The organism is Mycobacterium sp. P4_H6, from assembly GCF_056400845.1.
Map to the genome: position 1 here is coordinate 1 of NZ_JBFUKN010000030.1, position 54765 is coordinate 54765.

General features: G+C 67.8%; 60 protein-coding genes (1 of these 60 only partly in view). 36 read left to right on the forward strand and 24 right to left on the reverse strand.

Going from position 1 to position 54765, the window contains the following annotated elements; all coding sequences use genetic code 11:
* Positions 1 to 463 precede the first annotated feature (463 nt).
* The 6 genes from AC1DTF_RS14545 to AC1DTF_RS14570 all read left to right on the forward strand — a co-directional run bounded on the left by AC1DTF_RS14545 (position 464) and on the right by AC1DTF_RS14570 (position 4773).
* Positions 464 to 709: a redoxin NrdH gene (locus tag AC1DTF_RS14545; RefSeq protein WP_477474573.1), complete on the forward strand. Its 246-nt coding sequence runs from the start codon at positions 464 to 466 to the stop codon at positions 707 to 709.
* Positions 710 to 742: 33 nt separating this feature from the next.
* Positions 743 to 1195: a class Ib ribonucleoside-diphosphate reductase assembly flavoprotein NrdI gene (gene nrdI / locus AC1DTF_RS14550; RefSeq protein ID WP_057166227.1), complete on the forward strand. Its 453-nt coding sequence runs from the start codon at positions 743 to 745 to the stop codon at positions 1193 to 1195.
* Entirely contained in the window at positions 1162 to 3330 is a 2169-nt protein-coding gene (nrdE, locus tag AC1DTF_RS14555) for a class 1b ribonucleoside-diphosphate reductase subunit alpha (RefSeq protein ID WP_477474574.1), read from the forward strand. The genes nrdI and nrdE overlap by 34 nt, the downstream gene beginning before the upstream one ends.
* 142 nt (positions 3331 to 3472) lie before the next feature.
* Complete coding sequence (locus AC1DTF_RS14560) at positions 3473 to 3901, forward strand: VOC family protein (RefSeq protein WP_057166229.1); 429 nt, start codon at positions 3473 to 3475, stop codon at positions 3899 to 3901.
* Positions 3902 to 3935: 34 nt separating this feature from the next.
* A complete protein-coding gene (locus AC1DTF_RS14565; RefSeq protein ID WP_477474575.1) occupies positions 3936 to 4574 on the forward strand; it encodes a hypothetical protein in 639 nt (212 codons plus the stop codon).
* 34 nt (positions 4575 to 4608) lie between these two features.
* On the forward strand, positions 4609 to 4773 hold the full coding sequence (locus tag AC1DTF_RS14570) for a hypothetical protein (protein WP_200962090.1): 165 nt from the start codon (positions 4609 to 4611) through the stop codon (positions 4771 to 4773).
* Here the strand turns inward: AC1DTF_RS14570 and AC1DTF_RS14575 are convergent.
* Positions 4751 to 5230 carry a hypothetical protein gene (locus tag AC1DTF_RS14575; protein ID WP_477474576.1) on the reverse strand — a complete coding sequence of 160 codons (480 nt, stop codon included), beginning with the start codon at positions 5228 to 5230 and terminating at the stop codon, positions 4751 to 4753. The genes AC1DTF_RS14570 and AC1DTF_RS14575 overlap by 23 nt on opposite strands.
* Positions 5230 to 5616 (reverse strand): DUF5997 family protein, encoded by a 387-nt coding sequence (locus AC1DTF_RS14580; protein WP_477474577.1) that lies wholly within the window; start codon positions 5614 to 5616, stop codon positions 5230 to 5232. Before AC1DTF_RS14580 ends, AC1DTF_RS14575 begins: the two co-directional genes overlap by 1 nt.
* 41 nt (positions 5617 to 5657) lie before the next feature.
* Here AC1DTF_RS14580 and AC1DTF_RS14585 point away from each other — a divergent pair, with 41 nt between their 5' ends.
* Entirely contained in the window at positions 5658 to 6371 is a 714-nt protein-coding gene (locus tag AC1DTF_RS14585) for a LysR family transcriptional regulator substrate-binding protein (RefSeq protein ID WP_477474578.1), read from the forward strand.
* A gap of 3 nt (positions 6372 to 6374) precedes the next feature.
* Here AC1DTF_RS14585 and AC1DTF_RS14590 read toward each other — a convergent pair whose 3' ends face one another.
* From AC1DTF_RS14590 to AC1DTF_RS14610, 5 genes are read right to left on the reverse strand one after another with little or no spacing between them, the layout of a single operon-like run.
* Complete coding sequence (locus tag AC1DTF_RS14590; RefSeq protein ID WP_057166235.1) at positions 6375 to 7358, reverse strand: ornithine cyclodeaminase family protein; 984 nt, start codon at positions 7356 to 7358, stop codon at positions 6375 to 6377.
* 28 nt (positions 7359 to 7386) lie between these two features.
* Positions 7387 to 8313: an ABC transporter permease gene (locus tag AC1DTF_RS14595; protein WP_477474579.1), complete on the reverse strand. Its 927-nt coding sequence runs from the start codon at positions 8311 to 8313 to the stop codon at positions 7387 to 7389.
* Entirely contained in the window at positions 8310 to 9380 is a 1071-nt protein-coding gene (locus AC1DTF_RS14600; RefSeq protein WP_477474580.1) for an ABC transporter permease, read from the reverse strand. Before AC1DTF_RS14600 ends, AC1DTF_RS14595 begins: the two co-directional genes overlap by 4 nt.
* The gene (locus AC1DTF_RS14605) at positions 9377 to 10909 is read right to left on the reverse strand and encodes an ABC transporter ATP-binding protein (protein WP_477474581.1); all 1533 of its coding nucleotides are present in this window, start codon (positions 10907 to 10909) and stop codon (positions 9377 to 9379) included. Before AC1DTF_RS14605 ends, AC1DTF_RS14600 begins: the two co-directional genes overlap by 4 nt.
* 14 nt (positions 10910 to 10923) lie before the next feature.
* Positions 10924 to 11910: a BMP family protein gene (locus tag AC1DTF_RS14610; RefSeq protein ID WP_477474582.1), complete on the reverse strand. Its 987-nt coding sequence runs from the start codon at positions 11908 to 11910 to the stop codon at positions 10924 to 10926.
* A gap of 169 nt (positions 11911 to 12079) precedes the next feature.
* Between AC1DTF_RS14610 and AC1DTF_RS14615 the strand changes: the two genes are divergently transcribed.
* A complete protein-coding gene (locus AC1DTF_RS14615) occupies positions 12080 to 12793 on the forward strand; it encodes a GntR family transcriptional regulator (RefSeq protein WP_477474583.1) in 714 nt (237 codons plus the stop codon).
* A 5-nt stretch (positions 12794 to 12798) separates the two neighbouring features.
* Here the strand turns inward: AC1DTF_RS14615 and AC1DTF_RS14620 are convergent, their stop codons facing one another.
* The 3 genes from AC1DTF_RS14620 to AC1DTF_RS14630 are packed head-to-tail and all read right to left on the reverse strand — an operon-like array spanning position 12799 to position 14884.
* Complete coding sequence (locus tag AC1DTF_RS14620; protein WP_477474584.1) at positions 12799 to 13215, reverse strand: VOC family protein; 417 nt, start codon at positions 13213 to 13215, stop codon at positions 12799 to 12801.
* A 37-nt stretch (positions 13216 to 13252) separates the two neighbouring features.
* A complete protein-coding gene (locus AC1DTF_RS14625) occupies positions 13253 to 13660 on the reverse strand; it encodes a VOC family protein (protein WP_477474585.1) in 408 nt (135 codons plus the stop codon).
* A gap of 39 nt (positions 13661 to 13699) precedes the next feature.
* Positions 13700 to 14884 (reverse strand): geranylgeranyl reductase family protein, encoded by a 1185-nt coding sequence (locus AC1DTF_RS14630; RefSeq protein ID WP_477474586.1) that lies wholly within the window; start codon positions 14882 to 14884, stop codon positions 13700 to 13702.
* Between the two features lie 169 nt (positions 14885 to 15053).
* On the opposite strand from AC1DTF_RS14630, the gene AC1DTF_RS14635 reads away from it, so the two are divergent.
* The 7 genes from AC1DTF_RS14635 (at position 15054) to AC1DTF_RS14665 (ending at position 20437) form a co-directional block, all read left to right on the forward strand.
* Positions 15054 to 15797: a TetR/AcrR family transcriptional regulator gene (locus tag AC1DTF_RS14635; protein WP_057166244.1), complete on the forward strand. Its 744-nt coding sequence runs from the start codon at positions 15054 to 15056 to the stop codon at positions 15795 to 15797.
* Between the two features lie 100 nt (positions 15798 to 15897).
* Complete coding sequence (locus tag AC1DTF_RS14640) at positions 15898 to 17382, forward strand: flavin-containing monooxygenase (protein ID WP_477474587.1); 1485 nt, start codon at positions 15898 to 15900, stop codon at positions 17380 to 17382.
* Positions 17383 to 17431: 49 nt separating this feature from the next.
* On the forward strand, positions 17432 to 17947 hold the full coding sequence (locus AC1DTF_RS14645) for a nuclear transport factor 2 family protein (RefSeq protein WP_477474588.1): 516 nt from the start codon (positions 17432 to 17434) through the stop codon (positions 17945 to 17947).
* Positions 17948 to 18089: 142 nt separating this feature from the next.
* Positions 18090 to 19052 carry a class 1b ribonucleoside-diphosphate reductase subunit beta gene (gene nrdF / locus AC1DTF_RS14650; protein WP_057166246.1) on the forward strand — a complete coding sequence of 321 codons (963 nt, stop codon included), beginning with the start codon at positions 18090 to 18092 and terminating at the stop codon, positions 19050 to 19052.
* A gap of 11 nt (positions 19053 to 19063) precedes the next feature.
* The gene (locus AC1DTF_RS14655) at positions 19064 to 19684 is read left to right on the forward strand and encodes a nucleotidyltransferase domain-containing protein (protein WP_477474589.1); all 621 of its coding nucleotides are present in this window, start codon (positions 19064 to 19066) and stop codon (positions 19682 to 19684) included.
* Positions 19685 to 19791: 107 nt separating this feature from the next.
* Complete coding sequence (locus AC1DTF_RS14660; protein ID WP_057166248.1) at positions 19792 to 20124, forward strand: hypothetical protein; 333 nt, start codon at positions 19792 to 19794, stop codon at positions 20122 to 20124.
* 139 nt (positions 20125 to 20263) lie between these two features.
* Positions 20264 to 20437 carry a hypothetical protein gene (locus AC1DTF_RS14665; RefSeq protein WP_156409086.1) on the forward strand — a complete coding sequence of 58 codons (174 nt, stop codon included), beginning with the start codon at positions 20264 to 20266 and terminating at the stop codon, positions 20435 to 20437.
* On the opposite strand, the gene AC1DTF_RS14670 is transcribed toward AC1DTF_RS14665, so the two are convergent.
* Complete coding sequence (locus tag AC1DTF_RS14670) at positions 20427 to 21929, reverse strand: GAF domain-containing sensor histidine kinase (protein ID WP_477474590.1); 1503 nt, start codon at positions 21927 to 21929, stop codon at positions 20427 to 20429. The two genes, AC1DTF_RS14665 and AC1DTF_RS14670, sit on opposite strands and share 11 nt — an antisense overlap.
* 93 nt (positions 21930 to 22022) lie before the next feature.
* Between AC1DTF_RS14670 and AC1DTF_RS14675 the strand changes: the two genes are divergently transcribed.
* A complete protein-coding gene (locus tag AC1DTF_RS14675) occupies positions 22023 to 22376 on the forward strand; it encodes a response regulator (protein ID WP_057166249.1) in 354 nt (117 codons plus the stop codon).
* A gap of 4 nt (positions 22377 to 22380) precedes the next feature.
* Here the strand turns inward: AC1DTF_RS14675 and AC1DTF_RS14680 are convergent, their stop codons facing one another.
* On the reverse strand, positions 22381 to 23034 hold the full coding sequence (locus AC1DTF_RS14680) for a response regulator (RefSeq protein ID WP_057166250.1): 654 nt from the start codon (positions 23032 to 23034) through the stop codon (positions 22381 to 22383).
* A 212-nt stretch (positions 23035 to 23246) separates the two neighbouring features.
* On the opposite strand from AC1DTF_RS14680, the gene AC1DTF_RS14685 reads away from it, so the two are divergent.
* Genes AC1DTF_RS14685 through AC1DTF_RS14705 form a run of 5 tightly spaced genes read left to right on the forward strand, consistent with a single transcriptional unit; the run spans position 23247 to position 28316 of the window.
* Positions 23247 to 24308, forward strand: coding sequence for a cupin domain-containing protein (locus AC1DTF_RS14685; RefSeq protein WP_477474591.1), 1062 nt, complete (start codon positions 23247 to 23249; stop codon positions 24306 to 24308).
* Entirely contained in the window at positions 24305 to 26500 is a 2196-nt protein-coding gene (locus AC1DTF_RS14690) for a xanthine dehydrogenase family protein molybdopterin-binding subunit (RefSeq protein WP_477474592.1), read from the forward strand. The genes AC1DTF_RS14685 and AC1DTF_RS14690 overlap by 4 nt, the downstream gene beginning before the upstream one ends.
* Complete coding sequence (locus AC1DTF_RS14695) at positions 26497 to 27009, forward strand: (2Fe-2S)-binding protein (protein ID WP_477474593.1); 513 nt, start codon at positions 26497 to 26499, stop codon at positions 27007 to 27009. The genes AC1DTF_RS14690 and AC1DTF_RS14695 overlap by 4 nt, the downstream gene beginning before the upstream one ends.
* Positions 27006 to 27983, forward strand: coding sequence for an FAD binding domain-containing protein (locus AC1DTF_RS14700; RefSeq protein ID WP_477474594.1), 978 nt, complete (start codon positions 27006 to 27008; stop codon positions 27981 to 27983). The genes AC1DTF_RS14695 and AC1DTF_RS14700 overlap by 4 nt, the downstream gene beginning before the upstream one ends.
* A 12-nt stretch (positions 27984 to 27995) precedes the next feature.
* Positions 27996 to 28316, forward strand: a complete 321-nt coding sequence (locus AC1DTF_RS14705; protein ID WP_057166255.1) for a DUF3349 domain-containing protein — start codon at positions 27996 to 27998, stop codon at positions 28314 to 28316.
* Between the two features lie 4 nt (positions 28317 to 28320).
* On the opposite strand, the gene AC1DTF_RS14710 is transcribed toward AC1DTF_RS14705, so the two are convergent.
* The 4 genes from AC1DTF_RS14710 to AC1DTF_RS14725 all read right to left on the reverse strand — a co-directional run bounded on the left by AC1DTF_RS14710 (position 28321) and on the right by AC1DTF_RS14725 (position 31759).
* Positions 28321 to 29100 carry a DUF6498-containing protein gene (locus AC1DTF_RS14710; RefSeq protein WP_477474595.1) on the reverse strand — a complete coding sequence of 260 codons (780 nt, stop codon included), beginning with the start codon at positions 29098 to 29100 and terminating at the stop codon, positions 28321 to 28323.
* Positions 29101 to 29177: 77 nt separating this feature from the next.
* Positions 29178 to 30227, reverse strand: a complete 1050-nt coding sequence (locus tag AC1DTF_RS14715; protein WP_477474596.1) for an NAD(P)-dependent alcohol dehydrogenase — start codon at positions 30225 to 30227, stop codon at positions 29178 to 29180.
* Positions 30228 to 30403: 176 nt separating this feature from the next.
* A complete protein-coding gene (locus tag AC1DTF_RS14720) occupies positions 30404 to 30679 on the reverse strand; it encodes a YciI family protein (protein ID WP_477474597.1) in 276 nt (91 codons plus the stop codon).
* Positions 30680 to 30688: 9 nt separating this feature from the next.
* The gene (locus AC1DTF_RS14725) at positions 30689 to 31759 is read right to left on the reverse strand and encodes an iron-siderophore ABC transporter substrate-binding protein (protein WP_477474598.1); all 1071 of its coding nucleotides are present in this window, start codon (positions 31757 to 31759) and stop codon (positions 30689 to 30691) included.
* Positions 31760 to 31920: 161 nt separating this feature from the next.
* Between AC1DTF_RS14725 and ctaD the strand changes: the two genes are divergently transcribed.
* Complete coding sequence (ctaD, locus tag AC1DTF_RS14730; protein ID WP_057166409.1) at positions 31921 to 33666, forward strand: aa3-type cytochrome oxidase subunit I; 1746 nt, start codon at positions 31921 to 31923, stop codon at positions 33664 to 33666.
* A 51-nt stretch (positions 33667 to 33717) separates the two neighbouring features.
* Complete coding sequence (serB, locus tag AC1DTF_RS14735) at positions 33718 to 34989, forward strand: phosphoserine phosphatase SerB (protein ID WP_477474599.1); 1272 nt, start codon at positions 33718 to 33720, stop codon at positions 34987 to 34989.
* A 3-nt stretch (positions 34990 to 34992) separates the two neighbouring features.
* Here serB and AC1DTF_RS14740 read toward each other — a convergent pair whose 3' ends face one another.
* The gene (locus AC1DTF_RS14740; RefSeq protein WP_477474600.1) at positions 34993 to 36444 is read right to left on the reverse strand and encodes an FAD-dependent monooxygenase; all 1452 of its coding nucleotides are present in this window, start codon (positions 36442 to 36444) and stop codon (positions 34993 to 34995) included.
* A 93-nt stretch (positions 36445 to 36537) separates the two neighbouring features.
* Between AC1DTF_RS14740 and AC1DTF_RS14745 the strand changes: the two genes are divergently transcribed.
* The gene (locus tag AC1DTF_RS14745; protein WP_477474601.1) at positions 36538 to 37167 is read left to right on the forward strand and encodes a TetR/AcrR family transcriptional regulator; all 630 of its coding nucleotides are present in this window, start codon (positions 36538 to 36540) and stop codon (positions 37165 to 37167) included.
* On the opposite strand, the gene yczR is transcribed toward AC1DTF_RS14745, so the two are convergent.
* Complete coding sequence (gene yczR / locus AC1DTF_RS14750; protein ID WP_477474602.1) at positions 37164 to 38612, reverse strand: MocR-like transcription factor YczR; 1449 nt, start codon at positions 38610 to 38612, stop codon at positions 37164 to 37166. The genes AC1DTF_RS14745 and yczR overlap by 4 nt on opposite strands.
* 62 nt (positions 38613 to 38674) lie before the next feature.
* Between yczR and AC1DTF_RS14755 the strand changes: the two genes are divergently transcribed.
* The 8 genes from AC1DTF_RS14755 to AC1DTF_RS14790 all read left to right on the forward strand — a co-directional run bounded on the left by AC1DTF_RS14755 (position 38675) and on the right by AC1DTF_RS14790 (position 44864).
* The gene (locus tag AC1DTF_RS14755) at positions 38675 to 38818 is read left to right on the forward strand and encodes a hypothetical protein (RefSeq protein WP_200962094.1); all 144 of its coding nucleotides are present in this window, start codon (positions 38675 to 38677) and stop codon (positions 38816 to 38818) included.
* On the forward strand, positions 38815 to 39543 hold the full coding sequence (gene yczE, locus AC1DTF_RS14760; RefSeq protein ID WP_477474603.1) for a membrane protein YczE: 729 nt from the start codon (positions 38815 to 38817) through the stop codon (positions 39541 to 39543). The genes AC1DTF_RS14755 and yczE overlap by 4 nt, the downstream gene beginning before the upstream one ends.
* A complete protein-coding gene (locus AC1DTF_RS14765; protein ID WP_477474604.1) occupies positions 39504 to 40346 on the forward strand; it encodes an ABC transporter ATP-binding protein in 843 nt (280 codons plus the stop codon). Before yczE ends, AC1DTF_RS14765 begins: the two co-directional genes overlap by 40 nt.
* Entirely contained in the window at positions 40343 to 41185 is an 843-nt protein-coding gene (locus AC1DTF_RS14770) for an NUDIX hydrolase (RefSeq protein ID WP_477474605.1), read from the forward strand. Before AC1DTF_RS14765 ends, AC1DTF_RS14770 begins: the two co-directional genes overlap by 4 nt.
* The gene (locus AC1DTF_RS14775; protein WP_477474606.1) at positions 41182 to 41901 is read left to right on the forward strand and encodes an enoyl-CoA hydratase; all 720 of its coding nucleotides are present in this window, start codon (positions 41182 to 41184) and stop codon (positions 41899 to 41901) included. Before AC1DTF_RS14770 ends, AC1DTF_RS14775 begins: the two co-directional genes overlap by 4 nt.
* A 9-nt stretch (positions 41902 to 41910) precedes the next feature.
* Positions 41911 to 42936 carry a class I SAM-dependent methyltransferase gene (locus tag AC1DTF_RS14780; RefSeq protein WP_235570855.1) on the forward strand — a complete coding sequence of 342 codons (1026 nt, stop codon included), beginning with the start codon at positions 41911 to 41913 and terminating at the stop codon, positions 42934 to 42936.
* Between the two features lie 59 nt (positions 42937 to 42995).
* Positions 42996 to 44096: a class I SAM-dependent methyltransferase gene (locus AC1DTF_RS14785; protein ID WP_477474607.1), complete on the forward strand. Its 1101-nt coding sequence runs from the start codon at positions 42996 to 42998 to the stop codon at positions 44094 to 44096.
* Between the two features lie 63 nt (positions 44097 to 44159).
* Entirely contained in the window at positions 44160 to 44864 is a 705-nt protein-coding gene (locus AC1DTF_RS14790) for an esterase (protein ID WP_477474608.1), read from the forward strand.
* Here AC1DTF_RS14790 and AC1DTF_RS14795 read toward each other — a convergent pair.
* Positions 44861 to 46150, reverse strand: coding sequence for an outer membrane protein assembly factor BamB family protein (locus AC1DTF_RS14795; protein ID WP_477474609.1), 1290 nt, complete (start codon positions 46148 to 46150; stop codon positions 44861 to 44863). The two genes, AC1DTF_RS14790 and AC1DTF_RS14795, sit on opposite strands and share 4 nt — an antisense overlap.
* A 47-nt stretch (positions 46151 to 46197) precedes the next feature.
* On the opposite strand from AC1DTF_RS14795, the gene AC1DTF_RS14800 reads away from it, so the two are divergent.
* Positions 46198 to 46935, forward strand: a complete 738-nt coding sequence (locus AC1DTF_RS14800) for an acyltransferase (protein WP_057166267.1) — start codon at positions 46198 to 46200, stop codon at positions 46933 to 46935.
* Here AC1DTF_RS14800 and AC1DTF_RS14805 read toward each other — a convergent pair whose 3' ends face one another.
* The 5 genes from AC1DTF_RS14805 to AC1DTF_RS14825 all read right to left on the reverse strand — a co-directional run bounded on the left by AC1DTF_RS14805 (position 46936) and on the right by AC1DTF_RS14825 (position 52087).
* Positions 46936 to 47730 carry an SRPBCC family protein gene (locus AC1DTF_RS14805; protein WP_477474610.1) on the reverse strand — a complete coding sequence of 265 codons (795 nt, stop codon included), beginning with the start codon at positions 47728 to 47730 and terminating at the stop codon, positions 46936 to 46938.
* Positions 47714 to 48331: an ArsR/SmtB family transcription factor gene (locus AC1DTF_RS14810; RefSeq protein WP_477474611.1), complete on the reverse strand. Its 618-nt coding sequence runs from the start codon at positions 48329 to 48331 to the stop codon at positions 47714 to 47716. The genes AC1DTF_RS14805 and AC1DTF_RS14810 overlap by 17 nt, the downstream gene beginning before the upstream one ends.
* Before the next feature lie 120 nt (positions 48332 to 48451).
* Complete coding sequence (locus AC1DTF_RS14815; protein WP_477474612.1) at positions 48452 to 49681, reverse strand: glycosyltransferase family 4 protein; 1230 nt, start codon at positions 49679 to 49681, stop codon at positions 48452 to 48454.
* A 25-nt stretch (positions 49682 to 49706) separates the two neighbouring features.
* On the reverse strand, positions 49707 to 51239 hold the full coding sequence (locus tag AC1DTF_RS14820) for a 1,4-alpha-glucan branching protein domain-containing protein (protein ID WP_057166413.1): 1533 nt from the start codon (positions 51237 to 51239) through the stop codon (positions 49707 to 49709).
* A gap of 62 nt (positions 51240 to 51301) precedes the next feature.
* Positions 51302 to 52087 carry a class I SAM-dependent methyltransferase gene (locus AC1DTF_RS14825; protein WP_477474613.1) on the reverse strand — a complete coding sequence of 262 codons (786 nt, stop codon included), beginning with the start codon at positions 52085 to 52087 and terminating at the stop codon, positions 51302 to 51304.
* A gap of 197 nt (positions 52088 to 52284) precedes the next feature.
* Here AC1DTF_RS14825 and AC1DTF_RS14830 point away from each other — a divergent pair, with 197 nt between their 5' ends.
* The 3 genes from AC1DTF_RS14830 to AC1DTF_RS14840 form a co-directional block, all read left to right on the forward strand.
* A complete protein-coding gene (locus tag AC1DTF_RS14830) occupies positions 52285 to 53076 on the forward strand; it encodes an electron transfer flavoprotein subunit beta/FixA family protein (RefSeq protein ID WP_057166272.1) in 792 nt (263 codons plus the stop codon).
* A 43-nt stretch (positions 53077 to 53119) separates the two neighbouring features.
* Positions 53120 to 54076, forward strand: coding sequence for an electron transfer flavoprotein subunit alpha/FixB family protein (locus AC1DTF_RS14835; RefSeq protein ID WP_057166273.1), 957 nt, complete (start codon positions 53120 to 53122; stop codon positions 54074 to 54076).
* A 144-nt stretch (positions 54077 to 54220) separates the two neighbouring features.
* Positions 54221 to 54765: the 5' portion of a GNAT family N-acetyltransferase gene (locus tag AC1DTF_RS14840; RefSeq protein WP_477474614.1), read on the forward strand. Its footprint extends 307 nt past the window's final position; the window shows 545 of its 852 coding nt (coding positions 1-545); its start codon is at positions 54221 to 54223; the stop codon falls past the right edge of the window.

The window sequence follows — 54765 nt, forward strand, 5'->3', positions numbered from 1 at the left end:
CACAGATGGTGTCGGCAGCCGGGCGCCCGTCGCCACTTCGGTGATTTGCTACCCGGCGTCGGGCCGCGGATCCGCGCGAGCCGGTCGGCGGGGCGCGTGGACCCGGACCTCGAGGTAGCCGACACACCCCGAATTGTGACGTGCGACACGCCGGTGGACGCGCCGCCCCAATGGTTACGACCTGGGAATTCCACGAATGTTGTTCAGAACATCTTGTATCTCTTCGGTTTGTCGGACACTAGGTGTAGTGTCTGACGGACCGCGAGGCCCCAAAGCTTCAGGAGCCGGCGGAGCAGGATTCGAAAGCGTGTCGGTGGCCCCGTACACAATGGATCCGGCTCTCGAGATCCGGAATTTCCGGGCCCCGCGGTCCGCTGAAACTCAGAGGAAAGCAGTACCCGGTGAGTTGCCGGTCCCGATACAAGCTCAACCCCTTCCACACCACACAGGAGCCGTGCCGCAGATGACCGTCACCGTGTACACCAAGCCCGCGTGCGTGCAGTGCAATGCCACCTACAAGGCGCTGGACAAAGAGGGCATCGCCTACGAGAAGGTCGATATCAGCATCGACGCCGAAGCCCGGGATTACGTCATGGCGCTCGGCTACCTGCAGGCGCCCGTCGTGGTCGCAGGCAACGACCACTGGTCGGGTTTCCGTCCGGACCGGATCAAGGCGCTCGCCGGCACCACGGCCGCCGTCACGGCCTGACCCGACGGATCCGGCGACAGCGAGGAGGAGACCATGAGTCATCTCGTGTACTTCTCCAGCGTGTCGGAGAACACCCACCGCTTCGTGCAGAAGCTGGGCTTTCCCGCCGACCACGTCACCCGGATCCCGCTGCACGGCCGTATCGAGGTGGACCAGCCGTTCGTGCTCGTCCTGCCGACGTACGGCGGGGGCAGGGTCAGCCCCGATATCAACAGCGGGGGCTATGTCCCCAAACAGGTCATCGCATTTCTGAACAACGAGCACAACCGGTCGTTGATCCGCGGCGTCATCGCCGCCGGAAACAACAACTTCGGTGAGGAATTCGCCTACGCGGGCAATGTGGTGTCCGCCAAGTGCGGCGTGCCCTACCTCTACCGCTTCGAACTCATGGGAACCCCGGACGACGTGGAATCCGTCCGTGCGGGCTTGGAAGACTTTTGGAAGGAACAGACGTGCCACCAACCGTCACAGCTGCAGAGCCTGTAACCACGGGCGCTCATGCGCTCCCGGGGGAGACGGACTACCACGCGCTCAACGCGATGCTCAACCTGTACGACAAAGACGGCAACATCCAGTTCGACAAGGACCGGGAAGCCGCCAACCAGTACTTCCTGCAGCACGTCAACCAGAACACGGTGTTCTTCCACAACCAGGACGAGAAGCTCGACTACCTGGTCAAGGAGAACTACTACGAGCGCGAGGTGCTCGACCAGTACTCGCGGAACTTCGTGAAGTCGCTGGTCGACCGCGCCTTCGCCAAGAAGTTCCGGTTCCCGACCTTCCTGGGTGCGTTCAAGTACTACACGTCCTACACGCTGAAGACCTTCGACGGGAAGCGCTACCTGGAGCGCTTCGAGGACCGCGTGGTCATGGTGGCGCTGACGCTGGCCGCCGGCGACACCGACCTGGCCGAGAAGCTGGTCGACGAGATCATCGACGGACGGTTCCAGCCGGCCACCCCGACGTTCCTCAACTCGGGCAAGAAGCAGCGCGGTGAGCCGGTGTCCTGCTTCCTGCTGCGCATCGAGGACAACATGGAGTCCATCGGGCGCTCCATCAACTCGGCCCTGCAGCTGTCCAAGCGCGGCGGCGGAGTCGCGTTGCTGCTCACCAACATCCGTGAGCACGGCGCACCGATCAAGAACATCGAGAACCAGAGCTCGGGCGTCATCCCGATCATGAAGCTGCTGGAGGACTCGTTCTCCTACGCCAATCAGCTGGGTGCGCGCCAGGGTGCCGGTGCGGTGTATCTGCACGCGCATCACCCCGACATCTACCGGTTCCTCGACACCAAGCGCGAGAACGCCGACGAGAAGATCCGGATCAAGACGCTCTCCCTGGGCGTGGTCATCCCGGACATCACCTTCGAACTGGCCAAGAAGAACGAGGACATGTACCTGTTCTCGCCGTACGACGTCGAGCGCGTCTACGGCGTGCCGTTCGCCGACATCTCGGTCACCGAGAAGTACTACGAGATGGTCGACGACGCGCGGATCCGCAAGACCAAGATCAAGGCGCGCGAGTTCTTCCAGACGCTGGCCGAGCTGCAGTTCGAGTCCGGCTACCCGTACATCATGTACGAGGACACGGTGAACCGGGCCAACCCGATCGCCGGCAAGATCACCCACAGCAACCTGTGCTCGGAGATCCTGCAGGTCTCCACCCCGTCGGAGTTCAACGAGGATCTGTCCTACGCCAAGGTCGGCAAGGACATCTCGTGCAACCTGGGCTCGCTGAACATTGCCAAGGCGATGGACTCGCCGGACTTCGCGCAGACCATCGAGGTGTCCATCCGGGCGCTCACCGCGGTGAGCGACCAGACCCACATCTGGTCGGTGCCCTCGATCGAGCAGGGCAACAACAGCTCGCACGCCATTGGGCTGGGGCAGATGAACCTGCACGGCTACCTGGCCCGCGAGCGCATCCACTACGGCTCCGAAGAGGGCGTGGACTTCACCAACATCTACTTCTACACGGTGCTCTACCACGCCCTACGCGCGTCGAATCTCATTGCCATCGAACGGGGTTCACGGTTCGGCGGGTTCGAGCAGTCCAAGTACGCCTCGGGTGAGTTCTTCGACAAGTACACCGACCAGCTCTGGGAGCCGGCCACCGACAAGGTGCGAAAGCTGTTCGCCGACGCGGAAATCCACATCCCGACCCAGGACGACTGGAAGCTGCTCAAGGAGTCCGTGCAGAAGCACGGCATCTACAACCAGAACCTGCAGGCCGTGCCGCCGACCGGTTCGATCAGCTACATCAACCACTCGACCAGCTCGATCCACCCGGTGGCCAGCAAGATCGAGATCCGCAAGGAAGGCAAGATCGGTCGCGCCTACTACCCGGCGCCGTACCTCACCAACGACAACCTGGACTACTACCAGGACGCGTACGAGATCGGGTACGAGAAGATCATCGACACCTACGCCGCGGCCACCCAGCACGTGGACCAGGGCCTGTCGCTGACGCTGTTCTTCAAGGACACCGCCGATACCCGTGAGGTCAACAGGGCGCAGATCTACGCCTGGCGCAAGGGAATCAAGACGCTGTACTACATCCGTCTGCGCCAGATGGCCCTGGAGGGCACCGAGGTCGAGGGTTGCGTCAGCTGCATGTTGTAGCGCTCGCGTAGCCAGAAGCAGGCCAGGGGACACGTCCCCTGGCCTGCTTCTCTTATGTCTGTGGCGATGAGTTCCGGAGCCCCGCCCGGTCTATCCATTGACGGCGCCCGCTCCCGGACGCCGTGGACCACAGGAGCCCCCGATGCACACCACCCTCTTCGTGAACCTGCCCGTCGCCGACCTGGAGCGCTCGCGAAAGTTCTTTGCCGACCTCGGCTACTCCTTCAACGCGACGTTCTCGGGACCTACCGCGGTGACAGTCGTGTTGGGCCGGAATCAGTTCGCGATGCTGATACAGCGCGATGCCTTCGACGCGCTACACCCGTTCGAGACCGCGGCACCCTCGGTGAAGGAGTGCGTGATCTGCCTGGGTGTCGAGAGCCGAGAGTGCGTGGACGGGTTGGTGGACCGTGCCCTCGCCGCGGGCGCTGCGGCAGGAGACTGCGAGGACCACGGCGATATGTACGGCCGCAGCTTCACCGACCCGGACGGGCACTCGTGGCAGATATTCTGGATGGACCCGGCCGCCGTCGAGGCTGGCGCCGAGGAGTTGGACGCCGCGGTGGGGTGACGGGGCTGAATGCGCGGTGTGGAACCATCCGTCCATGAGCACGACGGGAACCGAACCGGACGCACCACGACCTAACCATCGGGTCAAGTACGCGATGGCCGTCGCGGTGTCGGTCGTCGTGGCCATCGCCGCGGTGGTCGTGGTCGTGGTCGTCGGAGACGTTCCGGGCCGGATCAGCCGTGCGCTAGGTGGCGTCTCGAGCGAGCCCCTGTACTCCGCGCAACGGCTGGACGCGGAACTCGACGTGGTGCGCGCCCAGCTCGGCGAGCTGCCCATGCGGCGGGTGGACGTGACGTCCAACCTGATCTCGGTCGAGGCCGTCGCCGCTGACGGTCAGCTTCACAAGTACTGGGTGCGCGACGGCGAGGTGGAGGACGTGGACTCGATCGCCGACCTGCATGCCGGCGAGACGGCGTTCACAGCGGCGGACCTGTCGGGGCAGCGGATACGCGCGGCAGTGGCCGATGTCCGCAGTCTCGGCAAGCCCGGCGACATCGAACTGGTCTCCTACATTTTCCGTCCGAGTCATCCGCTGTCGGTGGCCGTGTGGATACGGCACGACCCGGTGAGCTCGGTGCTGCACTTCGATCCGCGCGGCGGTTCCGCCGTGGTGCGCGAGGAGTCGATCGAGACCGACGAACACACCTCATCGTTCGGCGGTTGCTGGTGTTGACCAGGCGGTGGCCGGAGTGCGCGATGATGTCCCGGTGTCGACCACCGTTGAGGCGATCCTCATCACCGCCCTGGTATTCGGGATCGTCGCCGCGATCTTCGGCGTGATCTACGTCTGGGACAAGTGGGGCAAGGGTTCTCGACTGGAGCAGCGTGTCGATCGCTTCTTCGATCGCCTCAGCGACCTGTTCGACCGGTAGGCCGCCCCGGGTAGCCGGCGTACCCCAAGGCGATCGCGATGGCGGCGAACTTGAGTGAGGCCGCGACCTGGGCGCGACGCGCATTGGCCGGGATGTCCCGCCGGTCGAGCACGCGCAGCAGCGCCACTCCCTCGATGGCGTCGGCCGCGACGGCACCGGCGACGATGCCCGGTACCCATGCCGCGTGACCCCGGCGTCGCCGGCGTCGGTCGACGAGCAACCCGAGCAGGATTCCGTAGCTGCTCATGTACCCGAAGTCCAGCCGCATGGACTGGCGGGCTGCGCGCCGGCCGTCCGGGCCCCAGCGGCCCATGATGGCCTCCGCTTTGGCGGCAGTGCCCGCGAGCTCGAGCGGGATGACTCCCGGTCCGCCTGCGGCCTGCATCCGACGGTCCAACCGCATCATCACCGCGGTATAGCCGACGAACACGGCCGCGGCCGCGGCGATCCGGTTCATCAGCTCTTGCGCGGCTTGTCCGCCTGCAGCGCCTTCACCCGGCGCTCCTCGCTCAGCACCGCCTGGAAGCTCTCGCGTTCGGCGACCAGCCAGTCCGGCTTCTCCTCGAGCAGCGCAGTGATCTGCGCGGTGGTGAGCGCTTCGGTGACCCCGCCGCGGGCCAGGCCGGCGATCGACACGCCCAGCTTGGCTGCCACCAGGTTCTTCGGGTGCGGCCCGTTCTTGCGGAGGTCCTGAAGCCACTGCGGCGGCTCCTCCTGCAGTGCTGCGAGTTCGCCGCGGGTGATCGCGTTCTCCTGGAATTCCGCAGGCGTCGCAGGGAGGTACACGTCCAGCTTCTTCGCCGCGGTGGCGGGTTTCATGGACTGCGCGTTGGGCCTGCTCATGACCAGAGCTTATCGATGAGGACCAGCGGTAGCCTGATGCGGTGCCCCAGCCCTCGCTGACCCTCGGCTACGTCCCGGGAGGGACGCCCGCGAAGTGGGCCCGGACCTGGGCGCAGCGCCACCCCGATGTACCCCTGCACCTGCGCACCGTCGCCGCGGCCGACGCCGCCGACCAGGTGCGCACCGGTGCCGTCGACGTCGTGGTGCTGCGGCTGCCCGCCGACACCTCGGGGCTGTCCGTCATCCCGCTCTACGAGGAGAACACGGTGGCGGTGGTCCCGGCCGATCACCTGCTCACGGCCGCCGACACGATCACCGCCGCGGACCTCGACGGTGAGCCGACCCTGCGTCCGCTCGACCACGTCGTCGACTGGGCGGACGCCCCTGGTGCCCCGGTCGTACACCGCCCCGAAACCACAGAGGACGCAATAGAACTCGTGGCCACCGGGATGGGTACGCTCATCGTTCCGCAGTCGCTGGCCCGGCTGCACCACCGCAAGGACCTGACGTTCCGCCCGATCACCGACGCGCCCACCTGCCCGGTGGCGCTGGCCTTCGCCGACGGACCGCAGTCCGAGCTCGTCGAAGAGTTCATCGGGATCGTGCGCGGCCGCAAGCCGAGTTCGTCGCGCGGACAGGCCGAGTCGGCACCGAAACGCACCGCCCGGGAAAAGACACTCGCCAAACAGGCCGCCCGCGCCGCCGCGGGAAAGGTCGCCCGTAAGCCGGGACCGGCCAAGCGCGGCCGCCGCTGACGCTCAGGCCGACAGGTCCAGCGTCGTCCCGATTCCCCGTGCGGTGGCACGCTCGACGAGCGTATGTGCGGTCACCAGGTCCTGCAGCCCGATGCCGACCGAATTGAACAGGGTGATGTCGTCCTCGCTGTGCCGGCCCCGCCGCGCATCGATGATCACCTCACCCAGTTCGACGCTGACATCGGCCTCGGACAGCTGGCCCTCCGCGATGGCCAGCAGTACGTCACCGGACTTGGCCAGCGCGGTCGCTCGGCTGTCGACCACCAGGCGCACCGAACCCATTCCGGCGCCGTCGATCTCGCGGTGATCGGCGCGCGGCGGTGCCCCGACGGCATTGAGGTGCAGGCCGGGCCGGAACCAGGCGCCGTGCACGATCGGCTCCTTGGAGGGTGTCAGCGTGCAGACCACATCGGCCGCGGCGAGCACCTGCCGCGGGGATTCGGCGTATTCGACGCTCAGATCCAGATCGGCCACCCGGCCGCGGAACGCCTCCACGGTCGCCGGGTTGCGTGACCAGACGAGCACCTTCTCCACCGGGCGCACCCGCGCGATGGCCCGGGTGTGCTCGACGGCCAGGGTTCCCGCCCCGATCAGACCGAGAGAGCTGCTGGTCTCGCGGGCCAGGTGCGCGGTGGCCACCGCACTGGCCGCCGCCGTCCGGACCGCGGTGATGAGCCGGCCGTCGAGCACCGCGCGGCATTCGCCGGTCTCGGCCGACATCAGCAGGATGGTGGACCGTTGCGTCGGCAACCCGCGGTCGCGGTTGAACGGCATGTCCGACAACATCTTCACCGCGCTGGATCGCTGCCGCGAGGAGGTGGCCGCCATCGGTAGCGCGGCCCCGCCGCCGTCCAGTGCCAGGTTCGCCGGTGCCGGATTGCCTGCGGTGCCGGCCGCCAGATCCGCGTGGGCGCGTTCGACGGCATCGTAGACGCCCGCCCGGTCGATCAGGGCGTTGATGTCGGAGTGGGTGAGAACGAGGGTCATGGGAGGTCCTTGGTAGAAAGGGCGGGGGTCAGACGCGGCCGACGTAGGGGACCGTCAGGCAGGACGGTGCGGTGCGGCCGCCGACGAATCCGCTGATGGCGATCAAGGCGATCAGGTAGGGCAGCATCACCAGGACCGCATAGGGGATATCGACCCCGACCGCGGGCAGCGCGAACTGCATCGCCCGGGCGACACCGAAGAACAGCGCGGCCCATAGGATTCCGGTGATCTTCCAGCGGCCGGCGATGACGGCGACGACGGCGAGGTAACCCATTCCGGCGGTCATGTTCTCGCTGAAGGAGCGCACCTCTGACAGCGCGAGCTGAGCACCGGCCAATCCACCGGCACCCGAGGCGATGAGCACCCCGAGCGCCCGGGTCCGGTTGACCGCGAGCCCGGTCCATCCTGCCGAGGTGGCGTCCTCACCGACCGCGTCGATCCGGATACCGGCCATCGTGCGGGCAGAGAAGACCACGGCGAGCACGACGATGGCCCCGATGCACAGGTAGCCGAGCAGGGTCTGGCCGAACACGGCGGGGCCGATGACGGGCAATTCGCTGAGCACCGGGATCCGGATGTCGGCGAAGGCAGCCACGTTCTGCCCCTTGCCGTCGGCGAGCAGAATCCGCGCGCCGAAGGTGGTGAGTCCCAGCGCCAGCGCGTTCGCCGCGATGCCGACCACGATCTGATCGGCGCGGAATCGCACGCTCAGCAGTGCCTGACCGAGCCCGAACAGGAGGCCGGCGAGCAGCCCGGCGAGTGCGCCCGCGACGGCCGATCCGGTGCTCACCGAGCCGAGGACGCTGGCGAACGCGCCGGTCAGCATCATGCCCTCCATGCTGAGGTTGAGCACTCCGGCCCGCTCACTGATCGATTCGCCGCTCGCGGCGAGCAACAGCGGGATCGCGAATGCCACACCGCTGGAAACTATTTCGGTGAGCATGGCGATGTTCATACGGCTACTTTCTGAGCGGAGGGCCGGGTGGTGGTCGTCCACCAGGCTGCGCCGGCGATCACGATGATCAGGACGCTCTGCACGACGGTGATGGTGGAGGACGGGACCCCGGCGGCCAGTTGCAGGTTGATGCCGCCGGACACCAGGAATCCGAACAGCAGGGAGACCGCGGCGACGGCGGTCATGGATCCGCGAGCGAGCAGGCCGACCACCAGCCCGGCGAACCCGAAGCCCGAGGAGAACCCGTCCGCCAGGATGAACGGCGCGGTGGTGACCAGGCAGCCGCCGGCCAGCCCGGAGAAGGCCCCCGCGGTGGTGAGTCCGAGGACGGCGGTGCGGTCGACCTGCACACCGAGGCGCGCCGAGGCGGCCCCGGACAGCCCGACCGCGCTCAGACGCAGTCCGGCGGCGCTGTGTCGCAGCATGATTCCGACGGCGGCCACCAGAATGACGGCGAGCACGATGGCGATGGTCGCCGGATTCTTGGCCAGACCCAGCACCGGGAGGTGAGCCGAGGCGGCCAGCGGCTCGGACTGCGGAAGTGTCTCCGAGGACGTCATGGGCTGGCGCAGCAAGGAAGGTTCCTGCACCATCAGCACCACCAGCGCCAGGCCGACGAAGTTCAGCAGCAGCGTGGTGATGATCTCGCTGGTGCCCCGTTTCACCCGCAGCCAGGCGGCGACCGCGGCCCATCCGGCGCCGGCCAGTGCCGCGGCCGTCAGCGTGGTGAGCACTCCGATCGGCGTCGGTATACCCGCCGGCATCGCCACCCCGACCGCGGTGGCGGCGATGCCGCCCAGGCACAGCTGACCCTCGCCGCCGACGTTGACCAGCCCGGCCCGGTAGGCGATGGTGAAACCGGCCGCCACCAGCATGAGCAGAGCCGCATTGTTCAAGGATGTGCCGATGGCGAACGGCGATCCCAGGGTGCCGTCGACGAGTGCGTCGACGACGTCGGCGGGTCCGGCGCCGGCGGCAGCGGCCAGGACGAAGCCGACAAGCGCCGCGATGACCATGGCGGCCAGCGCCACCACCACCGGGTGGCGGGGGTGCAGGGTCGGCGTCATGTGCTCACTCCCGTCATGAGGGTGCCGATTTCGTGTGCCGCCGTGTCGGATTGCGTGGGCACCGAGCCCAGCAGCCGGCCCCGGTAGGCGACGACGATCCGGTCGCACACCGCGATCAGTTCGTCGATCTCACTGGAGGTGACCAGTACCGCGGCCCCGTCATCGGCGGCGGCGCGCAGCCGGTCCAGCACGAACGCGACCGCGCCGGCGTCGAGGCCGCGGGTGGGCTGGGCGGCCACCACCACCCGCAATCCGGCGGTGGACAGCTCACGCGCCAGCACCACCTTCTGCTGATTGCCCCCCGACAGCGATCCGATCGGTGCGTCGGGTCCCGGTGCGCGAATGGAGAACTCGGTGATGGCGGCGGCCGCGTCCGCGCGCATCCGCGTGCGGTCGAGCAGTCCCCAGCGCCGGTAAGCGGACAGCCGGGGCATGGCGATGTTCTCCGCGATGGACAGGGCACCGATGATGGCCTCGGCGTGGCGGTCTTCGGGGATCACCGCGACACCGCCGGCGGTCCGATCCGCGGGGGTCGCGGTGGTCAGGTCGGCACCGTCGATGTGTACCGAGCCCGCGTCCGCGGCGAGGGCGCCGGAGAGCACCGAGGTCAGTTCGGACTGCCCGTTGCCCTCCACGCCGGCGATGCCGACGATCTCACCCCGCCCGACGGTGAGGTCCACCTCGTCGAGTGCGGTGCTCCCGTCGGCCCGGGTGACGCGCAACCCGCTGATCTGCAGCACCGCGTCGCCGCCGGCGCCACGGCGTGATCGGGGAGCGACGGCGCGGTCCAGCGGTTCGGTATCGCCGAGCATCAGCTCCAGCAGGGTGGACATGCCCATCTCGGAGACCCGGCCGCCACCGACGACGGTGCCGCCGCGCAGCACCGTGGCCTCATCGGCGGCGCGGGCCACCTCACCCAGTTTGTGGGTGATCAGCACGACGGACTTTCCGTCGGCGGTCAGAGCCGCGCAGGTGGCGATCAGCGCATCGATCTCCTTCACATCGAGCACCGCGGTGGGCTCGTCGAGCAGGATCAGCTGCGGGTCACGCAACAATGCCTTGACGATCTCGACCCGTTGCCGCGCACCGACGGTCAGCCCGCCGACGGTGGCCTTCGGGTCGACACGCAGCCCGTAGCTGTCGGCGATGCGATCCAGATCGGTGGCCAATTGAGCGCGCGGCGGGCGGAACCCGTCCCGGCCGAGCAGCAGATTGTCCGCGACGGTCATGGTGGGGATCAGCGAGAAATGCTGATGGACCATCGCCACCCCGGCCTGCAGGGCGTCGGCGGGGTTGCGCGGGCGGTACTCGTTGCCGCCCAACGTCATACTGCCGGTGTCGGGGGAGACGGTGCCGTAGATGCTGTTGCACAGGGTGGACTTGCCCGCCCCGTTCTCGCCCAGAATGCAGTGCACCGAGCGGGGCTTCACGTTGAGCGTGACGCCATCCAGGGCGCGGACCGGGCCGAAGGACTTGCCGACGCCGCTCATGGCGAGCAGTGCGGTGCGTTCGGGAGCTGTGGTGGTCATCGGTGCCGGCTCACTCAGTACGGTGTGACACTGCCGGCGACGATCGCCGCCTGGGCATCGGTGACGGCGGCGGCGACCGCGGGATCCGTTGTGCAGGTCAGAAACTCGCTACCGCCCTTGTCAGTGGTGACACCGAAGGGCACCTGCACGGCGGTCCAGCTGCCGTCGAGCACCGAGGACACCGCGTATTCGATCTCGGTGCCGATATCGGTGCGGACATACCCCGCGTAGACGCTGTCGGTGCATTCGCCGGGGATCGGGCCGCCGTTGAGCCGGTTACCGGATTCCTTGGCGGCCTGTTCCATGCCCTGCTTGCCGAGGTTGACGATCTGGCCGAGCACATCGGCGCCGCCGGCGTAGGCGGTGCCGGCGGCCTGCTTGGCCTTCGCCGGATCGTTGAAATCACCGACGTATTGCGGGTTCAGCACGGTCACGTCGGGGCGGACGAAGCGTGCGCCGTTGCCGAAGGCGGTGGCGGCGTTGACGATGGCGGGCAGTTCGACGCCGCCGACGAAGCCGACCGTGCCGGTCTTGGACGCCGCGGCGGCAGCCGCGCCGGAGAGGAACTCGGCTTCGGCCTGCTGCGGGTCGTAGTAGGCGAGGTTCGGCAGCGGCTCGGCGTCCGAGGGGCCGCCGATCTCGACGAACTTCACGTCCGGGAACTGCGGGGCGACCTTGCGCACGTCGGCGTCGGTCTGCCCGCCCACCGAGATCACCAGGTCGTTCTGGGAGGCGAACCGCTGCAACGCCTGCTGATAGTCGGCAGCGGCCACCTGTTCGACATAGCTGGCGTCGATGTTGTCGCCGTGGGTGGCCTGGATGCGTTGGAAGCCTTCATATCCCGATTGCATGAAGCCGGTGTCGTTGACGGATCCGGGCAGGAACACCCCGACGGACAGTGCGTCGCTGTCGGCGGCGTCGCCGGAGGAGCCGCAGGCGGTGGTGGCCACGGCGAGCGCTCCCGCGGTGGCCAGGGCAAGGATTTTCGGCAGGGTCTTCACGGATTCTCCTGGTCTCGGTGGCTACCGGTTAGCGGTATACCGTTACGCAGAAGCATCGAGCCCGGCCATTTCGGTGCGGTTAAACGAATGTAAGGATCGAGTTAATGGTATACCGCTATTGAGGCGTGGGTTAAGCTCGACGGCAACGCCGACGGGAAAGGCTCAGGAAGTGACCTCAGTTGTTGCGCACAGTCGAAAGCCGTTGCGCGAACATGCCTATGACGAGTTGCGGGCCCGCATCGTCGGCCTGGAACTGGCACCCGGCACCCGGCTGATCGAGCGTGATCTGGCCGAAGAGCTCAAGGTGTCGCGCATCCCGTTGCGTGAGGCGATGCAGCGACTCGCCCAGGACGGACTGGTTGTCGTGGTGCCCCGCCAGGGTGCGATCGTGTCACCGTTCACCGTCGACGATGTCCGGGATCTTTTCGATGTCCGGGAGAGCCTGGAAGTGCTGGCCGCCCGGCTGGCCGCCGAGCGGGCCGATCAGGCGGGTCTGGATCTGCTTGCCGCGCAATTGGATACCGCACGGAGGGCGACCGAGCGCAAAGACGGCCCCGCCATCGCGGCCGCCAATGCCAGGTTTCACGTGATCATCGTCGATCTGGCGGCCAACCCGCTGCTGGAGTCGCTGCTGGAACCGCTTCAGGCGCGGGTGCAGTGGCTGTTCCATCTCACCAGCGATCGTGACGCCCACGTCCAGTGCCACGAACATGAGGAGTTGCTGGCCGCGATCGCTGAGCACGACCCCGACCGGGCTGCCGCGTCGGCGTTCCATCATGTGCACTCCGGTCGCGCGCACAGCTTGGAGCTGGCAGCGCAGTGGTCGCGGGTGGAGATCGACCCGATCGAGCTCACCAAGAGCCGGCGCCGCGGCGCGGGATAGGGACGTCAGATCGTCAGTGTGCCGTCGGAGTTGATGGTCCACTCCGGGTTGAGCGCGACTTCCCAGACGTGACCGTCGGGGTCGGCGAAGTATCCCGAATACCCGCCCCAGAACACCTTTTCGGCCGGTTTGAGGATCGTCGCGCCGGCGGCTTCCGCCTCGGCCAGCACGGTGTCGACATCGGCCTCGGTGCGCTGGTTGATCGCGATGCTGATACCGCTGAACCGGCCGTCGATCGGATGGTGGGCGTCTTGGGCGAGATCCGCGCGGCCGAACAGCGCCAGGGCGATGCCGGCGAGCTGATAGAACACCACTCCCTCGGGCGCGGCCTTGGGTTTCCAACCCAGACCCTGCTCGTAGAAGGTGCGGGCCCGGTCGAGGTCGTCAACGCCGAGCGTGATCAAGCTGATGCGTTGTTCCATGCTCCGCAGGTTACGCATGCCCCCCGACAAGCACGCCTCACCAGCTGTCGGGCTGGCCGGGGAGGTAGGTGCCGATCGACCACTGCCGGCCCTCGGGGTCGAGCAGCTCCACCCGGAAGTTGCCCCACGCCGTGGTCTCGGGAGCGACGAGAACCGTGCTTCCGGCGGCGACCGCGCGCTGGTGAATGACGGTGACCTCGGCGTCGTCGACCACGACGTACAGACCCGAACCGACGCAGTCGCCCTTGGGGGCGGGCACGTCGTAGCCGCGGTCGTCGTGCTGCACACACAACACCGCGTCACCGCGGCGCAACTCCACATGAAAGAGCTGGCCGCCCTCGCCGAAGCTGCGCACCACCTCGAACCCGAGAACGCCGGTGATCCAGCGCACCGCTGCCTCGGGGTGGCGGTAACAGATGAACGCGGTCGGCTGCCCAGTCGTCATGGCTCAGGTGTACCCCTCACCCCCGACACCGGGCAGTGACTACTTCACCTTGTGCTGAGGCCCCTGTGCCTTCTTGTACAGCGCCCTGAGCATCCGATCCCGGAACGCGGCATTGTCGATGAGCTTGATGCCGGCGTCGGCGACCTTCGGGTAGCCGATCAGCTTGTGCATGTAGCGGCCGCGCTTGTATTCCTTGCCCCACGCCGCTTCCATGCGCTGCGCGTAGTTCGTGAAATCGTCGGGACCGCCGTTGTTCAACGCGGCGACCGCACACTCGCCGGCGGCCAGACCGGACTCGAGGGCCTTGGAGATGCCCGCCCCGGAGGCCGGCTTCCCGGCACCCAGTGAGTCGCCGGTGAAGAGCACGCCGGGTCGCCACGGCGGCCAGGCGGTGAAGCCCATCGGCAGTCGCCAGGCCCGTACGCTCTTGTTCTTCTTGAGCTCCTCGATGGGCGGGGCTTCCCACTCGGCGGGCAGGCCGCGCAGGAACTCACCGAGGAACTGGGTGGCGTTGATCGACTGCCAGTTCTTGTAGCTGTTCACGTAGCCCAGGCCGATGTTGAAGATGTTCCCGCCCATCGGGAAGACCCAGCCGTAGCCCGGCAGCTGATCACCCTGGAACAGCAGCTTCAGATAGATGTCGAGGCTGTCGTTGTCGGGCCGGTTGAGGTGCATCTCGGAGCGGATGGCGATCGCCGAGTAGCCGTTGTACTCCGAATCCAGCTTGAGGGCGCGTTTGATGGGGGAGTAGGCGCCGTCGGCGGCGATGACCGCGTCGCCGAGCACCTTCTCGCCGCTCTTGAGCACCACGCCGACCACGCGGCCGGTGGCATCGAATTCGGGTCCGGCGACCTCGGCGCTCTGACGCACTTCGGCGCCGGCGGATTCGGCGTGCTTGAGCAGCACGGTATCGAGGTGCTCGCGACTCACGGTGTGACCGTGATCGGGCATTCCCGGGCGGCGCGGGAACGACAGCTCCCATGCGCTGGGGCTGAACACCGTCACCTTGTTCACCCGGTGGTAGGTGGCGACCTCGTCGGCCAGGCCCATCTTCTGCAGGTAGCTCACGGCGCGTGCGGTCAACCCGTCACCGCACGGTTTGGATCGGGGGAACTCGGCCTTGTCCAGGACGACGACACGCGCGCCGGCCTGGGCGGCCTGCCACGCGGCGGCCGAACCTGAGGGGCCCCCGCCCGCGATCACAACGTCGTATCGGGCAGTCATTGTCTCGTCTCGATGAGGTGGGCTGTGGACCTTTGGATGTTACCGAAGCAACGTGCAGGCCGCCGGTTGGCGGAATCTCGGCCGGGGGTTACCCACTCACGGTGCGGGCCAAACCGCCCGCACGGCCCGGCAGTCTGACCAGGTCAGCATCGCCCGGTACAGTGAGCGGGTGCGCAGACCATCGCTTCCGCTGCCGGGACAGCCCGGCGTGAAGGTCGATGCGCGCAGCGAACGTTGGCGTGAGCACCGCAAAAACGTCCGGGCGGAGATCGTCGAGGCCGCCTTCCGCGCCATCGACCGCCTCGGCCCCAACGTGAGCGTGCGCGAGATCGCCGAGGAGGCGGGCACCGCCAAACCAAAGATCTACCGCCACTTCACCGACAAGTCGGACATGTTCGCTCAGATCGGCGAGCGCATGCGAGACATGTTGTGGGCTGCGGTCATCCCGTCCATCGATATCGAGTCCGACTCGGCGCGCCAGGTCATCGGCCGCGCCGTCGAGCACTATGTCGAACTGGTGGAACAGCATCCGAACGTGGTGCGTTTCCTGCTGCAGGGCCGTTTCGCCGATCAATCCGCTGCCGCGATGACCACCGTCAACCGGGGACGCGACATCACCCTTGCGATCGCCGAGATGGTCAGCGGTGAGCTCAGTGAGATGGATCTCAATCCCGCCGTCTTCGAACTGGCCGCCTTCGCGCTGTTCGGCACGGCGGCATCGGCCACCGACTGGTGGCTGGGCGGCGACGCCGACAGCCCCCGCAGGATGCCCGCCGAGGAGTTCGTCGCTCATATGACGACGATCATGATGGGTGCGGTGAACGGCACCGCCGAACTGATGGGCGTCCAGATCGATCCCGATCAGCCCATTCACGACGCGGTGCGCCGCCAGGAGCCCGCGCAGCAGGCCTGACCGGAACTCCGCACCCACCTGGGGCGTTGACAGTTGTTATCCGCTGCCGGAAGACTGAAAAGTATCCGGTACCGGCGTTCCCAGGAAAGGCGTTGACGTCATGTCTGCCATCACCACCCGCGCACTGATCATCGGTTCTGGATTCTCCGGACTCGGCATGGGGATCGCGCTGAAGAAACAGGGCGTCGACTTCCTGATCCTGGAGAAGGCCGATGAGATCGGCGGTACCTGGCGCGACAACACCTACCCCGGCTGCGCGTGTGACATCCCGTCGCACATGTACTCGTTCTCGTTTGAACCGAAGGCCGATTGGACCCACATGTGGTCCTTCCAGCCCGAGATCTTCGACTATCTCAAGGGTGTCACCGACAAGCACGGCCTGCGTCGCAGTATCCGGTTCGGCACCCACGTCGACCGTGCGCACTGGGACGAGGACGAATCGCGCTGGCATGTGTTCGATACCGCCGGCCAGGAATACATCGCGCAGTTCCTGGTCTCCGGTGCCGGCGGACTGCACATCCCGCTGATCCCCGACATTCCCGGAGTCGACGAATTCGCCGGTGCGGCTTTCCATTCCGCGCAGTGGGATCACGATGTGGACATCAGGGGCAAACGGGTCGCGGTGATCGGCACCGGCGCCAGTGCCATCCAGATCGTGCCGGCCATCGTCGAGGACGTCGCCGAATTGCAGCTCTACCAACGCACCCCGGCCTGGGTGATGCCGCGGCCCAACAACGCCTTCCCGCAGTGGATGCGCAACGTGTTCCGCCGGGTGCCCGGTGTCCGGGCGCTACTGCGCGCCGGCATCTACTGGATTCATGAGGGCGTCGGCTTCGCCATGACCAAACAGCCCCGGTTGCTCAAGATCGGTGAGCTGATGGGTAGATGGAATATCAAGCGCAGCATCAAAGATCCCGAACTGCAGCGCAAGCTCACCCCCGATTATCGGGCCGGATGCAAGCGAATCCTCAACTCCGACACCTACTATCGTGGGATCGCGAACCCGAAGGCCAGTGTGATCACCGAGCGGATCGAGCGGGTGACCCCGAGCGGTGTCCGCACCGTCGACGGGGTCGAGCATCCGGTGGACGTGTTGGTGTGGGCCACCGGATTCCACGTCACCGACTCCTACACCTACGTGGACATCAGGGGCGCCGACGGTGAGGATCTGGTGGACCGCTGGACCTCCGAGGGGATGGCGGCCCACCGCGGGATCACCGTCGCCGGGATGCCGAACCTGTTCTTCCTGCTCGGACCGAACACCGCGCTCGGGCACAACTCGGTGGTCTTCATGATCGAGTCCCAGATCCGTTACGCCGCCCAGGCCATCGCCGCGGTGGACAAGGCGGGTGCCGTCGCACTGGCACCGAGCCGCCGCGCGCAGGACGAGTTCAATGCCGAGCTGCAGCGCGACCTGGCCGGCACCGTGTTCAGCACGGGCGGTTGCCAGAGCTGGTACATGGACTCCCATGGCGTCAACCGCACCCTGTGGAGTGGCATGACCTGGCAGTACTGGCTGGCCACGCGCACGTTCAAGCCCTCGGAGTACCGCTTCACCAGTCGGCCGCAGACGGTGCGTTCCTAGGAGAACCGCGGCCTCCCAGGCGCATTGAGACCCTCCTAGCGTCGGTGTCATGACATCGATGACACGGTTCACCCTGTGGGTCCTCGGCGCTCTGGCGGCGACCCTGATGCTCGGATGCAGTAGCAACGCCGAGAATTCGGCACGCGACGGCCAGCAGCAGCGCAACGCCGAGCTGGTGCGCGACGCGTTCGCGCGCGGAGTGGGAGACCAGGACAGCTTCTATGCGATCCTCGCCGACGACGTGGAGTGGACGGTGGCGCGCGCGAACGAGCCGGCCACCTACGCCACCCGCGCGGAATTCCTGCGCGACGGTGCCGGTCCCATCGTCTCCCGGCTCACCGGCCCCATCCAGGCCGAGGTCCGGGAACTGATCACCGAGGGCGACGTCGTGGTGGCCCGCTGGCGCGGCACCGCCACCGCGCTCGACGGGCGCCCGTACGTCAACGACTACGCCTGGGTGATGACGATCCGCGACGAGCGGGTGGTGCGGGTGACCGCGTATCTGGACCTGGTGGCGTTGCAGGAGATGCTCGACAGGGTCGCCCCGGCGGCCGGCTCATCATGATCAGTGGCGACACGCCAGAAACACAACATCTCGTACAGCTCGGCGATGTCGCACACCAGTTGTAGTGTTGGTGTCGTCGCGGGATACATCCCGGCGAAAGCACAAAAAGCCAGGTGAAATGGGGTCCAAGGTGTCCGATGGAATGAAGCTGATCGACCGCGTCTCGGCCATCAACTGGAACCGTCTCCAGGACGACAAAGATGCCGAGGTGTGGGAGCGGCTGACCGGCAACTTCTGGTTGCCCGAGAAGGTGCCGGTCTCCAACGACATTCCGTCCTGGGGCACCCTCAACGAGCACGAGAAGCAGCTCACCATGCGGGTCTTCACCGGCCTGACCCTGCTGGACACCATCCAGGGCACCGTCGGGGCCGTCGCCCTGATCCCGGATGCGCTGACCCCGCACGAGGAAGCCGTCTACACCAACATCGCGTTCATGGAGTCGGTGCACGCCAAGAGCTACAGCAACATCTTCTCCACGCTGTGCTCGACCGCCGAGATCGACGAGGCGTTCCGCTGGTCGGAGGAGAACCCGAACCTGCAGCGCAAGGCGCAGATCGTGATGGACTTCTACAAGGGTGACGACCCTCTCAAGCGCAAGGTCGCCTCCACCCTGCTGGAGAGCTTCCTGTTCTACTCGGGCTTCTACCTGCCGATGTACTGGTCCAGCCGCGCCAAGCTCACCAACACCGCCGACATGATCCGGCTGATCATCCGCGACGAGGCCGTGCACGGCTACTACATCGGCTACAAGTACCAGAAGGGCCTGGCCCTGGTCGACGACGCCCGCAAGCAGGAACTCAAGGACTACACCTACGAGCTGCTCTTCGAGCTCTATGACAACGAGGTCGAATACACCCAGGACCTCTACGACAGCGTCGGCCTGAGCGAGGACGTCAAGAAGTTCCTGCGCTACAACGCCAACAAGGCGCTGATGAACCTCGGGTATGAGGCGCTGTTCCCCAAGGACGAGACCGACGTCAACCCGGCGATCCTGTCCGCGCTGAGCCCCAACGCCGACGAGAACCACGACTTCTTCTCGGGCTCGGGGTCGAGCTACGTGATCGGCAAGGCCGTGGTCACCGAGGACGAGGACTGGGACTTCTGAGCCGTCGGTAGGTGGCAGGCCGGATACTTTCCGACGCTGAGATCGATGACGCGTGGCGGCCGTGGACTCCCGACGAGGTCGCCCGGCGACTGTCATCGGTCACCGCCCCGTGGTGTGTGGCCGCGGGGTGGGCACTGGAACTGTTCTCCGACTCGGCGGCCCGCCCACACCACGACCTTGAGATAGCCGTGCCCGCCGCTCGGTTCGAGGAGATCGAGGCGGCGCTACCGGGATTCGCCTGGGATGTGGTGGGCGACGGCCAGGTATGGCCGTACCCGCAGGAACGGGCGAACCATTTCCAGACGTGGCTGCGCGATCCTGAAAACGGCCACTATCACCTCGACGTGTTCCGGGAACCGCACGTCGCTGACCGTTGGGTCTGCCGCCGCGACCCGGCGATCACCCTGCCGTACAGCCAGCTGATCCTGCGTACCCACAGCGGTATCCCGTATCTGGCGCCCGAGGTGGTGCTGCTGTTCAAGGCCAAGCACCTGCGACCGAAGGACCAGGCCGACTTCGCCCAGGTCTTACCCGCCATGGATCGCGAACGGCGGTCCCGGCTGGGTGGCTGGCTTCACCGGATCCATCCCGGGCACCGGTGGATCCCCGACCTTTCACAGCAAAGTCTGTGACAGCGCTGGGCGTTGTGACGTTTCACCGGGTGAACTCGGTATCAGTGTGCTAGACACGCAAGCGGAATCAGCATGCCGCTAATGGCGCCGACGACTGGAGAACCGATATGACCGAGCCCGTCAGCGCTGCCGAAATCGACGGTGTCGTGCCGCCGGCCGAGCCCAAGAAGTCGAACTGGCGATTCCTCGTCGACGCGCTCAAGCCGTCTACGGTCTGGAAGATGGCTGACGGCCAGCCCGTGGTGCTCAAACAGTTCGTCCAGTTCTGCCTGATCATCGTCTATCCCGGGTGGGTGCTCGGCATCCTGGGCTGCCTTGCCGTCTATGGCCTGTTCTACATCACCGTCTATCCGGTGCTGTGGGTGCTGTTCTGGCCGATGCGGGCCTGGATGAAGAAGAACCGCCCCGAGGAATACGCCGAGAGCCAGCGCAAAAAGTAGCCGGTTACCGTCGGCGTTTGGTGTCGCACCTCAGCGGGCATTCTTCTTACCAAGTTCACGGCCTTTGTTGAGGGTCCTCAATGATCCGAAGCGGAGTCTGGAACGCAGACGGTGAGAAAGCCGCTCCTAGGAGGACATCATGGCGACGATCGCAATGGCCGACACCAATGTCGTCGAACTCTCGACGCGCCGGGCCCGCCGCAACCTGCGAGCGATCAACGAGGCCAAGCACCGGCACCCGTCCTTCATCGGCCGGATGACCGTCGCCAAGAACGACTCCGAGGCGTGTCGGGTCCTGCAGTTCAGGAGCTGACCGGGATCGTTGCGCGCAGCGTGGTGCCCGCACCCGGGGTGCTAGTCACCCCGAACGCACCTGAGAGCGCCTCCACCCGGTCCCGCAGACCGATCAGCCCCGACCCGACGCCTGCTGTGGCGCCACCGACGCCGTCGTCGGTGACCGACAGGTGCAGCACGCCGTCCTCGACGTACAGACACACCGTCACCACGTCCGCTCCGGCGTATTTCGCCGTGTTGGTCAACGCTTCGGCGATGACGTAGTACGCGGCCACCTCCACGGACTCGGGAAGCCGGCCCTCGACTCGCAGGTCGAGTTCGACGGGGATCGGTGATCGCCGCGCCAAGGCCCGCAGCGCGGGTCGCAGCCCGCCACGCGACAGCACCGCCGGGTGCATACCGCGAGAGAGCTCCTGCAGATCGGTGTGCAGTTCCGCCAGACCGGTGACCACCTGCGACAACTCGGCGCGCAACGCCTCGTCGGCGGTAGCCTCGATCGCGCGCAACTCCAGGCTCAACGACACGATCCGCTGCTGGGCGCCGTCGTGCAGATCGCGCTCGAAACCGCGGCGGGCCTCATCGGAGGCGGCCACGATGCGGGCCCGCGACGCGGTCAGCTCGGCGCGGGTCTCGGCATTGGCGATCGCCGTCGACACCAGGTCGGCGAAGTCGCCGATGTGATCCTGGAATTGCGCCGAAATCGCCTGCGGTTGATGCGTTCCCACCAGGAGCGCACCGCGGACAACGCCGTCGACGATCGACGGGGTGCCGGCTCCGGAATGCACCCCGAGGCCCTGCAGGCGGGCTGCGATCGGGCCCGACGCGTCGGCATAATTATCGATACGGTCGGGCAGGCCGGTCGTGCGAATGCGGGCGCTGATGCTGTCGCCGGTCAGCGGAAACCGCTCGCCGACAACCAGTCCGGGGTTGGCCTGTTCGGTCCGGTCCCGCGCCGCCAGCACCACGCACTCATCGGACTCGAAACGGACCAGCGTCACGTGATCGGCGGCCAAGCTGTGGGCCAACTCATCCACAGCGACCGTGTACACCTCGGCGAGGTCGGCCGATCGCGCGACCAGGGTGGCCACCCGGCGCAGTGCGGCCTGCTGCGCGGCCAGCAGATCCGCCTCCCGCCTGCGCTCTTCGGCCTCGGCGGCACGCAGCCGGGCTTGCCCGACAAGCACATTGGTCAGCAACGCGAGCGTCAGGAACACCGCCAGCGCGGGCGCGAGGCTATCCCGGCCCTCCAGGTGCAGATAGGCGTAGACGGCCGCGCTGGCCAGCGAGGTCGCGATGGCCAACCCGAAGTCCCAGCCCGCGGACACCACCAGCACACCCAGCAGCAGCACCGCGCCGAACGCGTTCTCCGGGGCCACCTGCTTGAGCCCGACCACGGCGCCGATCTCGGCGATCAGGAAGACGATCGCGACGACGATGCCCACACCCAACGGCCGAGCGGTCGGGCGCACCACCTGGGCCAGCAGCCGGTTGGGCAGCGATTGCCAGTTCACCGGGAGATGGTATGCGACGGGTGGCGCCGGTGACGCCCGAAGATTCCCGTTAACAGGAATGCCATCGCCTTCGCACCCTGCCAAGCTGGATGCATGAGAGTTCCGCGCTGCTTGATCGTCGACGACAGCGCCGCCTTCCGGGACGCCGCGCGCGCCATGCTGGAGCGCGGCGGTTTCGCGGTGGTCGGCGCCGCTGCGGATGCCGCCGAAGCGGTGCGTCTGACCGAGGAGCTGCACCCCGACGTCGCCCTGGTCGATGTCGATCTCGGTGCCGACAGCGGGTTCGACGTCGCCGGCCTGCTCCACGACGAACACGGCGATGTCGCCGTCATCCTCACCTCGACCCACGACGAGCAGGATTTCTCCGACCTGGTCGCGGCCAGCCCGGCCCGGGGATTCCTGCCCAAGCTCACGCTCACCGCAGACGCGATCCGCGGCCTGCTCTGAGCGGTCAGCGGGCTTCGAGATACATGATGACGGCCCGTACCCGGCGGTGATCATCACCGGTTTCGGGGAGGTCGAGCTTGGTCAGGATGCTGCGCACGTGTTTTTCGACGGTGCCCTCGGTAACCCACAGCCGGCGCCCGATCCCGCCGTTGGACAGCCCCTCGGCCATCAACGTCAGTACCTCGCGTTCCCGCGTGCTCAGCGCGGCGAGCGGATCATCGCGGCGGCGTGCGGACACCAACTCGGCCACCAGCGCGGGGTCGATGACCGACGCACCGTTGGTGACCCGGCGCAAGGTGTCCACGAAATCGTGCACATCGGTGACCCTGCTCTTGAGCAGGTAGCCGATGCTCTGGCCGCCCGCCAGCAGTTCCATGGCGTGGTCGACGTCCACGTGGGCGGACAGCACCATGATCGCCGTCTCCGGCGAGCGCTCGCGGATCACCCGCGCGGCGTCCAGGCCTTCGGTGCTGTGGCCCGGCGGCATCCGGATATCGGTGAGGACGAGATGCGGGCGCTGATCGTGGACGAGGCCCAGCAGTTCCTCGGCGTCGCCGGCCTGTCCGATGACCTCGAATCCTTCGCGCTGCAGCAGGCTGGCCAAACCCTCGCGCAGCAGCACGTCATCGTCGGCGATGACCACCCGTAGGGCATCCATGCGGTCCTTCCGGCGCCGACCCATTCAGCGCGGCTGCATTGTCGCACCCGGGCGGGGTTTGCGCGCGGATGCGATGCGGAATGGGGGTTAGCCGGTAGCGCGGCCTGCGAGAAGTCCGCCCCGGCGATTGCGGCCAGCGGCGGCGACAGCACACCCCGCCGTAGACCAGGCTGGGACCTACCGAGATCGACTCCAGCCGAGGAGAGCACATCATGACCGCAGCACCCGTCCGCAGCCCGCACGCCACCTCGCTGTTCGACAGCGATGACGTCGAACAGTCCGAGCTGGGCTCGATCCACCGGATCACCGCCGACAACTTCCCGATCCTGCGTGGGCTGTCCATGAAGCGGCTGGTGCTCAACCCCGGGGCGATGCGGACCCCGCACTGGCACGCCAACGCCACCGAACTCACCTACTGCGTGTCCGGGACCGCCCTGGTCTCCATCCTCGACGACGGCAGCACGTTCTCCACCTTCGTGGTGACCGCCGGCCAGATGTTCCACGCCGCCTCCGGCTCGCTGCACCACATCGAGAACATCGGCACCGAGGCGTGCGAGTTCATCGTCGCCTTCCGCAGTGAACGGCCCGAGGACTTCGGTTTCGGTGCCACACTCGGCGCTTTCAGCGACGCAGTGCTGGGCAACACCTACGACCTGCCCGCCTCGGATATGGCCAAGATCCGGCGCAGCACCGTAGACCGCAAGATCGCCGCCCGCGTCGGCGATCCGGTGATCCCGGCCGGGGCCCACTTCGGCGATCCGCACAAGTTCGACATCGAAGCGCAGGAACCCGGCCTCAACTATGTCAGCGGCAACGCGCGCTTCGCCCGCGACCAGTTCTGGCCGATCCTGAAGGACATCTCGATGTACTCGCTGCGCGTCAACGACAACGGGATGCGGGAACCGCACTGGCACCCGGTGACCGCCGAGATGGGTTATGTCCAGCACGGCGACGCCCGGATGACCATCATGAATCCCGATGGCACGCTTGATACCTGGAACCTGACCGCGGGGGACATGTACTTCATTCCGCGCGCCTACCCGCACCACATCGAGAACACCGGCACTGATCCGTGGCATTTCCTGATCTTCTTCGACCAGCCCGTCCCAGCCGATATCGGCTACCGCGCCTCGGCGAGCGCCTACTCCCGCGAGGTGCTGGCCGCCGCCTTCGACACCCACATCGACGACCTGCCGGCGTTCCCGTTCACCCCGGCCGACCCGCTGATCGTGTCGCGGTGCAACCCCGTCGACACCGACACCGTCGCTCGATGACACCCGCCACCGGCCGGCCCGTCGACCGCATCGAGGGCCGGGACAAGGTCACCGGGGCGGCCCGCTACGCCGCCGACACCGTGATCGACGGACTCGTGCACGCGGTGCTGGTGCAGTCCACCATCGCCAACGGCCACGTCACCGCCGAATCCATGGCGGCGGCGTCAGCCGCGGCGGCAGCAGCGCCGGGCGTGCTGCACGTGCTGACCCCACTGAACTGCCCACCGCTGCACGTGCTTCCGGTTGACATGACCTGGGACCTGCCGCTGGAACGCCGCCCGCCGCTCTCGGATCTGAGCGTGCAACACGTCGGTCAGCACCTTGCGGTGGTCATCGCCGAAACCCCGGAGCAGGCCGCCGAAGCGGCGTCGCTGATGAGTTTCGACTACCTCGGCGAGCCCGCCCAGCTCAGCGCTGCGGACGTGCTGGGCAGGCCGGTGCCCGCCGACGAGAAGGACGGGCAGATCCGCCACGGCACCTACCGACCGGATCATTTCGTGAAGCTGGACGAGGAGAAGCTGCAGGACAGCCGAGGCGCCGCCGACGAACCCGATGGCATCCGTATCGCCTCGCGGTTCACCACACCGATCAACGCGCACTATCCGATCGAACTGTCCGCGACCGTCGCGCACTGGGACGGCGACATGCTCACCGTGCACGACAGCACCCGCTGGATCACCGGCGAAAGACGGGCACTGGCCGCCTATCTGGGCATCCCGCAGGACCGGGTGCGGATCCTGTCCCCGCTGGTCGGCGGCGCATTCGGATCCAAGAGCTTCCTGTGGATGCACGTGGTGCTGTGCGCGGTGGCCGCCCGGCAGGTCGGCAGGCCTGTCAAACTGGTGCTGACCCGCAACCAGATGTTCAGCTCGACCGGGCACCGGCCCCGCACCGAGCAGCAGGTCGCGCTGGTGGCCGCAGCCGATGGCAGCCTGCTGAGCACCGAACAGCACACCCTCACCGAGACGTCCACGGTGGCGCACTTCTGCGAACCTGTCGGACTCACGGCCCGCTTCCTCTATGAGTCCCCGCGGATGGTCGTCTCCCATACGGTCGCCCGGATCAACGCACCCACACCGTGTTTCATGCGCGGACCGGGCGAGGCGCCGGGAATGTTCGCCCTCGAAGTGGCCATGGACGAGCTCGCCGAGGCCACCGGAACCGACCCCGTCGCGCTGCGGCTGCACAACGACCCGGCCTGCGACCAGCCCAGCGGCCGGGCCTGGTCCGGTAAGCACCTGCGGGACTGTTACCTGCAGGGTGCCGAACGGTTCGGCTGGTCACAACGGCCGGCCGCGCCACGCGCGATGCACCGCAACGGGATCCAGGTCGGATGGGGGATGGCGACCGCGAGCTACCCGGGACGCCGGATGGCTTCCGGGTGCCGGGTCGTCACCACCCCGGACGGGCAGATCCGGTTCGCCGCGGCCACTCACGAGATCGGCACTGGCGTCCGCACCGTGATGGCGCAGGTCGGTGCGGATGCCGCCGGGATGCCGCTGGAGGCGGTGACCTTCGAATCCGGTGACTCGTTGTTTCCCGACGCGCCCTACAGCGGTGCCTCGCAGACCACCGCCACCGTCGGATCCGCGGTGGAACTTGCCGGCCGGCAGTGGCGGCAGCGGTTGGGTCGCACGGTGACCTCGGTCGCCGAACTGCGCGACGCGCTGCGCGCCGACCCCGACCTGTGCGAGCGCCTGACGTTCACCGTCACCAGTGCCGGACCCGACGAAACCGGCCCGCTGTCACAATCTTTCGGCGCTCATTTCTGCGAGGTCGAGGTGGACGAGGAGATCGGCCGGGCAAGCGTGACCCGATGGACCGCGGTGATGGACTGCGGGCGTGTCCTGAACCCGAAGCTGGCGGCCAACCAGGTCATGGGCGGTATCACCTTCGGACTGGGTATGGCGCTGCTGGAACAGGTGCCCTACGACGAGCACACCGGCCAGCTCATCGGCGAGTACTACCTGCCCACACACGCCGACCGCCCCGACTTCGACATCACCTTCATCGACGTGCCGGACTACGGCCTCGACCCCATCGGGGTGCGCGGCATCGGCGAGATCGGTACCTGCGGAGTGCCCGCCGCCATCGCCAACGCGGTGTACCACGCCACCGGTAAGCGCCTGCGTGATCTGCCCATCACCCTGGAATCCCTGCTACAGCCCTTCGAATCGGAGCCGGCATCATGACCGATCTGCACCTGACCGTCAACGGCACACCACAACGGTTGTGCGCCGATATCCGCACCACACTGCTGGACCTGCTGCGCGAACGGCTCGGGCTCACCGGTACGAAGAAGGGCTGCGATCACGGGTTGTGCGGTGCCTGCACGGTGACCGTCGACGGGGAACGGGTGCTCAGTTGTCTGACGCTGGCCGCCTCGATCGACGGTGCCGCGGTGGAAACCATCGAGGGCACCGGTGGGGACCTGGACAACGTGCAGTGCGCCTTCATCCGGCATGACGGATTCCAGTGCGGCTACTGCACTTCCGGTCAGATCACCTCGGCGCGCGCGGTGCTGCGCGAATTCGCCCGCGGAGATCTGTCCGCGGCATCGTTCGACGGTTGCCGGCACAGCGTCACCGACGGGCCCGAAGAGTTGTCCGACGAGGAGATCCGGGAACGGATGGCCGGCAACATCTGTCGGTGCGGCGCCTACGCCAACATCGTCTCGGCGATCAAGGACGCGGCGATATGAAAACCTTTGCCTTCGAGCACGCCGGCACGGTCGACGGTGCGGTGCGTAGCGCCGCCGCGGGTGCCCGCTACTTCGCCGGTGGCACCAACCTGCTCGATCTGATGAAGCTCGGTGTGGAAAGCCCTGGCGCACTGGTCGACATCGGCCGCCTCGACCTGCGTGCCATCACCCCGACCGAGGATGGTGGTGTGCTGGTGGGGGCGGGGGCCACCAACAGCGCGGCGGCCAACCACCCGTTGATCCGCCAGCAGTACCCGATGCTGTCGCAGGCCATCCTGTCCGGTGCCACCACCCAGATCCGCAACATGGCCACCGTCGGGGGAAACCTCATGCAGCGCACCCGGTGCCCATATTTCATGGATCCGTCCTTCGCCCACTGCAACAAGCGCGATCCGGGATCCGGTTGCGCCGCGCAACAGGGCTTCAACCGGGAACACGCCCTGTTCGGCGCCAGCGCGGCGTGTGTGGCGGTGCATCCCTCGGATATGGCGGTCGCGCTGGCCGCGCTCGATGCCCGGGTGCACGTCCGGGGGCCCGACGGTGCCCGGTCGGTGCGCATCGATGAGTTCTTCGCGTTGCCGGGGGACTCGCCGGAACGCGACAACACGCTGCATGCGGCCGAACTGATCACCGGGATCGAGCTGCCGCCGTCGACCCTCGGCCCGCACAGCTGGTATCTCAAGGTGCGCGACCGGCACAGCTACGCGTTCGCCTTGGTGTCGGTGGCGGCCGGTGTCGACGTCATCGACGGTGAGATCGTGTCGGCCGCGCTGGCACTCGGTGGTGTCGCCGCCAAACCCTGGCGGGTGCCCGCGGCCGAAGCGCGCCTGGTCGGCGCCCCGGCCGGCGATGCCGCATTTCGTGCCGCGGCCGAACTGCTCACCGAGGGCGCGGCCCCGCTGGCGCAGAACGGCTTCAAGGTCGATCTGGCCCGAAACAGTGTCATGCGGGCTCTGCGCCGTGCGGTCCAATGAGACACTCACATCATGACCGTCACGAATCTGATGGCTTCGATCTTGAACTGGTTACGCGCCGGATACCCCGACGGGGTGCCCGGTCCGGACCAGGTGCCGCTGCTGGCGCTGCTGCGGGCGACTCCGCTGACCGAAGAACAGGTGCAAGAAGTGGTGCGCAATATCGCCGAGGTCGCAGCGCCCGCCGATATCGAGGACCCGATCACCCGCGACAGCATCGAGGCGTCGATCTCTGAGGTCACCAACCACGATGCGGGCCCGGAGAACACGGCCCGGGTGGCGGCGAAATTGGCGGCCGCGGGGTGGCCGCTCGCCGACCTCGCCGGACCGTAGCCGGCTAGCGCCGACCCGGTGTCCACATCTGCTCGTTGGCCTCGAGACGCTGCCGCTCCTCGGTGCGCTCGTCGGCCCAGGCTTGCTCGAACCGCTTACCCGGTTTGGCGCTGGGCACCCGGTTGAGAATATTGCTCAGCCACTCGGGTGGCTGGGACGGTTCCCATTGGGGCAGTGCGGTACTCAGCGAGGCCATGGTCTTCAACACCACGAACACCCCGAAGAACGTGTCCGGGGCATCGGTGACGGCGATCGCGACGAAACCGATGAGCAGCGTGAGATGCACGACCATGACGCGGCTGAGTACCTGACTGGCGGTCTGCTCGAGCCGGCGGAACGACCAGCGCCGAAGGCTGAAGAGGTCCACCACGAAGCCCACCGTCAGAAAGACCAGCACGCTCAGGCAGCCGAATCCGGCACTGCGCCAATCGACCTGGGCCAGATGTCCGACACCGTTGTGGTCGAGTAGCAGGAGGATGGCGCCGAGGAACACCGCGTGCGCTGCGCAGAAGCTCAGACTGATGACGGCGAAGCTGGACAGGAACGTCGACAGCGCCTTGCGGCCACCACCCTCGTTGCCCGGCCCGTTGTAGCGGAAGTGCCCGCGCCGCGGTGACCACCGCCGGTGCAGCGCGATACGCGCCACGATGAACAGACTGGCGGCCAGCGTCTCGAACCAGTAGACCGCCAGTGTGGTTCCGCCGGACCAGTCCTGGGTGAACCAGCCGACCACGGGGACCGCGATGACCCCGAGCACCGACAGCACGTGCAGGATCCGGTTCACCCGCAGATCGTCGCACGCCGCAACGCAAGACACCGGGTATCGCCTCAGCGGCGATACCCGGTGTCTGTCAGTTGGTGTTACAGCGTGGCGGTGTCGATGACGAAGCGGTACCGCACATCGCTGGCGAGCACCCGCTCGTAGGCCTCGTTGATGTAGTCCGCCGAGATGACCTCGATCTCGGGCGTGACACCGTGCTCGGCGCAGAAGTCCAGCATCTCCTGGGTTTCGGCGATGCCACCGATCATCGAACCGGACAGGCTGCGACGGCCGCCCGCGAGGGGAAAGAACGGAACTTCCAGCGGCTGCTCGGGAGCGCCGAGTTCGACGAGGGTGCCGTCGATGGCGAGCAGCCCGATGTAGGCGCCCATGTCGAGGTTGGCCGACACGGTGTTCAGGATCAGGTCGAACTTGCCCGCGAGCTTGGTGAAGGTGTCCGGGTCGCTGGTGGCGTAGTACTCGTTCGCGCCGAGACGCAGGCCGTCCTCCATCTTCTTGAGCGACTGGCTGAGCACGGTCACGTCGGCGCCCATCGCATGCGCGATCTTCACGCCGACGTGGCCGAGTCCGCCGAGTCCGATGATGGCGACCTTCTTGCCGGGACCCGCGCCCCAGTGGTGCAGCGGGGAGTACAGGGTGATGCCGGCGCACAGCAGGGGAGCGGCCTTGTCCAGCGGGATGCTGTCGGGGATGCGCAGCACGTAGTTCTCATCGACCACGGTTGCCTGGCTGTAGCCACCGTAGGTGGGGGTGCCGTCCTTGCCGGTGGCGTTGTAGGTGCCGATCATGCCGCCCTCGCCGGTGCAGTACTGCTCGAGGCCGGCCTTGCACTGGTCGCATTCACGGCAGGAATCGACGAAGCAGCCGACCCCGACGTGATCGCCGACCTTGAACTTGGTGACCTCGGAGCCGACCTCGGTCACGATGCCCGCGAGCTCGTGACCGGCGACGACGGGGTAGTTGGGCTCGCCCCACTCGGCCTTGACGGTATGGATGTCGCTATGACAGATACCGGCGAACTTGATGTCGAATGCGACGTCGTGCGGGCCGACGTCGCGACGCTGGATGGTGGTCTTGGACAGCGGCGCCGTGGCCGACGTGGCGGCGATGGCGGAAACGGTCGTAGTCAATTTGTCAGTCCTCTACATGCGTTTTGTATTTATGGACAGCAAGGCATGTCCACGTGCGAATACATGCACCTTCACCAGACAGCGGTGACGGCACCAGGATCAGGCGCTGCTGTGCGCCCTGTGGAGCACAACGAACGGAGTACCCGCGCTAATTCCGCTTCAAGCTGTGAATCGGGTTATAGCCCGGTCGCGCGGAACCCGGCGTTGAAGCTGACCCGGTCATAGCGCACGACGCCGGCCTGGGTGTACGGGTCGCCCGCCGCGACGGCGTCGGCCTCCTCGGCGGACATGTCCCCGGAGATCAGCACCGCACCCTCCTGTGATTCCACCCGGCCGGCCAGCAGGATGCGACCGGCGGCGACCTCGTCGGTCAACCATTGCAGGTGCGCCGGACGGGTCTGGTCGATGACGTCGAGCGGCTGCAGATAGGTGATCGTGAGTACATGGAACACGCCCGAAGACTAGTTGATCGGCGCGTTCAGCCAGCGCAGGTCTTCGATGATGCCGCGGGCCGCGACCACTCCCTGTCCCGTCTGCCAGACCTCGTTGTTCACCGCGAACACCCGGTCGTCCCGGTTGGCCGACAGCTTGCGCCAGGCGTCGCTGTTGAGCACGGCGGCCGCCCGCTCCCTGGCTTCGGCCGTCTCGAAGGACAAGTAGATGATGTCGCCGTCGGCCGCGGACAGGTCGGTGTCCCCGGACAGGTCGGCGGTACTCACCTCGGTATAGGGGACATCCGTGAAGCGTTGTGCGGCAGGACGATCCACGCCGACTGCGCGCAGCACGGTGGCCGGGAAATTCGCCGCGCCGTACACCCGCATGGACGTCTCGGTGAATTGCACGACCGAGGCCTGGAAGTGGGTGGCGTCGGCACGTTCGCCGGCCTCGCGGGCGTCACGCTCGAAATTGTCGAGCACCGCATCGGCGGCGCCGGGGCGCCCGGTCGCTGCCGCCACGGCGCGCAGGGTGTCCTGCCAGTCGGTGGCACCGCCGGTGAACACCGTCGGCGCGATATCGGTCAGCGCGGCGAAGGAATCCGGGGTCTGGTCCGCCGATCCGAGGATCAGGTCCGGGGCGGCAGTGCGGATGGCGTCCAGGTCAGGTGCGTCACGCGGACCGAAGGCGGGGGCGTCGTGCAGGACGGTGCCCAGGTAGGACGGCGGGGGCGCGGCGGTGCCGACCACCCGGCCCTGCATGCCCAGCGCGCACAGGGCGTCGAGCTCGGAATCCGACAGCGCCACGATGCGTTGCGGATCGCCGCGCACCTCGGTTTCCGGCGCCACGCCGCCGGCGTTGCGCACCCGGCGCGGTTCATCGGGGGACTGGGCGGGCGCCGGTTCGGGGGCACACGATTCATCGGGCCTGCGGTGGTTGCCCAGCACGTCGGCGCTGGCTATCCGGGTGGTGCTGGTGATGGGGGCGCCCGGTTCGGTGATGGGTGCGGTGTCGTCGGCCCCACACGCCGTCAGCAGAGCGAACGTGACTGCGACACCCGCGGCGAACAGGCCTTTGCGCGCACTGGGTAACGGCACGCGCCGAGGGTATCAACCGGGCTGTTTCCGGCCGGTCAGGCACCGTTCGGGCTCGAATACGACAGTTTGTAGGACACCGATGCCGCGCCCGGCGGAGATGGGGATAAGATGCCCGACAGAGCCATTGCCGGGATGACCCGTCGACTTTTATGGAGGATCTGTTGGTAGCCGAAGCGCCCCCAATCGGAGAACTCGAGGCACGGCGTCCGTTCCCGCAGCGGATGGGCCCCAAGGGCAACCTCATCTACAAGCTGATCACCACGACCGATCACAAGCTGATCGGCATGATGTACTGCGTCGCCTGCTTCATCTTCTTCTTCATCGGCGGCCTGATGGCCCTGCTGATGCGCACCGAACTCGCGGTGCCGGGCCTGCAGTTCCTCTCCAACGAACAGTTCAACCAGCTGTTCACCATGCACGGCACCGTGATGCTGCTCTTCTACGCGACGCCGATCGTGTTCGGTTTCGCGAACCTGGTGCTGCCGCTGCAGATCGGCGCCCCCGACGTCGCGTTCCCGCGGCTCAACGCCTTCTCCTTCTGGCTGTTCCTGTTCGGCGCGCTGATCGCCATGGGTGGCTTCATCACCCCCGGTGGCGCCGCCGACTTCGGCTGGACCGCCTACTCGCCGCTGACCGACGCCATCCACTCCCCGGGCGCCGGTGGCGACCTGTGGATCATGGGTCTGGCCGTCGGTGGTCTGGGCACCATCCTCGGTGGCGTCAACATGATCACCACGGTGGTCTGCATGCGCGCTCCCGGTATGACCATGTTCCGGATGCCCATCTTCACCTGGAACATCCTGGTGACCTCGATCCTCGTGCTGCTGGCCTTCCCGCTGCTGACCGCGGCGCTGTTCGGCCTGGCCGCCGACCGACATCTCGGCGCACACATCTATGACCCGGCCAACGGTGGTGTGCTGCTGTGGCAGCACCTGTTCTGGTTCTTCGGGCACCCCGAGGTGTACATCATCGCGTTGCCGTTCTTCGGCATCGTGTCCGAGATCTTCCCGGTATTCAGCCGCAAGCCGATCTTCGGGTACACCACCCTGATCTACGCGACGCTGGGCATCGCGGCACTGTCGGTGGCGGTGTGGGCGCACCACATGTACGCCACCGGCGCGGTGCTGCTGCCGTTCTTCTCGTTCATGACGTTCCTGATCGCGGTGCCGACCGGTATCAAGTTCTTCAACTGGATCGGCACGATGTGGAAGGGGCAGTTGACCTTCGAGACACCGATGTTGTTCTCGGTGGGCTTCCTGATCACCTTCCTGCTCGGTGGCCTGTCCGGCGTGCTGCTGGCCAGCCCGCCGCTGGACTTCCACGTCACCGACAGCTACTTCGTCATCGCGCACTTCCATTACGTGCTCTTCGGCACCATCGTGTTCGCCACCTATGCGGGCATCTACTTCTGGTTCCCGAAGATGACCGGCCGCCTGCTCGACGAGCGCCTGGGCAAGCTGCACTTCTGGCTGACCTTCATCGGCTTCCACACCACCTTCCTGGTGCAGCACTGGGTCGGTGACGAGGGCATGCCGCGTCGTTACGCCGACTACCTGCCCAGCGACGGGTTCACCACGCTGAACGTCATCTCCACCGCGGGCGCGTTCATCCTGGGCATCTCCACGCTGCCGTTCGTCTGGAACGTCTTCAAGAGCTGGCGTTACGGCGAGCCCGTCGTGGTCGACGACCCGTGGGGCTACGGCAACTCCCTGGAGTGGGCCACCAGCTGCCCGCCGCCGCGGCACAACTTCACCGAGCTGCCCCGGATCCGTTCCGAGCGCCCGGCGTTCGAGCTGCACTACCCGCACATGGTGGAGCGGATGCGCGCCGAGGCGCACATCGGCCGGGCACACGGGCCCTCCGACGGTGACGTCACCAGAATCGACGACGTCGAAGTCCGCAGCTGATCTGACGCGTACCCCACATCAGCTGACTCGAGGCATCTAACGGAGGTGAGTGTGCCGACGGCCTCGCAGTCAGTCGACCCCTCGCGCAAGCGTTCGTCGTTGTTGATCACCGTCAGCGGCGTGGACCAGCCCGGCGTGACATCCGCACTCTTCGAGGTGCTATCGCGGCATCACGTGGAGCTGCTCAACGTCGAACAGGTCGTCATCCGCGGCCGGCTCACCCTCGGTGTGCTGGTGTCGGTGGACACCAAGGTCGCCGACGGCGCCGAGTTCGCCGACGAGGTCCGCGCCGCCATCCACGGCGTGGGCCTGGACGTCGAGATCGAGCGCAGCGATGACAAGCCGGTGCTGGAGGAGCCCTCCACCCACACCATCGTGGTGCTGGGCCGGCCCATCACCGCCGAGGCGTTCGGGGTGGTGGCCCATGAGGTCGCCGCGCTGGGGGTCAACATCGACGCCATCCGTGGTGTCTCCGACTATCCGGTGACCGGCCTGGAACTGCGGGTCTCGGTGCCCCGCGGCGGCGCGGCCTACGTCCAGTTGCAGAACGTGATGGCCCGCACCGCCGTCGCGCTCGGTGTCGACATCGCGCTGGAGGACTACAGCCTGTCGCGGCGCACCAAGCGCCTCATCGTGTTCGACGTCGATTCCACGCTGATCCAGGGCGAGGTCATCGAGATGCTCGCCGACAGGGCGGGTGCGCTGGCCGCGGTCGCCGAGGTCACCGAGGCGGCGATGCGCGGTGAGCTGGACTTCGCCGAGTCACTGCACAAGCGGGTGGCCACGCTGGCGGGCCTGCCCGCCGAGGTGCTCGACGAGGTGGCCGACCAGATCGAGCTGACCCCGGGCGCGCGGACCACCATCCGGACGTTGCGTCGGCTGGGATATCACTGCGGCATCGTCTCCGGCGGCTTCCGTCAGGTGATCGAGCCGCTGGCCCACGACCTGATGATGGACTTCGTGGCCGCCAACGAACTGGAGATCGTCGACGGCAAGCTCACCGGCCGGGTGGTGGGTCAGGTCATCGACCGCCCCGGAAAGGCCAAGGCGCTGCGCGATTTTGCCCAGCAGGTGGGGGTGCCGATGGAGCAGACGGTGGCCGTCGGCGACGGCGCGAACGACATCGACATGCTGTCGGCCGCCGGGCTCGGTGTGGCCTTCAATGCCAAGCCGGCGCTGCGGGAGGTCGCCGACGCCTCGTTGAGCCACCCCTACCTGGACACCGTGCTGTTCATCCTCGGGGTGACCCGCGGCGAGATCGAGGCCGCCGATGCGGTCGACGGGACCGCGCGCCGCGTCGAGATCCCCGACAACGCGTCCTAGAGATCAGCCGAACCACCTGTCGAGCGCCTCGGTGAGTCCGGCCCCGCTGCCGTCCCCAACCCAGGCGACGTGACCGTCGGGCCGGATCAGGACCGCCGCCGGTGCGTCCACCGCGCCGATGACGGGAAGTTCCCATCGTTCTTCGTGTTGGGCATCGACCACCGACACCCGGCGTGACCATGGTGCAAGGTCGACACCCAGCTGTTGACGGCCGAACTTCACGAGCACACCGCGGGCCCGGTGCAGGAGGGCGAACATCCGGGTGGGGCCGGCAGCCGTCCGCAAGCCGAGATCCGGGACACGGCGACCGAGCAGTGGATGGTCCTCGCCGAGGGCGTAGTGGATGTCCAAACCACACATCATGGCGGCGATCCGGGCGTGCGGCCCGTCCATGCCGAGCAGAGCGGCCACCGTGTCGCGCAGGGCTTCGATGCGCTCACCGGGGCCGTTGAGTGCGGTTTGGGCCATCGTGTTGTGCAGGACTCGGGCCGCGACGGGGTGCCGTTCGGTGTGATACGAGTCCAAGAGGCGCTCACCGGATACGCCGAGAGCGACCTGGCCCAGTTTCCAACCCAGATTCACCGCGTCCTGCATGCCGGTGTTGAGGCCCTGTCCTCCGATCGGGAAATGGATGTGGGCGGCGTCGCCGGCCAGCAGAACCCGTCCGCAGCGGTACTCGGATGCCTGCCGTGTCGCATCGGTGAATCGGGAAACCCAGGTGGCGCGGCGCAACCCGTAGTCGGTGCCGCGCACGGCGGTCAGCGCGGCACGCAGGTCGGCCAGGGTCGGCTCGGCGGTGTCGGCAATTGGCGGTTCGGTCACCATGACCCGGACGGTGGTTTCGCCGGGAAAGGTGAAGAACGAGTGGAACACGGTGTCGCGGTGCAGGCCCCACGGCGGTTCGTCGGTGAGCTCTACGTCGGCGACCAGGCAACTGGTGGACTGGTCCACACCGGGGAAACCGATCCCGGCTGCTTTCCGGACGAGACTGCGGCCGCCGTCGCATCCGACCAGATATTTCGCGCGCAGCAGCGTCCCGTCGGACACCGCGACGTCGACACCGGAGGCGTCTTGCGCGAATCCGGTCACCTCGCTGCCGTACCGCACCCGGACTCCCAGTTCGGCGATCCAGTCGGCGAGGATTGCCTCGATGCGGTATTGCAGGAGCGCCAGCCCGTAGTTGTGCCTGGTCGGCAGGTCGGAGACGTCGAGAGGCAGACCTGAGTAGTGGCAGGTCTGGCCGATGACCCCCGCGGACAGGAACCGATCGGCCAGTCCTCGCTGGTCGAGCACCTCGATCGTGCGCGAGGTGATGCCGCCCGCCCGAGAGCCCATTAGATCGCGACCGGTTCGGCGTTCGAGCACCTCGACGTCCACCCCGGCCAGTGCCAGTTCGCCCGCCAGCATCAATCCCGTCGGTCCGGCACCGGCAACCGCCACCGCGTGCTCCGTCATCACACCCCCAGTGGTGAACATTGTTTACCAAATCGGAAGGTAAGGCCGATATGTCCGCCCTGTCAACCGCGAACCCCTCTACTCTTGGCAGCCGTGGTGAAGCGTGGTTTGACCCGGGACACGTTGGTGGCCCTGGCGCACGACTACGTCGCCGCAAACGGGTTGGATGCGTTGACGATGCGCCGGCTGGCCACCGCTGCGGATGTCACGCCCGGTGCGCTGTACAAGCATTTTCGAGATCGCAAGGACCTGCAGCGTGCCATGGCCGACGCGATCTACGCCGGCATCGAACTGACCGACATCCGCGCCGGCGAACCCTCTGTGGCGCTGGTGAAGATCTGCTGTGGGCGGATGCGTGCGGCGATGCTGGCGTTCCGGGACGGCGGCCGCATCATCGCCGGGACCTACGCGCCGCTGGCGTCGACATTGGAACTGTCATCGACGCTGTCCGGCCTGTTGGGCGCAGTCCTGGCGCCCGGACACAGCGTCGGTCAATTGGCCACGCTGTTGCGTTCGTACACAACGGGATTCGTCATCGATGAGCAGGCCTACCGGGAGCTGGTCGTTTCCGGCGAATGGGACGCCCTGGTCGGTGAGCTCGCCGGTGCCGGCCATCGGCGGCCCGCCGAAGCCGATGACCTCATCGCCATCGTTACCGGCGATCGTGACCGGCTGTTCGACGCGGGGCTCGACATGATTCTCACCGGCCTCGTTCAGGACTAAACGACGACCGCCGCGCGGGTTTCGCCCGTGACGGCGACACCGGTGATGGACTGCCAGGCCCGCGCCATCAGGTCGACGGCCGCTTCCAGTTGAGGTTCGGGCAACGCATAAGGCACCCGGATGAACCGTTCCAGGGTGCCGTCGACCCCGAACCGCGGTCCGGCGGGCAGGTCCAGCCCCAGCCGCGATGCCGCCGCGGACAGTGCGGTGCTCATCGGCGCGGGCAGTTGCACCCACAGCGACATCCCGCCGCGACCCGGACCGGGACGCCAGTCCGGCAGCCGGCGGGCCAGCAGCTCGATGAGGAAGGCCCGCCGGGCCAGCAGCAGCTCGCGGCGCTCCGGGAGTACCTCGTCGCGGATCTGGAGAAGCCTTGCCGCGGTGAGCTGTTCCAGGATCGGCGTGCCCAGATCCACCGAGGCGCGGTGCGCCGCGATGGTGGCCAGGGTGGCGGGCTCGGCGCGGATCCATCCGATGCGCAGCCCGCCCCAGAACGACTTGGACATCGAACCGACGGTGAGCACCAGGTCGTGCCGGGACGGCACGGAGGCGGCCAACGGCGCGGGCGGCTCCTCGTCGATCCACATGTCCAGGATGGACTCGTCGACGATGGTGCGTGTCCTGGTCTCGGAGATGATGTGGCCCAGCCGGTTTCGTTCCTCCGGCGGCATGGTGAAACCGGTCGGGTTGTGGTTGTCGGGGATGACGTAGGCGAGCGCGGGCGCCAGCTGACGGATCGCGGCGTGCAGAGCGTCCAGCTCCCAACCGTTCTCGTTGAGCGCCACCGGAACCGCACGGGCTCCCGAGGTCGAGATGCAGGACAGCGCACCGTGATAGCTGGGCTGCTCGACGAGCACCCGGTCGCCGGGCTGGGTGAACGCCGCCAGAATCAGGCCGATGGCATGCTGGGCCCCGCTGGTGATCATGATCTGCGCGGGGTCGGTGGGTAATCCACGCGTGCAATATCTTTCGGCCACCGCGGTGCGTAGCGCACAGACCCCGGTCAGCTCGTGACCCGGTTCGGCCAGATACGGCGTGATGTCGCGGGCGGCATCGGCGAAGGCTTCCAGCACCGCGGCACTGGGCGCCGACAGCGCGGCGGCCGCCAGGCTCATCGTCGGTGCGCCGTCCGCGGCGGGGATCTCCGGGCGCGGAGGCAGTGACGCGGTGCTGCGGGCGCCGCGGCGTGCGTTGAGGTAGCCGTCCTCGCGCAGCGCGTTGAATGCCGCGGTGACCGTGGTCCGCGACACCCGCAGCACATCGGCCAGGGCGCGTTCGCTGGGCAACCGCGAACCCACCGGAACGCGGCCGTCGACGATCAGCAACCGGATGGCATCGGCCAGTCCGAGATAGGCGGGGCCGGTCAAACTGGACGTGCGCCAGTTACCCAGTTCGCGGGCCAGTAGGTCCACATCGAGTGCTCGGGTACCCATATCGCTAGACATTGAGGCCAGTATCCGCCAACTGGCTATTGATTGGCAAGCCACATGGCCACGATCATCGAGTCATGCGAAAGAACTGGATGTCTCGAGTGGCGGGGAAGTATCGGCGGTCCGGCACCTACAACCGGCGTGCCATCGACAGCACCGATGCCCGTCGGGTCCACGGCGAACTCGACGCCATCCGCGCACGTTTCCCCGACCACGCATGACCACCGGACTGACCCGCGGAGCGCTACTCCTGCTCGGCCTGACCGGTTACGGCTTCTCCATGGCCCTGATGGTCCAGGCCGGACTCGGACTGGACCCCTGGGACGTGTTCCATCAAGGTCTGAGCCGGCACACCGGGATGACCATCGGTGTCGCCTCGGCCGTCGTCGGTCTGGTGGTGCTACTGGCCTGGATCCCGCTGCGCAACCGGCCCGGTATCGGCACGATCGCCAACGTCATCGTCATCGCGGTGACCGTCGACATCGGTATCGCGGTGCTGCCCGCCCCCGACGACCTCCGGCTGCGGGTGCCGATGATGCTCGGTGCGGTGCTGCTCAACGCGATCAGCACGGTGCTCTACATCGGCGCCGGGCTGGGCCCCGGCCCGCGCGATGGGCTGATGACCGGCCTGGTGGCGCGCACCGGCCTGTCGGTGCGATTGATCCGCACCCTCATCGAGGCCACCGTGCTGACCGCCGGGTGGCTGCTCGGCGGCACCGTCGGCGTCGGGACCGTCATCTACGCCTTCGGCATCGGACCGCTGGTGCAACTGATCCTGCGGCACATGCCGCGACGGCTGCTCTTCCACGACTTCGGCGCAGCCGGGCGAGCGGAGCTACGGGAAAGCACGCCGAGCGGTGATGGGCGGCCCCGTTCGGCCGAGGGCGACGACACTACGATGAGCGGGTGCCAGCAGACGAGCCCATTGCAGACCCCGACCTGCTGATCGATTTCGCCAAGGTCACCCTGCGCCGCGGGGGCAAGACCCTGGTCGGGCCCATCAACTGGGCCGTCGAACTCGACGAACGCTGGGTGGTGATCGGTCCCAACGGGGCGGGCAAGACGTCGCTGCTGCGGATGGCGGCCGCGATCGAGCACCCGTCGTCGGGCACCGCGTTCGTGCTCGGTGAGCGACTCGGGCGCACCGACATGTCGGAGCTGCGGTCCCGGGTCGGGCTGAGCAGTTCGGCTCTGAGTCAACGGATCCCCGACGACGAGGTGGTGCGCGACCTGGTGGTCTCGGCCGGGTATGCGGTGCTGGGCCGCTGGCGCGAGAAGTACGACGATGTCGACTACGAGCAGGCCGTCGACATGCTGGAAAGCCTGGGCGCCGAGCATCTGGCCGAACGCACCTACGGCACCCTGTCCGAGGGGGAGCGCAAGCGGGTGCTGATCGCCCGCTCGTTGATGACCGATCCGGAACTGCTGCTGCTCGACGAGCCGGCCGCCGGACTGGACCTCGGCGGCCGCGAGGAACTGGTTTCCCGGCTGGCCGATCTGGCCGCCGACCCCGATGCGCCGGCCATCGTGCTGGTCACCCACCACGTCGAGGAGATCCCGCCCGGGTTCAGCCACTGCCTGCTGCTCTCGGAGGGCAGCGTGGTCGGTGCCGGGCTGCTCACCGACGTGCTGACCGCGGAGAATCTGTCCACGGCGTTCGGGCAGTCGATCGCCCTGGAGTACCTCGACGGCCGCTACTTCGCCCGTCGCACCCGCAGCCGCGCCGCACACAGGAGGCGAGCCACATGACAGACCCCGACGATCCGCTGGTGCCCCGGCCCGCCTCCACCGTCATGCTGCTGCGGGACCAGGGCACCCCGGAGTCCCTGGAGATCTTCCTGATGCGCAGGCACTCGGCGATGGACTTCGTGGCCGGTGTGATGGTGTTCCCCGGTGGCGGCGTCGACGAGCGCGATCGGGGGACCGGGACAGCCTGGTACGGCCCGGAGCCCACCTGGTGGGCCGAGCGCCTGAACGTCGATGTCGACCTGGCCGAGGCGCTGGTGTGCGCCGCAGCCCGGGAGACCTTCGAGGAGTCCGGGGTGCTGTTCGCGGGCGCCGCGGATGATTCCGACATCCTCGTCGACGACGCGTCGGTATACCGCGAGCAGCGCGCGGCGCTGGCCAACAACTCGCTGTCCTTCGCCGACTTCCTGCGCGCCGAGAAACTGGTCCTGCGCGCCGATCTGCTGCGGCCGTGGGCCAACTGGGTCACCCCCAAAGAGGAACGCACCCGCCGCTACGACACCTACTTCTTCGTCGGCGCCATCCCGGAAGGCCAGCGTGCCGACGGTGAGAACACCGAGAGTGACCGGGCGTTCTGGTCCACCCCGCAGGCCGCGCTCGACGAGTTCGCCGAGGGCCGCTCCTTCCTGCTGCCGCCCACCTGGTCGCAACTCGACTCGGTCAATGGCCGCACGGTGGCCGACGTGCTGGCCACCGAACGCCGGATCGTGGCGATGGAGCCGAGCCTGACCGCGGACAAGGGGACCGGCGACTGGGACATCGAGTTCTTCGACGGCGCCCGCTACAACGAGGCCCGCAACCGGCGCGCCCCGCAGGGCTATAAGGACGCGAAGCCGACATGACCGAATGTGCCGCCTCCGCGGCGGGAAGCGAATTCGTGTCCGCCGTCGTCAACGACGGAATCGGCACCCTGGTGCTGTCCCGTCCGCCCAGCAATGCGCTGACCCGGCAGATGTACCGCGAGATCGAGGCGACAGCCGCCGATCTCGGCGCCCGCGACGATGTCGGTGCCGTCATCGTGTTCGGCGGGCACGAGGTCTTCAGCGCCGGTGACGACGTACCGGAACTGCGCCGCCTCGGTGCCACCGACGCCCAGAGCGTCACCACCGCCTGCCGGGCCGCGCTGGACGCCGTCGCGGCCATCCCGAAGCCGACCGTCGCCGCGGTCACCGGCTACGCGCTGGGTTCCGGGCTGGCACTCGCCCTGGCCGCGGACTGGCGGATCTCCGGGGACAACATCAAGGTGGGCGTCACCGAGGTGCTCGCCGGCCTGCTGCCCGCCGCGGGCACCGACCGGCTGGTGGGCACCGTCGGCCCCGCCCGGGCCAAGGAACTGGTGTTCAGCGGCCGGTTCGTCGGTGCCGAAGAGGCGCTGGCACTCGGTCTGGTCGATGAGTTGGTGGCCCCGGACGGCGTCTATGACGCCGCGCTGAGCTGGGCGCGCCGGCACGCCGAGGCACCCGGATACGTGCTTGCCGGAGCCAAGGCGATGATCGACGCCCCAGGTGAAGGGGTACGCAGCTACGTCGAGGTCTTTGGGGCGACCATCGGCAGTTAGGCTGCCCATATGACGAGCACGGACCATACGCCCCACGTCGATGACGACGCGGCTGCTTTGACCCATGTCGCCGAAGCGGCTCCAGCGCCCAATCCGCACGCCACCGCCGAGCAGGTCGAGGCCGCGCTGAAGGACACCAAGCTGGCCCAGATCCTCTACCACGACTGGGAAGCCGAGACCTACGACGACAAGTGGTCGATCTCCTATGACCAGCGCTGCATCGATTACGCGCGCGGTCGCTTCGACGCCATCGTCCCCGACGAGGTGCAGCGCGAACTGCCCTACGACCGGGCGCTCGAGCTCGGCTGTGGCACCGGGTTCTTCCTGCTCAACCTGATCCAGGCCGGGGTGGCCCGCCGCGGCTCGGTCACCGACCTGTCCCCGGGCATGGTCAAGGTCGCCACCCGCAACGGGCAGGGCCTGGGACTCGACATTGACGGCAGGGTCGCCGACGCCGAGGGCATCCCCTACGAGGACAACACCTTCGATCTGGTGGTGGGCCATGCCGTGCTGCACCACATCCCCGATGTGGAGAAGTCGCTGCGCGAGGTGGTGCGCATCCTCAAGCCGGGTGGCCGCTTCGTCTTCGCCGGCGAGCCCACCAGCGCGGGCAACGTCTACGCCCGCAACCTGTCCACCCTGACCTGGCGGCTGTCCACCAACATCACCAAGCTGCCCGGCCTGGAGGGCTGGCGGCGCCCGCAGGAGGAGCTTGACGAGTCCTCGCGTGCCGCGGCGCTGGAGGCCGTGGTCGACCTGCACACCTTCGATCCCGAGGATCTGGAGCGGATGGCGGCCAATGCAGGTGCCGTCGAGGTGGCCACCGCCAGCGAGGAATTCACCGCGGCGATGCTGGGCTGGCCGATCCGCACCTTCGAGGCCTCGGTGCCTCCGGGCCGGTTGGGTTGGGGCTGGGCCAGATTCGCGTTCAACAGCTGGACGACGCTGAGCTGGGTGGACGCCAATGTGTGGCGACGCGTCGTGCCGAAGGGCTGGTTCTACAACGTGATGGTCACCGGGGTCAAGCCGTCGTAACCTTTACGACTGAGGACGTCGGCTACCTGGCCGGCGACGAGGGCCGAGCGGCGCTGGACATGGTCGCCGGTCATGCGCTGACGGATGCCACCCGGGTCGCCGATATCGCCACGGTACGAACACGTTTCGGTGAGCGCACCGCGGTACTGGTGGAGACGACACTGTTGCGACGCAGGGCGGCGGCCAAGTTCGACGATCCCTCGTCGTGGTTGTTCACCGACGACGCGCTACAGCAGGCCACCGCCGCGGCGGTCGCCGCGCACCGGGCCCGTCGGCTCACCGGCGCGCGGGTGCACGATGTCACCTGCTCGGTGGGCGCCGAACTCGCCGCGCTGCGACCGCTCGCCGGGCAGTTGCTGGGCAGTGACCTGGACCCGGTGCGACTGGCCATGGCGCGCAACAACGTTCCCGATGTAACCGTGTGCCGCGCCGACGCGCTGCGGCCGGTCACCCGGGACACCGTGGTGCTGGCCGATCCGGGCCGGCGCACCGGAGGACGGCGGCGGTTCGATCCGCGCGCCTACACCCCGCCGCTGGACGAGCTGTTCGACGCCTACCGCGGGCGCGATCTGGTCGTGAAGTGCGCGCCCGGAATCGATTTCGATCAACTACCCGAGCTCGGATTCGACGGCGAGGTCGAGCTGTGCTCGCTGGGCGGCAGCGTGCGTGAGGCCTGCCTGTGGCCTGCGGATCTGGCCGAAGCGGGTGTGCGCCGGCGCGCCACCCTGCTGGATCGCGGCGAACAGCTCACCGATGCGGACCCCGACGAGTGCACTGTCGGACCGGCGGGGCGCTGGATCGTCGACCCCGACGGGGCGGTGGTACGGGCGGGCCTGGTGCGCCAGTACGGCACCCGGTACGGGCTGTGGCAGCTCGACCCCGATATCGCGTACCTGTCCGGAGACGAACTCCCGGACGGGGTACGGGGTTTCGAGGTCCTCGGCGAGATCGGGTTCGACGAGAAGCGGCTGCGCCGGGAACTGACGTCCCGCGACGGCGGGGCGCTGGAAATCCTGGTGCGCGGGGTGGACGTGGACCCCGACGCGCTGCGGCGCCGGCTGAAGCTGCGCGGGGCACAACCGCACTCGGTGGTCATCACCCGCATCGGCACCGGAGCGGCCGGCCGTGCGGTGGCATTCATTTGTCGGCCGTCCCGATAGCGCCACAGGTACCCTGACGGGCAGCGGCGCCTGTGCTGCTCCCGGTTCTGGAGGATCCCCTAGATGCGCGTACCCACGGTTGCCGTATCGGTGCTGGCCGCAGCCGCCACCGCCCTGTCGGGTCTTGCGGGTGCCGCCACGGCGTCGGCCGCGCCGCCCAAATGCGAGGACGTGGGCGCCATCGCCGGGCCCGGGTTCACCTGCCAGATCCAGCAGGCCGAACCGGCCTACATGCTCAACATCAGCTTCCCGTCCGATTTCCCGGACCAGAAGGCGGTCGTGGAGTACGTCAAGCAGACCCGCGACGGTTTCCTGAATGTCGCCAAGACCCCCGACTTCCGGGGGATGCCTTATGAGTTGGACACCACCTCGGCGCAGTACAGCTCCGCGGTCCCGCCGCGCGGCACCCAGTCGGTGGTGTTCACCACCTATCAGAACGTGGGCGGCGCGCACCCGCAGACCTTCTACAAGACGTTCAGCTGGGATCAGGCCTACCGCAAGCCGATCACCTTCGAGAACCTGTTCCGCGCGGGCACCGACCCGCTGCCGGTCATCTTCCCGGTGGTGCAGGCCGACCTGGCCCGGCAGTCCGGCATCCCCGACCCGGTGCTGCCCGAAACCGGTCTGGACCCGGCCAATTACCAGAACTTCGCCATCACCGACGATGCGGTGATCTTCTTCTTCGGTCAGGGCGAGCTGCTTCCCGAATCGGCCGGAGCCGTTCAGGTGTCGGTGCCGCGGGCGACCGTCGCCCCGCTGCTCGCCTAGGCGGGCGCGAACCCGTAGACCTGGCCGTCGCTGGTGGCGGTGACCACCCGGCCGTCATGACCGATCGACACCCCGACCGGGCGGCCGGTGGCCTCCGGCAGCGGGTAGCGGTTGATGGTGCCGCCCTCGATCGGATCGAACACCAGCAGCGCCTGCCCCTGCTCGCCGTCGCGCACCACCGTGTAACCGATGTCCTCACCGGCCCGGCTCGATGTCGACAGCGGCTCCACATCCGCACGGGTCCAGACGATCTCACCGGTGTCGCTGATACCGCTCAACTGAGCGCCCGGGCCGCCGCCGGCGACGATCACGCCTTCGGCGGACACCGAGGGCGGTGTCTGCGGCTGATAGCCCAGCTCCACCGACCATCTCGCTCGGCCATTGGCGGTGTCGACGGCCCACAGCCGCCCGTCGCGGCCGTTGACGTAGGCGGTGGACCCGTCGGCCGACAGCACCGGGCTGGCGATGGGCCCACCGCCCACCGCCTCGCTGGTCCACTCGCGGCTCAGGATCGGGGTCTGGTCCGGCCGGTACCGCAGGCCGACGAGCACCGGTGCCTGCGCGCCGGGCTCCCACAGCCCGACCACCACGATCCCGGTGTCGGCGCCGAACGCGGGTGCGGCCGCGATCGGGCATTGCGGGCGGGCCGGTCCGCAGTCGGCGAGACCACGCGCGGAATCGGTGGGATCCACCCCGGCGACCAGATCCAGTGACGTGCCCACGACGGTGCCCTTGTGCGCGTCGAACACCAGCACCTGACCCAGATGGGTCAGGACGAGCAACTGGCCCGGCGCCAGCAGCCGTGGCGTGGTCGGCATCCCGATCACCGGCTGGCGCCACCGGATCCACTGGGTGGGCGGGTAGGACATGATCGCGCCGGGCTGGCCGACGTAGAGGTTGTCGAAATCGTCGAAGAGGGGACTCGACAGCGCGCCGCCCTGCCACAGTCGGGTGCACCAGCGTTGACGGGCGTTGTTGTCGGTCTCCCAGACCATCAGCGAGCAGCCGTCGCGGGTCTGGCCGTTGAGGGCAAGGTAGCTGCCCGAACCCAGCGAGGCCTGCGCGCCGAGCTCACCCTTGACCGACCGCTCCCAGTCCGGGGCGAGCGTTTGCGCCCCGGTGACGGGGCTGTAGCTGCTGTTGGCGGCGTCGGCGTACTGGGCCGCCCAGCCGATCGACGGGTGGGCCTCGACCCACGAATCGGTTTTTCCGCAGGAACTGACGGTCAGCGCCGCGATTCCCAGCACGGCAGCAAGCCGGCGCACAGTTCCTCCTCGAGCAGGCATCGAGGTCCGAGACTAGCCCGTGCCGGGCTCGCGTAGGCTGACCGGCCATGACGACGATGTGGGGCGCGCCGTTACACAAGAGGTGGCGTGGTTCGCGCTTGAGCGATCCGCGCCAGGCGCAGTTTCTGACCCGCGACTCGCTGCGCTGGGTGCTGGCGAACAAGGCGTACACGCCGTGGTACCTGGTGCGCTACTGGCGGTTGCTGAAGTTCAAGCTGCGCAACCCGCACATCATCACCCGCGGCATGGTGTTCCTGGGCAAGGGTGTGGAGATCGAGGCCACCCCGGAGCTGTCCACCATGGAGATCGGGCGCTGGGTGCACATCGGGGACAAGAACACCATCCGGTGCCACGAGGGCTCGCTGCGCATCGGCGACAAGGTGGTGCTGGGCCGGGACAACGTGATCAACACCTACCTGGACATCGAGCTCGGCGATTCGGTGCTGATGGCCGACTGGTGCTACGTCTGCGATTTCGACCACAAGATGGACAGCCTGGAGCTGCCGATCAAGGATCAGGGCATCATCAAGAGCCCGGTGCGGATCGGTCCGGACACCTGGGTGGCGGCGAAGGTCAGCGTGCTGCGTGGCACCTCCGTCGGCCGCGGATGTGTGCTCGGTGCGCACGCGGTGGTCAAGGGGGAGATCCCGGACTTCTCCATCGCCGTCGGTTCACCGGCGAAGGTGGTCAAGAACCGCAAGGTGGCCTGGGACGCGTCGGCCGCCGAGCGCGCCGAGTTGGCCGCGAACCTGGCCGATATCGAGCGGAAGAAAGCCGCGCGCTGATCAGCGCAGCGCGCCCTCCAGCAGTTTCTGCCACGCGGGTTTCGCGAGTTCGGCGTTGCTCGCCGCATCGTCGCCGTAGAAGAACGCGTTGATGCCGGTGGTGGTCTGACCGCCCGGTGCGCAGATGCCGAACATCACCGCACCCGTGGTCGGTTCGGCCAGCCGCGCCACCAGGTAGCGCTGTTTGTCGTCCTGATACACCCGGTCGACGAGACCGACGAAATCGTCCTGTGCGGGCCGCAGCGTGCGCAGGTCTCCCACATCGGCGTGGTCGAGCCCGAAGGCGGCCAGCATCAGCTTCCACGCCTCGGGCTGGGGGATGTCCCCGGTGGCCGACAGGTGAAAGGTGACGGCCGGTTTGCCCGCGAAGTGCGCGAGATAGTTGTGCAGCACCGCGAAGTGGCCGGGCCAGCCCGATTCGAAACCCTCGATCTGGTCATCCCAGTCGGCGCTGTCGGTGAACAGCGAGTGCACCATCCTGATGACACAGTGGTCCCCGGAGCGGGCGGTGACGGTGATCTCGGTTGCCACTGGAGGCGCGTCATCGCACCAGTCGCTTTCGACGTACCCGAACCGGTGTGGCGGTTCCCATTCGGTGACCTCACCGGTGGAGGATCCGTTGGGTCCGAAGTCGAAACGGATTGCGCCGCCGACCTTCTCCTCGATGGCGGCGTTGGTGAACCAGGCCGTGTTCCCCGGTCCGGTGGCGACGGCCTGCCATACCTGTTCCGGCGTGCCGGGGACCACGAGTTGCATTTCGACCCAGCGCTTTTCGTCGTCATGGTTCACGGGCATGTCGGTTCTCCTGGCTCTCGTCGGGCGACGGCGCGGGGTAGGACGCGACGAACAGTCGATGAGGACGTCCGCGTGGTGCCGTCTCGTCGTGGTAGCGGGCGGCGAGCGCCGCGACCGCTTCGGTGAGGTCCCTGGTGAAAAAGGCACGATCCGCCGGGGACCGGAAGCGGATCGTGGTGTCGATGGACAGCGTCGCCAGGCGTTTGTCGGCTTGCCTTGCCGCCTGCCAGATTTCACCGACCTCGTTGACCACCCGCGCCGCCAGCGCGATGAGGTGGCCGGCCGAGAAGCGGTCGTTGGTCTTGTCGACCCGGGAGGCGACCTGCCCCAGCGCGCTGGGGGACACCACATAGGAGGCCGCGCTGGCGACCAGCAGGCGTTCGGTCAGCCCGCCCCACTGCCGCTCCTCGGCGACGGCCACCAACCGATGACGTTCCAGCGCGCGCAGGTGGTAGTTGACCTTCTGGCGGGAAAGACCGACCCGAGCCGCCAGCGTCGCGGCGGACGCCGGCTCGCTCAGCTCGGCCAGCAGTCGCGCACGCACGGGATCGAGCGCGCTTGTCGCGGCCGCCGGGTCGGTGATCACCTCGATCTCGACCATGTGCCCAGTTTGACCTTGACAAAAAATATTGTCAAGGGTGCCGAAACACGCGTACCCGTTGCTCCCAAGGCCTGTGGAGCAACGGGTACGCGAGTTTCGCCGGGTGAAGGCGCGGGTGGGCTAGCCGTAGTCGGGCAGCGGGCGTTCCACGATGAGTCGGCGCGGTTGCGGTTGCCGCTCGGCGCGTTTGGCGGCCAGGTAGACCTGCGCGGTGTGGTCGGCCACCGTCGGCCAGGAGAAATCGGAGGTCAGCCGGTCACGGGCGGCCAGGGCGCGCTGCTGGGCAGCGGCCGGGTCGTCGAGCACGCCGCGCACCGCGGTGGCCAGGCCCGCCACGTCGCGCGGCGGGCAGGACATGCCGGTGACGCCGTCGATGACGGCCTCACCCAGCCCGCCGGCGGTCGAGGTCACCAGCGGGGTGCCGGTGGCGGCGGCTTCGAGCGCGACGATGCCGAACGGTTCGTAATGCGAGGGCAGCACCGCCGCATCGGCGCGGTGCAACAACGTGACCAGGCCCTGATGGTCCACGCGGCCGATGAACTTCGTGGCCTTGAGCACCTTGTGCTTGCGGGCCTGTGCGGTGAGGAAGTCCAGCTGGGTACCGTCGCCGGCGATGGTCAGCGTGGTGCCCGGGTGGGTCTTGCGGATGCGGGGGAGTGCGGCGATCGCGTCGTGCACACCCTTCTCGTACTCCAGTCGACCGAAGTAGAGCAGCTCGGCCGGGCCGCCGTGGGCGCGGCGCGGCGCGAACGGCCAGCCGTCGGTGTCGATCCCGTTCGGGATGACGGTGGTCTCGGACAGTGCCGGTCCGAACAGGGCGTCGATCTCCTCGCGCATGGACGCCGAACACGTGATCAGCGAATCGGATTCGTGCACCAGCCAGGATTCCAATGCGTGCACCTGGCGGCTGACCGGTCCGGAAACCCACCCCGAATGTCGTCCCGCCTCGGTGGCGTGAATGGTGGAAACCAAAGGCACATCGAAGAATTCGGCCAGCGCGATAGCGGGGTGGGCCACCAGCCAGTCATGCGCGTGCACCAGGTCGGGTTCCCAGTCGCGCAGCGTCAGCCCGGAGCGCACCATGGCGTGTCCCATGGCCATCGTCCAGGCCATCATGTCGGTGCCGAAGGTGAATTCGTGCGGGTCCTGGGCGGCGGCGATGACGCGCACGCCCTCGGTGACCTCGTCGGTCGACGGGTGGGTGCTCGGGTCGGTGCCGGTGGGCCGGCGCGAGAGCACCACGACCTCATGGCCGGCCATGACGAGTTCGGTGGCCAGGTGGTGCACGTGGCGGCCGAGGCCGCCGATGATCACCGGTGGGTACTCCCACGACACCATGAGGATCTTCACGTGCACGCACCTTCGACGGACGGGGTCATCGGGGGAGCCGCCTGGCGTCCAGGGCGCCGAACAGCCCGTCGGCTCGGTTCCAGTCGCCGGCCAGCCGCTGCGCCTGCTCGCGCCGCCCGGAGGCCAGCGCCGCCGAGATCTCCCGGGTGGCATGGGCGTGCAGATGGGCGCGGTAGCGGGCGTATTCGGCGGCGGAGTCCTTGCTGACCATGAACGGCCAGTCACTGGACACCGTCAGCAGGGTCTCGCGCAGGATCTGGTCGGCCACCAGATCGCGCGACGCGCCGGGCCCGCGGTGGGCCAGCGCCTTGTCCACCGCCGACAGCGCGGTGTCGACGACCTCGGCGTTGAGTTGCACCAGATCGGACACCTTCTCGCCGTTCCAGACCTGCCAGTCCTTGCCCGAACCCCAAGAGCTGGGCGGCAATTCGACCGCAGGGCCGACGAATCCGGCCTCGATGGCGTCGGACAGGGTGCCCACCCGGATACCGGCCTCGGGCAGCGCGCGCAGCAGTCGCTCCAGCCACCGCGGGCCCTCGTACCACCAGTGCCCGAACAGTTCGGTGTCGAAGGCGGCGACCACATGCGCCGGCCGACCGATGCGTTCGGATTCCTGACGCAGCCTGCGGCGCACCACGCCGACGAAGTCCGCGACGTGTTTGTCGATCGCCTTGTCGGCGCGCTCGGGTTCGTAGGGCGCCTTGGCGTCGGAGGGCACGTTGCGCCCCGTCACCCGCGCCGGCTTGAGCCCGGTGAGGTGGTCATAGGTGTGGAAGTCGCGGTAGGCGGCGTGCCCGGGGTAGCCGGACTTCGGCGACCACACCCGGTAGCTGACCTGCAGGTCGCGACCGAAGGCCACCACGTCGGTGTCACCGACGGGCCTGCCCAGCGCGGTATCGCCGTGCAGCGACGGACCGTCGACCATGAAGTGGCTGACACCGGCTGCGGCGTAACCGGTTTCCATTCCCGGGGCGTACGCGCACTCGGGTGCCCAGATGCCCGTCGGGGTGTGGGCGAAGCGCTGCCGGGCATCGGCCAGGCCCTCGCGTAGCGCGAACTCGCGCAACCGCGGATTGAGCAGCGGCTGGAACGGGTGCGAGAGGGGACCGCCGAGCAGCTCGATGGTCCCGGCGTCGACGAGCTGGCGCAGCAGCGGACTGCCGCCGTGGCGCCACAGCGTGGTGAAATCCTCCAGGGCCTCGGTGGCGGCCGCATGTTCGCGGATACCGAACTGGCGCATCGCTTCCGCCGAACCGAAGGTGCCCGCGGCGCCGGTGCCGGTCTGCACGGTGGTCGCTTCCAGGGCCCGCAGCTGCCAGTTGGCCAGCCAGTGGTGCATGCCGGTCAGGCAGTACGGGTCATCGAGCTGGGCGGTGACCACCGGGGTCATGCCCAGGCTGACCAGGTGGCTGCGGTCCTCGGCGGCCAGCGTGCGCAGCACCCGCATGAGCGGCAGATAGGCCGCCGCCCAGGACTGGTACAGCCATTCCTCGCCGACGGGCCAGCGGCCGTGGTGGGCCAGCCAGGGCAGGTGCGTGTGCAGCACCAGCGTGAACATGCCGGGGGACTCCGGCACAGATTCCGGCGGGCGGGAGCGCAGCGACTGGGGAAGTGATCGCGTCACGGCAACACCGCGATGGCCACCAGATCCAGGCTGTCGTCGATTCGGCCTTCTTTCGCGTCGAGCAGATCGAAATCGTCGGCGCGCACCGCGGCGACGTCGGCGAGCAACTCCTGCGACCACGGCGCATCCGCAACCGCGCGGTCGATCTGGGCCGCAATGATGGAACCGCCGTGGCGGGCGTCGCGTTCGGCCAGTGCGGTGCCGTGGAAAACCCCGAGCATGGCCTCGACGCGGAAGCCGCCCTGCTCCAGCAGTTCGGTGAGTTCGTCGGCGTTCAGTTCCCGGGTGTGGAACGGGTTGAGCGGGGTGTCACGGCCCGGTGAGAAGGTGATGCGATTCGGCGTGGACATCAGCAGCACCCCGCCCGGGCGCAGCACGCGGGCGCATTCGGTGACGAACTGGCCTTGGTCCCACAGATGCTCGATCACCTGGAAGTTGACCACCACATCCACCGAGCCATCGGCTAATGGCAGGTCGGCGAGGTTGCCCAGGTGCATCTGCACCCGCGGATACTTCGCGCGGATGTGCGCGACGGCCTGCTCGTCGTAATCCACCCCGGTGACACTGCGCGCGACAGCGGCGATCAGATCGGCGCCGTACCCCTCGCCGGGGCCGGCCTCCAGCACGTCGCGACCGGCGCAGCGGTCGGCGAGTCGCTGATAGACGACCTCGTGGCGGCGGAACCAGTAGTTCTCCTCGGCCAGGCCGGGGATGGTGCGCTCGCCGGTCAGGGGCAGGGGATCGCCCGGGCCAGCGCTGTCGACGGAACCGATTGTGCTCATTGGAAGGCAGGCTAACCCGTAATGGCCGGTTCGCGAACGGATGCCCTGGCGACCGTGGGGTCTGAGCGAACCAACCAACGGGTTATGGTGTCCATGCGTGCCGTCAAAGTTACCCGCGAGTAACCTGGAGGCCGTTCGACAAAACGTGATATGCCCAGGCCGGCTGCCGGCCTCATCGAGGAGGACGAACCACAGTCATGACAAACATCGTGGTCCTGATCAAGCAGGTCCCTGACACTTGGTCCGAGCGCAAGCTGTCCGAGGGTGATTGGACCCTGGACCGGGAAGCTGCCGACGCCGTGCTCGACGAGATCAACGAGCGTGCCGTCGAAGAAGCGCTGCTCATCAAGGAGCGCGAGGGCGGCGACAGCACCGTCACCGTGCTGACCGCCGGCCCCGAGCGCGCCACCGAGGCCATCCGCAAGGCGCTGTCCATGGGTGCCGACAAGGCCGTGCACCTCAAGGACGACGGCCTGCACGGCTCCGATGTGATCCAGACGGGCTGGGCCCTGGCCCGCGCGCTGGGCACCATCGAGGGCACCGAGCTGGTCATCGCCGGTAACGAGGCCACCGACGGCGTCGGCGGCGCAGTGCCCGCCGTCATCGCCGAATACCTGGGTCTGCCGCAGCTGACCCACGTACGCAAGCTGAACGTCGAGGGCGGCAAGGTCACCGGCGAGCGCGAGACCGACGACGGCGTCTTCGGCCTTGAGGCCTCGCTGCCCGCCGTGGTCAGCGTCAACGAGAAGATCAACGAGCCCCGCTTCCCGTCCTTCAAGGGCATCATGGCCGCCAAGAAGAAGGAAGTCACCGTCCTGACCCTGGCCGAGATCGGTGTCGAGGCCGACGAGGTGGGCGTGGCGAACGCCGGTTCCAAGGTGCTCTCGTCGACCCCCAAGCCCCCGAAGACCGCGGGCGAGAAGGTCACCGACGAGGGCGAGGGCGGCAAGAAGGTCGCCGAGTACCTGGTCTCCCAGAAGCTGATCTAGTCGCCGATCCCAATCTTCTCTGACAACACATAAGGACATATTCATGGCTGAAGTACTTGTGCTCGTCGAGCACGCCGAAGGTGCACTGAAGAAGGTCAGCACCGAACTGATCACCGCCGCCCGCGTTCTGGGTGAGCCCTCCGCGGTCGTGGTGGGTGCCGAGGGCACCGCCGCGGCCCTCACCGACGGCCTCAAGGCCGCCGGCGCCGCCAAGATCTACGTCGCCGAGTCGGCCGACGTGGACAGCTTCCTGGTCACCCCGAAGGTCGACGTGCTCGCCGCGCTGACCGAGTCGGCCGCTCCCGCCGCCGTCGTCATCGCCGCCAACGCCGAGGGCAAAGAGGTCGCCGGCCGGCTGGCCGCGCGTCTGGGCTCGGGCCTGCTGGTCGACGTCGTCGAGATCAAAGAGGGCGGCATCGGCGTCCACAGCATCTTCGGTGGCGCGTTCACCGTCGACGCCCAGGCCACCGGTGAACTCCCCGTGATCACCGTGCGCCCGGGTGCCGTCGAGGCCGCCCCGGCCGACGGTGCCGGCGAGGTCGTCTCCGTCGAGGTTCCGGCGCAGGCCGAAAATGCGACGAAGATCACGTCCCGCGAACCCGTCGTGGCGGGTGACCGTCCGGAGCTCACCGAGGCCAGCGTCGTGGTCGCCGGTGGCCGTGGCGTCGGTAGCGAGGAGAACTTCAAGGTCGTCGAGGAGCTCGCCGATTCGCTCGGTGCCGCCGTCGGCGCCTCGCGTGCCGCCGTCGACTCCGGCTACTACGCCGGTCAGTTCCAGGTCGGTCAGACCGGTAAGACGGTCTCCCCGCAGCTGTACATCGCGCTGGGCATCTCCGGTGCCATCCAGCACCGCGCCGGTATGCAGACGTCCAAGACCATCATCGCGGTCAACAAGGACGAAGAGGCGCCGATCTTCGAGATCGCCGATCTCGGCATTGTCGGCGACCTGTTCAAGGTCACCCCGCAGCTGACCGAGGCGGTCAAGGCCCGCAAGGGTTAATCCCGCTCTCTGCCGCTCGAAAGGCGCCCCGGAACACATGTTCCGGGGCGCTTTCGCGTGCTGTGCGTGCTGTTCACGCACCGTGCACGGACACGTCACGCCCCTGATGCCGCCCGGAGACCCGCAGGCGCGACCGTGCTCAGCATGAGCACCGCATCTGTACTCATACCGGCTGATGACATCGACCAGGCGACACCCGGGACACCGGGGCCGCGCTACACCCTGCTGCTGTCCACCGAACCCGCGGATATCGAGGCGGCCCAGCGCCTGCGCCACGATGTGTTCACCTCCGAGCCCGGTTTCGCCATGGCGCAGACTAGCGACGGACTGGACGCCGACCGCTTCGACCAGTTCTGCGATCACCTGTTGGTGCGCGAGGACGGCTCCGGCGAACTCGTCGGCTGCTACCGGATGCTCCCGCCGCCCGGCGCCATCGCCGCCGGAAGTCTGTACACCGCCACCGAATTCGATGTCCGCGCGCTGGACGCCCTGCGGCCGTCGCTGGTCGAGATGGGCCGCGCCGTGGTCCGCGGAGATCACCGCAACGGCGCTGTGGTGCTGCTGATGTGGGCGGGCATCCTGGCCTACCTGGACCGCTGCGGCTACGACTACGTGACCGGCTGTGTGTCGGTGCCCACGCATCCAGCCGGCGACCTGGAGCGCCCCGGCAGCCAGCTGCGCGGGGTCCG

Excerpts from the sequence above, each read along its gene's own strand:
- AC1DTF_RS14565 (WP_477474575.1), top strand. The coding sequence starts at position 3,936 with ATGAGCACGACGGGAACCGAACCGGACGCACCACGACCTAACCATCGG.
- AC1DTF_RS14795 (WP_477474609.1), bottom strand. The coding sequence starts at position 46,150 with ATGCCTGCTCGAGGAGGAACTGTGCGCCGGCTTGCTGCCGTGCTGGGA.
- AC1DTF_RS14545 (WP_477474573.1), top strand. The coding sequence starts at position 464 with ATGACCGTCACCGTGTACACCAAGCCCGCGTGCGTGCAGTGCAATGCC.
- AC1DTF_RS14590 (WP_057166235.1), bottom strand. The coding sequence starts at position 7,358 with ATGACCCTCGTTCTCACCCACTCCGACATCAACGCCCTGATCGACCGG.
- AC1DTF_RS14825 (WP_477474613.1), bottom strand. The coding sequence starts at position 52,087 with ATGAGCACAATCGGTTCCGTCGACAGCGCTGGCCCGGGCGATCCCCTG.
- AC1DTF_RS14830 (WP_057166272.1), top strand. The coding sequence starts at position 52,285 with ATGACAAACATCGTGGTCCTGATCAAGCAGGTCCCTGACACTTGGTCC.
- AC1DTF_RS14755 (WP_200962094.1), top strand. The coding sequence starts at position 38,675 with ATGCGAAAGAACTGGATGTCTCGAGTGGCGGGGAAGTATCGGCGGTCC.
- AC1DTF_RS14740 (WP_477474600.1), bottom strand. The coding sequence starts at position 36,444 with ATGACGGAGCACGCGGTGGCGGTTGCCGGTGCCGGACCGACGGGATTG.
- AC1DTF_RS14665 (WP_156409086.1), top strand. The coding sequence starts at position 20,264 with ATGGCGACGATCGCAATGGCCGACACCAATGTCGTCGAACTCTCGACG.
- AC1DTF_RS14600 (WP_477474580.1), bottom strand. The coding sequence starts at position 9,380 with ATGACGCCGACCCTGCACCCCCGCCACCCGGTGGTGGTGGCGCTGGCC.
- AC1DTF_RS14805 (WP_477474610.1), bottom strand. The coding sequence starts at position 47,730 with ATGCCCGTGAACCATGACGACGAAAAGCGCTGGGTCGAAATGCAACTC.
- AC1DTF_RS14680 (WP_057166250.1), bottom strand. The coding sequence starts at position 23,034 with ATGGATGCCCTACGGGTGGTCATCGCCGACGATGACGTGCTGCTGCGC.
- nrdI (WP_057166227.1), top strand. The coding sequence starts at position 743 with ATGAGTCATCTCGTGTACTTCTCCAGCGTGTCGGAGAACACCCACCGC.
- AC1DTF_RS14835 (WP_057166273.1), top strand. The coding sequence starts at position 53,120 with ATGGCTGAAGTACTTGTGCTCGTCGAGCACGCCGAAGGTGCACTGAAG.
- AC1DTF_RS14780 (WP_235570855.1), top strand. The coding sequence starts at position 41,911 with ATGACGAGCACGGACCATACGCCCCACGTCGATGACGACGCGGCTGCT.
- AC1DTF_RS14705 (WP_057166255.1), top strand. The coding sequence starts at position 27,996 with ATGACCGTCACGAATCTGATGGCTTCGATCTTGAACTGGTTACGCGCC.
- AC1DTF_RS14675 (WP_057166249.1), top strand. The coding sequence starts at position 22,023 with ATGAGAGTTCCGCGCTGCTTGATCGTCGACGACAGCGCCGCCTTCCGG.
- yczR (WP_477474602.1), bottom strand. The coding sequence starts at position 38,612 with ATGTCTAGCGATATGGGTACCCGAGCACTCGATGTGGACCTACTGGCC.
- AC1DTF_RS14625 (WP_477474585.1), bottom strand. The coding sequence starts at position 13,660 with ATGACGACTGGGCAGCCGACCGCGTTCATCTGTTACCGCCACCCCGAG.
- AC1DTF_RS14785 (WP_477474607.1), top strand. The coding sequence starts at position 42,996 with ATGGTCGCCGGTCATGCGCTGACGGATGCCACCCGGGTCGCCGATATC.
- AC1DTF_RS14595 (WP_477474579.1), bottom strand. The coding sequence starts at position 8,313 with ATGAACATCGCCATGCTCACCGAAATAGTTTCCAGCGGTGTGGCATTC.
- AC1DTF_RS14790 (WP_477474608.1), top strand. The coding sequence starts at position 44,160 with ATGCGCGTACCCACGGTTGCCGTATCGGTGCTGGCCGCAGCCGCCACC.
- AC1DTF_RS14775 (WP_477474606.1), top strand. The coding sequence starts at position 41,182 with ATGACCGAATGTGCCGCCTCCGCGGCGGGAAGCGAATTCGTGTCCGCC.
- AC1DTF_RS14580 (WP_477474577.1), bottom strand. The coding sequence starts at position 5,616 with ATGAGCAGGCCCAACGCGCAGTCCATGAAACCCGCCACCGCGGCGAAG.
- AC1DTF_RS14770 (WP_477474605.1), top strand. The coding sequence starts at position 40,343 with ATGACAGACCCCGACGATCCGCTGGTGCCCCGGCCCGCCTCCACCGTC.
- AC1DTF_RS14560 (WP_057166229.1), top strand. The coding sequence starts at position 3,473 with ATGCACACCACCCTCTTCGTGAACCTGCCCGTCGCCGACCTGGAGCGC.
- AC1DTF_RS14690 (WP_477474592.1), top strand. The coding sequence starts at position 24,305 with ATGACACCCGCCACCGGCCGGCCCGTCGACCGCATCGAGGGCCGGGAC.
- AC1DTF_RS14640 (WP_477474587.1), top strand. The coding sequence starts at position 15,898 with ATGTCTGCCATCACCACCCGCGCACTGATCATCGGTTCTGGATTCTCC.
- AC1DTF_RS14810 (WP_477474611.1), bottom strand. The coding sequence starts at position 48,331 with ATGGTCGAGATCGAGGTGATCACCGACCCGGCGGCCGCGACAAGCGCG.
- AC1DTF_RS14575 (WP_477474576.1), bottom strand. The coding sequence starts at position 5,230 with ATGAACCGGATCGCCGCGGCCGCGGCCGTGTTCGTCGGCTATACCGCG.
- nrdF (WP_057166246.1), top strand. The coding sequence starts at position 18,090 with ATGAAGCTGATCGACCGCGTCTCGGCCATCAACTGGAACCGTCTCCAG.
- AC1DTF_RS14660 (WP_057166248.1), top strand. The coding sequence starts at position 19,792 with ATGACCGAGCCCGTCAGCGCTGCCGAAATCGACGGTGTCGTGCCGCCG.
- AC1DTF_RS14605 (WP_477474581.1), bottom strand. The coding sequence starts at position 10,909 with ATGACCACCACAGCTCCCGAACGCACCGCACTGCTCGCCATGAGCGGC.
- AC1DTF_RS14620 (WP_477474584.1), bottom strand. The coding sequence starts at position 13,215 with ATGGAACAACGCATCAGCTTGATCACGCTCGGCGTTGACGACCTCGAC.
- yczE (WP_477474603.1), top strand. The coding sequence starts at position 38,815 with ATGACCACCGGACTGACCCGCGGAGCGCTACTCCTGCTCGGCCTGACC.
- AC1DTF_RS14695 (WP_477474593.1), top strand. The coding sequence starts at position 26,497 with ATGACCGATCTGCACCTGACCGTCAACGGCACACCACAACGGTTGTGC.
- AC1DTF_RS14820 (WP_057166413.1), bottom strand. The coding sequence starts at position 51,239 with ATGTTCACGCTGGTGCTGCACACGCACCTGCCCTGGCTGGCCCACCAC.
- AC1DTF_RS14630 (WP_477474586.1), bottom strand. The coding sequence starts at position 14,884 with ATGACTGCCCGATACGACGTTGTGATCGCGGGCGGGGGCCCCTCAGGT.
- AC1DTF_RS14645 (WP_477474588.1), top strand. The coding sequence starts at position 17,432 with ATGACATCGATGACACGGTTCACCCTGTGGGTCCTCGGCGCTCTGGCG.
- AC1DTF_RS14800 (WP_057166267.1), top strand. The coding sequence starts at position 46,198 with ATGACGACGATGTGGGGCGCGCCGTTACACAAGAGGTGGCGTGGTTCG.
- AC1DTF_RS14685 (WP_477474591.1), top strand. The coding sequence starts at position 23,247 with ATGACCGCAGCACCCGTCCGCAGCCCGCACGCCACCTCGCTGTTCGAC.
- AC1DTF_RS14700 (WP_477474594.1), top strand. The coding sequence starts at position 27,006 with ATGAAAACCTTTGCCTTCGAGCACGCCGGCACGGTCGACGGTGCGGTG.